Below are 44023 nucleotides of genomic sequence, written 5' to 3'. Positions count from 1 at the left end.
CCCACCGGAGTCTTCACCCGCATCGCCCAGCGACTCCTCGCCCTCACCTCCGGCATCTGGACCAACTGGACCACCGGCGTCACCAGCAAACGATCACTAACCGCCTACGACCACTGACCAAGGAATCAACCATCTAGGGCTGCTGGTACATGGTGTCGGTGCCGGCGTGCGCGAAGCCGAGCTTACGGTACAGGGCAACGGCAGGCGCGTTGTCCGCCTCGACGTAGAGCGTGACCTCGACGAGGCCACGGTCGCGCAGGTGGGTCAGGCCGTGCATCAGCAGCGCCTTGCCGAGGCCGGTGCCCTGCTCGTCCGGATCGACGCCGAGCACGTACACCTCGCCGACGCCGTCCTCGGCCACCTTCGTCCAGTGGTAGCCGGCGAGCCGGTCGCCGCGCCAGGCGATGAAGAAACCGGCCGGGTCGAACCAGCTGGCCTCCTCGCGGGCGAGCACGTCGGCCATCGTCATCCGGCCCTGTTCCGGGTGGCTGGCGAACGCCCTGGCGTTCGCGCGCAGCCAGGCCTCCTCGTCCGTGCCTGGCGCGAAGGTGCGGATCTCCACGCCGTCGACCGGCGGCGGCTCGGGCAGCGGCTCGGCACCGGCCAGCGGGCGACGCATCAGCCACAGCGACCGCACCGGGCGGTAACCGAGGTGGTCGGCGAGCGCGGTGGCGGCGGACAGCCCGCCGTGCGCCCATACCCGCAGCCGGGCGTCCAGCTCGTGCGCGGCGGTGACCAGCGCGGTGCCCACCCCACGCCGCCTGGCCTGCGGGGCGACCACCACCTCCGCCGCCGCGCCCGCCGGGTCGCCGAGGTCGAGCTGCGCGTACCCGACCAGCTCGTCCCCGAGGTAGCCGAGCAGGTGGCGTACCTCACCGTCGGCGGCGGCGATGCGCAGCTGGAACTGCTCGGCGAGCGGGTAGGTGCCGTCCGTCTCTGCCGCCGAACGGGTGATCGCCTCCACGGTGGCGACCTGTGCGGGGGTCAGGCGGTCTGCGTTCTCCGTTACGGGCATCGGACCAGTATCCCGGGGCCGTCACCCTGCGGGCTGGTCGGTCTCCTCGGCGAGTGCACTCTCGTCGGCCGGCGCGTTCTGCGCGGGGACGAACCGGTAGCCGACGTTGCGTACGGTGCCGATCAGCGCCTCGTGCTCGGAGCCGAGCTTCGCCCGCAGCCGCCGTACGTGCACGTCGACGGTCCTGGTGCCGCCGAAGTAGTCGTAGCCCCAGACCTCCTGCAGCAGCTGCGCGCGGGTGAACACCCTGCCGGGGTGCTGCGCGAGGTACTTCAGCAGCTCGAACTCCTTGAAGGTGAGGTCGAGCGCCTGGCCGCGCAGCTTCGCGGTGTACGTCGTCTCGTCGATGGTGAGGTCGCCGTCGCGGACGATGCCTGGCGTCTCCTCGCCGTCGACCTGGGTGCGGCCGACGGCGATCCTGATCCTGGCCTCGACCTCGGCGGGGCCTGCGGTGTCGAGTACCACGTCGTCGGCGCCCCAGTCCGCGTGGATCGCGGCGAGCGCGCCCTCGGTGACCACCAGCAGGAGCGGGCAGCGCAGGCCGGTGGCCCTGATCACCCTGGCCAGCCCGCGGGCCCTGACCAGCTCACGGCGCGCGTCCAGGAGGACGATGTCCGCCGCGGGGGCATCGACCAGTGCTGCAGCTTCCGCGGACACGATGCGTACCGAATGCGGCAACAGTGCCAGTGCGGGCAGCACCTCCGCGGAAGGTCCCACGGCGTTGGTCAACAACAGGACCGCGCCCATCAACCCTCCTCGGAACGTTATAGGCGAGGATAGCGATGTGAGCCACGCGACGATCAGATACTGGGCGGCCGCGCGCGACGCGGCCGGCGTCGACGAGGAGCAGTACGACGCGCCGACCCTTGGAGTGCTGCTCGACAGCGCCAGGCAACGGCACGAGGACCCGCGCTTCGCGAAGGTGCTCTCGTACTGCTCGTTCCTCGTCGACGGCACCCCCGTCGGCACCCGGCCGCACGCGAGCGTCGTGCTGGCCGAAGGCGCGACGGTCGAGGCCCTCCCACCGTTTGCGGGAGGCTGACGAGTGCGTGTCGTACGGGACGGGCTGAAGCTCGTCGCCACCTTGCTGGTCGTCGCCGTCTTCGCGGTCATCATCGACCGCTCGGCCGACATCTACGCGGAGTCGCGGACCGCCTCGGCGTTCGGGCTGGCCTTCGAGACCTCGGCGGACGTGTCGATCGAGGGGTATCCGTTCCTCACCCAGTGGCGCAACGGCGAGTACGAGGACGTCCAGGTCGACATCACCAGGTTCGACGTTTCGGGCACGACGGTCAAGGACGTGCGGCTGGACCTGACCGACGTCCGGATGAAGCCGTACGCCAGCGGCCCCGAGGACATGGTCAAGGCGAAGGCCGACAAGGTGCGGATGGCCGGTACCGTGCCGTACGACGAGATGAAGCTGCCGTTCGGCATCAAGGCCAAGCACAAGCGGGGAACCGACGACCAGGTGCGGCTGACCGGTTCGGTGCCGGTCACCGTGCTGGGGAAGCGGCTGAATGTACCGTTCGCCGCGGATGTCCGGGTGAAGATCGAGAAGGGGAAGATCCGGCTGCAGCCGCGCAGCGTGCAGGTGCTCGGCGGGTTGTCCACGAAGGTCGTGGACAAGCTGGTCAGGAAGCACCTGGACCGGAGCATCGCGCCGCCGGGCCTGCCCAAGTCGCTGCGGGCGAAGGAGCTGACCGCACAGGAGGACGGCCTGCGGGCCGTGGCCACGGGTACGGACGTCAAGCTGCCCAAGCAGTGACCTGCCGTCCAAGATCCGGACAGCAGGCGTACGGCAGGGTAGTCGGCGAGGTACAGTGGCGGGCATGTTCGCGACTGCGCTCACCAAGCGCCGCGCGGTCGACTACGTCCGCGTGAACAGCTCGCTCTGTCGCATCCGCTGACGGGCGGGCGCCGTCAGCGCGGTGAGACATCCACCGCTGCGTGCCACGACGTCCCGCAGGCTGGCCCGTTGCCGCCGCCCGTCGTGGCACTCGGGGCACGCCAACACTTCCAGCTCACCCGACATAATTCTTGGCTGAAGGAGGACACGGCATGAGCCGTTCAGAGGTACTCGTCGACGCAGACTGGGTAGCCGCGCACGGAAGCGATCCCGGTGTGGTGCTCATCGAGGTCGACGAGGACACCACGGCGTACGACAAGGGCCACATCGCCGGCGCTGTGAAGGTCGATTGGAAGCAGGACCTGCAGGACCCCGTGCGTCGGGACTTCATCGACAAGGCGGCGCTCGAGCAGCTGCTCTCCAGCCGCGGCATTGCGGGCGGCGACACGATCGTCCTGTACGGCGGCAATAACAACTGGTTCGCGGCGTACGCGTACTGGTTCTTCAAGCTGTACGGACACGAGAACCTGCGGCTGCTCGACGGGGGCAGGAAGAAGTGGGAGCTCGAGTCCCGCGAGCTGGTGACCGAGCTGCCGGACCGGCCGGCCACGCAGTACACGGCGAAGGAGCCGGACTCCTCGATCCGTGCGCTGCGCGACGAGGTGCTCTCCGCGATCGGCGAGCGCAACCTGGTCGACGTGCGGTCGCCGGACGAGTTCGTCGGCCGGCTGCTCGCCCCCGCCCACCTGCCGCAGGAGCAGGCGCAGCGGGCCGGGCACATCCCCACGGCGAAGAACATCCCGTGGGCGAAGGCGGCCAACGAGGACGGCACCTTCAAGTCCGACGACGAGCTGCGCGAGCTCTACACGGCGGCCGGGGTGACCGACGCCGGGGACACGATCGCGTACTGCCGCATCGGTGAGCGGTCGGCCCACACCTGGTTCGCCCTGCACGAGCTGCTCGGCTGGTCGAACGTGAAGAACTACGACGGTTCGTGGACCGAGTGGGGCTCGCTGGTGGGTGTGCCCGTGGAGACCGGCGAGGGGAAGTGACGATGACGGTGGCAGACGGTTGCGGCGCCCCCGAGGGCGGCGTGCAGATCGACGAGACGGCGCTCGGTTCGCAGGCGGTGGTCGCAGGCACCGTGCACAAGGGCGACGGGCCCGCGTACCCGGCGTACGTGCGACTGCTCAACGACTCCGGTGACTTCGTCGCCGAGGTCCCGACAGGCGCCGACGGCGGGTTCAGGTTCTACGCCGCGCCGGGCGAGTGGACCGTACGTGCCCTGGTGCCGGGCAGCGACGCGGTGCAGCAGACGGTGGCCGCGGACCGTGGTTCCGTGACGAAGGTGGCGCTCGTCGCCTGAGCGACGGCCAGCGGTCGGTCGATGCCCGTCGGGTCCCTCCGGGGACGCCGGCGGGCATCGGCGTTTCCCTGGCTACGGTGCCAAAACCCTACACAGAGCGTAACTTTCGGCGCGGTCCGTCGACGCTGCTCAACAACCTGACCGTGGATAGCACCGCGAGCACGGAACGTGCGAAGATATTCCTCGTCACTCTGCAGAGAGGCCCGACCCGTCGAGGTCGGACAAGGGGCGTACGGCTGATCCCCCCTGGCCGTATGCCCCTTGCTGCTTCTCCGGCACCGTGACCGCCGCTACTGCGGCGGTTGCGAAGACGTGGCAGAGTCCGGCTGCGGGGTGAATGTGCCGCCGTGCGGTTGTGGCCACACCAGCAGGTTGGCCGCGCGGGCCTCCCTGGCCACGTGCCACCAGGTGGGGTGGATGCCGAGCAGGTAGGCGACCGCGCCGAGCACGGCGAGCACGATGAAGGCCGACCACCACTTGACGAACAGCGCGAAGCCGGCGGCGACCACGATTGCGAACGCGATCATCAGCCACCACGGGAACGGCGGCCGCCACACCCGCTTGGTGGCCAGCGTCGCCAGCTCGTGCTTCTCCCTGATGTCCTGGGCGAGCTCGCTGGTGTCGGTCGGGTCGAGCAGGGTGAGCGCCCGTCCGGTGAGCCGCTCCACCAGCTGGGCCTGCTCGGCCGTGGTGATGCACACCAGGCCGTCGGACAGCATGGTCATCTCGTGCACGCAGGTGTCGTGCAGCGCCTGGGCGAGCGTCGCGCGGTACCGCGGCTCCATCGGCGTCTCCGCCACCACCTGTTCGAGGACGCCGATCGCGTCGCCCGGCCTGGCGAGGTGGATGAGTGCGTCGCCGATGGCGGCCCGGTAGTCCCCGATGTGCGGTGCGATCCTGGCGGCCGTCTCGAACGCGCCGAGCGCCTGCTCGTAGTTGCCGGCGGCCACGTACGCCTGGCCGAGCTCGTGGTGCAGCGTGACGTCCTGCGGCTCCAGCATGATCGCGTAGTGGTACGAGTCGATCGCGCGGCCGGTGTTGCCGGCTTGCATGGCCTGCCTGGCCTGCGCCACCGAGTCGTCGCCCGAGGCGGGGCTGGGCTTCTCCAACGGCTTCGCGGAGGCTTTCTTCGCGACCTTCTTCGCGACCTTCTTCGCGGTGCGCTTCTGGGTGGCCGGCGGTGCGACGGCGACCGAGGCCTTCCCGTTGGCGTTCTCGCCGCCCGTGGCGACGACCTCGTTCCCGCGCTGCTCGCGCCACTCCTCGTCGTAGTCGGCGCGCTGCTCGGGATCCAGGAGCACGAGCTCGGCGAGGTCGACGTCGCCCAGCCGGGCGTCGGCCGCACTGCGCTCGGTGGCATCGCCATCCGCGCGCTGGGCTTCCCAGCTCTTCCGTTGTTCGGTGATTGCCGCCTGCACGACGTCGGAGGATGAGTCCGGCGCGATGTCCAGCAGCGCGTAGAAGTCGACGAACCGACCTGCCACGAGTGGACCGCCCCTCCTTCTCCGTGGCTTCTGACCGCGTGTGGGGTTAGAGTAACTCGCGATCCTGCACTACTCTTCATACTCGTGGAACTGGTGTATGCAAGCCTCCTCATCGGCGTGCCGCTCGGCATTGCGTGGGCGGCGGGCTACGTGGTGTACACGCTCTACCGGCGACCCGAGGAGGGTTGACTGAATGGCGGCGGCCGACAGCCGCGGACCGGAGCTGCACCCGGCGTGCCTACCGCTGGCGTTCCTGCTCGGCACCTGGCGCGGTACCGGCGTAGGTGGCTACCCGACGCTCGAGCAGGATTTTACGTTCGTCCAGCAGGTGACCTTCGGGCACGTGGGCAAGCCCTTCCTGAGCTACGAGAGCCGGTCCTGGCTCACCGACGAGAACGGCGAGCCGACCCGGCCAGGGGCGATGGAGTACGGCTTCTGGCGCCCGGTCGGCAGCGGCCAGCTGGAGCTCGTGCTCAGCCACCCCACCGGCGTGGCGGAGATCTGGTACGGCGAGATCACCGGCACGAAGATCGAGCTGGCGACCGACGCGGTGGCGCGCACCTCCACGGCCAAGGAGGTCACCGGCGGGAAGCGGCTGTACGGCCTGGTCGAGGGCGACCTCGCGTACGCGTACGACCTGGCCGCCGTGGGGCAGCCGCTGCAGGCGCACCTGTCCGCCCGGCTGGTGAAGACCTGACGGGCGCACCCCGTTCACGTCCGCGTCACGCACGAGGTGTCGAAAGTTCGCCCATCCGAGTCATGATTGCTACATGGCAGTGAACTCCACGGAGGACGTGACGCTCAGCGCGCCGTCGTACGTCGAGAAGCTCGTCGAGGACGTCGAGGACGAGCTCAACCCGCCACCGGAGTCCACGGTGCCGACCGTGGGGCTGTCCGAGGGGCGGTTCCTCGACCGGGAGTTGAGCTGGCTCGACTTCAACGCGCGGGTGCTCGAGATCGCCGAGGACCCGAGCACGCCGCTGCTCGAACGGGTGCGGTTCCTCGCCATCTTCGCGAACAACCTGGACGAGTTCTTCATGGTCCGGGTGGCGAGCCTGCGGCGGCGCATCGCGAGCGGCGTCAGCACTCCCGTGCCGAGCGGGCTCACCCCGCGCGGGCAGCTCAGCGCCGTGCTGGCGCGTACCAGGGAGCTGATGGAGCGGCAGGTCGAGGTGTTCGGCGACCTGGTCGGGCCGGCGCTCGCCAAGGAGGACATCAGGATCGTGCGCTGGGACGACCTGGACGAACCGGCCCGCGCCGTCGCGCGGCAGTTCTTCCACGAGCGGGTCTTCGCGGTCCTCACGCCGCTCGCGGTCGACCCGGCGCACCCGTTTCCCTACATCTCCGGCCTGTCGCTGAACATCGCCGTGGTGGTCAGGGACGAGGCCGACCGCACGCACTTCGCCCGGGTGAAGGTGCCGTCCAACCTGCCGCGCTTCTTCCCCGTGGGCGAGGGCACCTTCGTGCCGCTCGAGGAGATCATCGTCGCGCACCTGCCCAGGCTGTTCAGCGGCCTCGAAGTGGTGGAGGCGTCGACCTTCCGGGTGACCCGCAACCAGGACCTGGAGATCGAGAGCGACGAGGACGAGAGCGTGCTGAAGGCGCTCGAGCGGGAGCTGCAGCGCCGGCGGTTCGGGCCGCCGGTGCGGCTGGAGGTGGAGTCTGGCACCAGCCAGCGGGTGCTCGACCTGCTGCTCGCCGAGCTGCGGGTGGGCGAGGACGAGGTGTTCAAGCTGCCGCCGCCGCTCGACCTGCGTGCGCTGTTCGCCGTCGCCGACGTGGACCGGCCCGACCTCGACCGGCCGCGGTTCCTGCCGCGTACGCACCCGCTGATCAAGGAGCGGGAGAACGGCGGCGCGCCGGACTTCTTCACCGTGCTCAACGAGACCGACCTGCTGCTGCACCACCCGTACCAGTCGTTCAACAACAGCGTGCAGGCGTTCGTGGAGCAGGCGGCGACCGACCCCGGCGTGCTGGCGATCAAGCAGACGCTGTACCGCACCAGCGGTGACTCGCCGATCGTGGACGCGCTGATCGACGCCGCGGAGTCCGGCAAGCAGGTGCTCGTGTGCGTGGAGATCAAGGCCAGGTTCGACGAGCAGGCGAACATCCGGTGGGCGCGTGCGCTCGAGCGCGCGGGCGCGCACGTGGTGTACGGCATCGTCGGGCTGAAGACGCACGGCAAGGCGTGCCTGGTGGTGCGGCAGGACCCGGACGGCGTGCTGCGCAGGTACTCGCACGTCGGCACCGGGAACTACAACCCGAAGACCGCGCGGCTGTACGAGGACCTCGGCCTGCTCACGTCCGACCCGGACGTCGGCGCCGACCTCACCGACCTGTTCAACCACCTCTCCGGCTACACCAGGCACCGCGGCTACCGCACCCTGCTGGTTGCGCCCGAGTCGCTGCGCAAGGGCCTGGTGGAGATGATCGACAGGGAGGCCGGGCACGCCCGCGCCGGCCGCCCGTCCGGCATCGTGCTGAAGTGCAACGCGCTGGTCGACGAGGAGGTCATCGACGCGCTCTACCAGGCGTCCAGGGCCGGCGTGCCGATCGACATCGCCGTGCGCGGCATGTGCGCGCTGCGTCCCGGCGTCCCCGGGCTGTCCGAGACGATCCGGGTGCGCAGCATCCTCGGCAGGTTCCTCGAGCACTCGCGCATCGTGCGGTTCACCGCCGGGGGTGAACCGGACTACTGGATCGGCAGCGCCGACATGATGCACCGCAACCTGGACCGCAGGGTGGAGGTCATGGTGCGCATCTCGCACCCGAAGGTGCGCAAGCGGCTGGACGCACTGCTCGACCTGGCGACCGCCGACCACATCGTCGCCTGGGACCTCGACGCGGACGGCGGCTGGGTGCGCAGGACGGGGGACCACCTGGTCGACTACCAGGAGGAGCTGCTCGCCGCCGGTGCGATGCCGGCCGCCACCAGCGCCGCGTAGCCGCCGGCCTGCTTATACTCAGGCGATGGTCGAGGACTGGGTCGCCCTGCTCCGTGCGCGCGGGTACCGGCTGACTCAACAGCGTCGGCTGGTGCTCGACGCGGTGCGCGACCTCGGGCACGCGACGCCGGAGCAGCTGTACACCCACCTGCGCGACCAACGCGACGCCGTCGACCTGGCGACCGTCTACCGCACCCTGGAGCTCCTCGTCGAGCTCGAGCTCGTCGGCCACAGCCGCCTCGCCGGGGTGGCCGAGTCGTACCACCTGGTGGCGCACGCCGACCACGTCCACCTGGTGTGCCGTAGCTGCGAGCGGGTCAGCGAGGCGCCGATCGAGACGGCGACCGCGTTCGCCCAGCGGGTGCGGGACGAGCAGGGGTTCGAGCCCGACCTCGGTCACCTGGTGGTCTTCGGCCGCTGCGCGGAGTGCGCGGCCGCGACGTAGCCTGGTCGTATGGAGAGCCCACTGCTTGCGCTGCCAGGTGCCGTCCCCGCGGATCCGCCGGACGTTGGCGTCGCCTGGCACTACGGTGACCCGATCAGGGAGCAGCGGATGCTCGCCGACGGCTGTGGTTTCGTCGACCTGTCGCACCGTGACGTGGTGCGCGTGACAGGCGCCGACCGGCTGTCGTGGCTGCACCTGCTGACCACCCAGCACCTGGAGAACCTCGCTCCGGGCGACGGGGCGACTGCCCTGATCCTGTCGGCACAGGGTCGGGTGGAGCACGCGCTCGAGCTGGTCGACGACGGCACGGCGACGACCATGTACACCGAGCCGGGCACGTCCGGGCCGCTGCTCGAGTACCTGGACATGATGACCTTCAGGTACGACGTCGAGATCGCCGACGTGACCGCCGACCTCGCGGTGGTCTGGGAGCCGGACGACGGTCCGGCCGAGCCGTACCTGACCCGCGACACCGGCCGCGGCCGGCACCGGTTCGTACCGCGCGACCAGCTGACGGCGTACGCCAGGGAGCGCGGCAACCCGGCCGGCGTCTGGGCGTACGAGGCGCTGCGCATCGAGGCGCGCGAGCCGCGCTTCGGCCGGGACACCGACCACAAGACCATCCCGCACGAGGTCGGCTGGATCGGCACGGCCGTACACCTCGACAAGGGCTGCTACCGCGGCCAGGAGACCGTCGCGAAGGTGCACAACACCGGCCACCCGCCGCGGCGGCTGGTCTTCCTGCACCTGGACGGCTCCGCGGAGACACTGCCGGCGCACGGCGACCCCGTCGAGCACGACGGCAAGGAGGTCGGGTTCGTCACCAGCGCGGCCAGGCACCACGAGCTCGGGCCGATCGGGCTCGCACTGGTGAAGCGTGCGGTGCCGGTCGACGCCGCGCTGGTTGCCGGTGGCGTGGCGGCGAGCCAGGAGGTCGTCGTGACGCCGGACGCCGGCCTGCACCTGCGCCCCAAGCAACTGCTCGGCTAGACGTCCACCACCAGCGTGATGGGGCCGTCGTTGACCAGGCTCACCTGCATGTCCGCGCCGAACCTGCCGGTGGCCACGGTGGCTCCCAGCCGGCGCAGCTCGGCGACCACCGCGTCCACCAGTGGCTCAGCCTGCTCCCCGCGGGCAGCGGCCGACCAGGACGGCCGCCGGCCCTTGCGGGTGTCCGCGTAGACGGTGAACTGGCTGATCACCAGCAACGGTGCGCCGACGTCCGAGCACGACTTCTCGCCGTCGAGGATGCGTAACCCCCACAGCTTTGCGGCGAGCTTCGCCGCGGTGGCCGCGTCGTCGGTGTGCGTGGCGCCGACCAGCGCGAGCAGGCCGGGCTCGTCGATGGCGCCGACGACCTGGCCGTCGACGCGTACGCTCGCTTCGCTGACCCGTTGCACGACTGCCCGCATGCGCTTACCTTCTCAGGTCGGTCACGGCCGGGCGGTGTCGGCGTCGCGTGGGACGATCGTATGGTGCGCGACCAGCCGAGCATCATGCATCTCGACCTGGACGCGTTCTTCGCTGCGGTGGAGCAGCGCGACAAGCCGTCGCTGCGCGGGCGGCCGGTGGTCGTCGGCGGGCTCGGGCCGCGCGGCGTCGTCTCCACCGCGAGCTACGAGGCGCGCGTCTACGGCGTGCACTCGGCAATGTCGATGGGCGAGGCGCGCCGGCGCTGCCCACAGGCGACGTACCTGACACCGCGCTTCACGGCGTACCGCGCGGTCAGCGACCAGGTGATGGACATCCTGCGCGAGCTGTCGCCGCGGGTGGAGCCGCTGTCGCTCGACGAGGCGTTCGTGGACCTCGCCGACACCGGCCGGTCGCCGCTGGACCGCAACAGCGTGGTCGGCGTCGGCACCGAGGTCAAGCAGCGGATCCACGTGGCCACCGGGCTGACCGCGTCGGTCGGCGCGGGGACGTCCAAGCTGATCGCGAAGATCGCCTCCGAGCTGCGGAAGCCGGACGGGCTCGTCGTCGTGCCGCCGGGCGACGAGCGCGACCTGCTCAGGCCGATGGCCGTCACCACCATCCCCGGGGTCGGCAAGGCGACCGCGGAGCGGCTCGCAGGAGCCGGGGTGCGTACGGTCGCGGAGGTCGAGGGGCTCAGTGAGCGGGAGCTGGTCGGGCTGCTCGGCGCGGCGCACGGCGGTGGCCTGTACCGGCTGGTCCGGGCCGAGGACGACCGGTTGGTGCAGCCGGAACGCGAGGGCAAGTCGATCAGCGTCGAGGACACCTTCGACCGTGACGTGACCGACCCGGTCGCGCTCCAGGCGATGAGCGACAAGATGGCCGTCCGGGTCACCGAGCGGCTGCGGGAGTCCGGCTCGGCCGCGCGCACGATCACCGTCAAGGTGCGGCTGTTCGACTTCACCACGCACACCCGGTCCTGGACCCTGCCGTCGGCCACCGACGAGCCGGCCGTGGTGGTGCGGGTTGCCCGCAAGCTGCTCGGCGACGTCGACACCTCGTACGGTCTGCGGCTGCTCGGCGTCGGGGTCGCGGGGTTGGTCATGGGCGCACAGCCTGAGCTGTGGGTCGACGGCGTCGACCTGCCTCACCCGGCGACCGAGGCCGAGCCGGTGCGGCTACACGTCGGCCACGAGGTCGTGCACACCACGTACGGGCCCGGCTGGCTGGTGCAGGTGGCCGACGACCGGCTGGTCGTGCGGTTCGAGACCAGGACGACCGAGCCGGGGCCCACCCGCTCGTTCCGGCGCGACGATCCCGACCTGACACCGCAGCCCGGTACGTTCGGCACGTGACTGCTGCCGATCGCGCCGGCCTGCCGGTGCTCGCCGAGGTGGACCGTGGCGGGTTCGTCGAGTCGTGGCACACCGGCTCCGTGGTGGCCGTCGACGCGATGGGCGAGGTGACGCTCACGGTCGGCCGGCCGGACGTGCCGTGCTACCCGCGGTCGTCGAACAAGCCGCTGCAGGCCACCGCCATGGTGCGTTGTGGGCTGGAGCTGCCCGCCGACCTGCTGGCACTGGCCTGTGCCAGCCACTCCGGCGAGCCGATGCACGTGGCCGGCGTACGGCGGCTGCTCGCGTCGGTCGGCCTGGACGGGTCGGCGCTGCAGTGCCCGCCGGACTGGCCGCTCGACGAGACCGCCAGGCGGGAGCGGATCGCGGCCGGTGGCGAGCCGGACCGGCTGCACATGAACTGCTCGGGCAAGCACGCGGCCATGCTCGCGACCTGCGTCGTCCGGGACTGGCCGCTCGACACGTACCTGGACCCGGAACACCCGCTGCAGCAACGGATTCGCGCGACGATCGAGGAGCTGACCGGGGAATCGGTCGTGCATACCGGCGTGGATGGTTGTGGTGCGCCGCTGTTCGCGTTCAGCCTGCGCGGCTTGGCCCGCGGCTACCGTGCGCTCGGGGCCGCGGCTGCCGGCACCGCGCAGCGGCGGGTGGTGGCTGCTTTCCTGGCGTATCCGGAGCTGACCTCGGGCACGCGGCGCGACGAGGCGCGGCTGATGCGGGGAATACCCGGTCTCCTGGACAAGGGTGGCGCCGAGGCGGTCGACGCACTGTTACTGCCGGATGGATCTGCGCTGGCCGTAAAGATCGCTGACGGTAGTCAGCGGGCCCGTACACCGGTGACAGTCGCGGCACTGCGTACGCTCGGCTACGACGCCGCGATCCTAGATGACCTGGCGACGGCGCTGGTGCTCGGCGCCGGCCGTCCAGTAGGGGAAATTCGAGTTGCGGAGGGGTTCGCCCGCCTACGCGCGGGCCTACGAAGTAACCCAGCCCGCTGAGCGGTTACCACTGCATGTCGCGCATTACGCGTGCTCCTGGAATCTTCCTGAGGTTGCTCGGCAATGGGTACATCGTTGCCGTCAAGCAAGGTGTAACAGATGGTATTACCAGAGTAGCTTCGAGTAGCCGTCGGGGTCGGTTGATCCGTCAAATTTCGGACGTATGACCACATACCGTCGGCTGCCTACCACTGCAAGTCGGACATCGTTGCTCCTTCAGGACGTCGGTCGGATGGTTGCCTGGGGTTCACCACTGCATGTCGCGCATTGCGGGCTCCTTGTTGGTCGTGGGGGTGGTGGTTGGTCGGGGGTTCACCACTGCATGTCGCGCATTGCGGGCTCCTTGTTGGTCGTGGGGGTGGTGGTTGGTCGGGGGTTCACCACTGCATGTCGCGCATCGCAGTTACTCCCTGCCTGTCGTCTCGGTGCCAGGTGACGGACGAGTGTCTTCCGCGGAACTCGCTCGTTAGCAGGATGCGACCGGCCTTCGTACGGGGGTACTTCATTCCGCGTCACACCTCCGCATCAGACGCGTACCGGCAAAAGCGCCAGTACGGTTGCCGTGTCGCTACGTCCACATAGCGGCAGTCCAGAGCGGAGTGAGGTGTTGCCTTCACGGACGCCTTGGGCAGTACGCCGATCTGGCAGCGACACTCTCAATCCGTGCTTTCGTTGAAAGTTTTGCGCACGGGGTTTCGCGGTGTCGACAATGCAGGCTGTGCACAGACGCGGCGTACCCGGTGCACGGGGGGCATGCGGAGAGTAAGCTCGGATAGACAGATCGGCGTGATTAGTTGCAAACGCGCGCTTGGCGGCCGGGGGAGGTGGCTCGCGGGGAGGTGTTTCAGTGTCTGCGGCTCGGGGGCTTCGGAGCCTGCCGTTCATGCAGCTACCGCTGCTCCTTCGCGCTTACATTAGCTTCGTCGTCCTCTCTGCGGTAGGTCTGTTCAGCGCGCTGCTGTTCTGGGAACCGCCGACCTTCGACGATCTCGGTCTGCTGGCCTTCCTGCTGTTGTGTGGCGCGGTCGTTGCCGAGACCAGCCGCGGCTTCGTGCGCGGCCTCTCCGGCGGCTTCACGCAGGATCTGAACACCATCTGGAAGCTGCCGATCCTGCTGATCCTGCCGCCCGCACTCGCGTTGCCGGCAACGTTGTTCCTCACCCTGCTGTGGGCGCAGTCGGTCCGCAAGTCGATCAAGCTGCACCGCCGGGCGTTCAACGTGGCCATGATGGGCGTGGGCGACATGCTGGCCGCGTTCTTCTTCCAGGCCAGCATGCCGACCGACGGCGGGCTGCTGTGGTTCGTCGCGCTCGGCGTCGTCGCCGGCGTGCTGACCCGTACCGTCAACCACCTGTTCCTCGCCGGCATCATCCTGATCACGCGGTCCGGGTCGCTACGGCGGCTGGTGCTGGACAGGGAGGTCTTCGCGTACGCCGGCGTGGAGATCTGCGTCGGGTTGATCGTGGCGCTGTTGGCGGTCCAGTCGGCTCTGCTGGTGGTGATCGCGGTGCCGCCGGTGATCATGCTGCATCGGAGTCTGTTGCACGAGCAGCTGCGCAACATGTCGCGTACGGATGCGAAGACCGAGGTGCTGAACGCCGGTGCGTGGGAGCACGATGCGAAGGAGGAGCTCGCTCGGGCGAAGAAGGCCGGCGAGTCCACCAGCGTCCTGCTCTGCGACATCGACCACTTCAAGTTGGTCAACGACGAGCACGGTCACCTTGCCGGCGACACCGCGCTGCGGGTGGTCGCGCAGCGGTTGAAGGCGTTGCTGCGGCAGGGCGACATCCTCGGGCGGTTCGGTGGCGAGGAGTTCGTGATCTTGCTGTCCGGGATCGGCGTGGTCAACGCGAGGTCGATCGCCGAGCGGCTCCGCCGTAACGTCGCCGCCGACCCGGTGTCCACCGAGACCGGCAACATCCGGCTCACCGTCTCGCTCGGCGTGGCGACCCTGGAGGAGTCGGACGGCTCGCTGGCGGAGATGATGGCCGCCGCCGACGAGGCGCTGTACGCCGCCAAGCGCGGCGGGCGCAACCAGGTGGTCGTCGCGCGGAAGCTGGGCAACCGCAACCGCACGACGGTGCACGACACCGGGCTGGCCGAACCGCAGGACGGCGGGCGTGCCTCCGACGCGGACGCCACCGATGGGGCGGAGAAGCCCGCAGGAGAGCCGGTCAGGCACGAGCGCTAACAGCCGCGCTTGCAATTGTTAGCACCGTGTGCGAGAGTGGCTGCATGCCCAGCCTCGACGTCGGAACGCTCGGCGCGTTCATCAGGGAGCAGCGCGAGAAGGCGCACATCTCCGTGCGCGAGCTGGCCAAGACGGCCGGGGTCTCGAACCCGTACCTCAGTCAGATCGAGCGCGGGTTGCGGCGGCCGAGCGCGGAGATACTCCAGCAGATCGCCAAGGGGCTGCGGATCTCCGCCGAGGCGTTGTACATACGGGCGGGCATCTTGGAAGACCGTCGTTCCGACACCGAGGTAGCGAAGGCGATCGTCGCCGACGAGCACCTGTCGGAGCGGCAGAAGGAAGTGCTGCTCGAGATCTACGAGTCGTTCCGCAAGGAGAACGACTCGTCCGATGGCGAGCAGCCGAGCTCGACCAGCGCGAAGACGCGCAAGCGTGCGGCCGCCAAGGCGGCGGCCGAGGCAGCGCCGACCACGGCGGTCGACTAGGACGGCCGCGCGACCCACCGTGTAGGCACTGCCGCCAGCACCGACCCCACCCAGGGAAGTTTGGAGTATGCCCATGTCACCTCTGACCGACGTTCGTAGTGAGATCACCAAGGCCTTCGAGTCCGGCGACGTGCCCAAGCCGCTTTACGCCGTGGCCGGTGTCGGCGGGCTCGCCGTGGAGAAGCTGCGCGACGCGGAGCAGCGGGTCCGTGCGTTGCAGATCGAGCAGCGCATCGCGGGCCTCGGTGACGGCGCCCGCGCCCTGCCCGGCAGGGTGCAGACCGTGCCCGACAGGGTCCGCGAGCTGCCCGCCACCGTGGTCAACGCGGCGCTGAGCGCCGGCGACCGCGCCGGCAGCGTCTACGACGACCTCAGCGAGCGCGGCAAGAAGCTCGTCGACGGCTGGACGGCCGTGACGATCACCGACGCCCCGGCGAAGAAGGCCGAGCAGAGCGACGGCACGGCGACCAAGACCGCCGCGAAGAAGACGGCCGCCAAGACCGGCACCGCGAAGACCGGCACCAAGAGCACGGCCGCGAAGAGCACCGGCAGCAAGTCGACGAAGGCGGCCACCGGCAAGAGCACCACGAAGAAGGCGTGACCTCCGCAGATCTCCACCGACCGCCGTCCGTACCGAACGCTGGTACGGACGGCGGTCTCGTTACCGGGCGAATCCCAGTAGGCTGGCACCGTGCCTTTCTCGCTGCATCCGTGGTTCTGGCCGCTGGACCTGCTCCAGCTGGTGCTCGTAGTGCTGGTCATCGGCGTGGAGATCGTCGCGCTGATCGACTCGATGATCCGGCCGTCGAAGGCGTACGAGGCGGCCAGCAAGCAGTCGAAGGCGTTCTGGATGATCATCCTCGGTGTCGCCACCGCGGCCACCCTGGTGCTGGGTGGCGCGGGCCCGTTCGGCATCTTCGGCATCATCGGCCTGATCGCGGCGCTGGTCTATATGGTGGACGTGCGGCCGGCGATCCGCGGGCTCAGCCGCGGCGGTTACTGAGCTGCCGGGGCGCGATGCGTCCACCGCGCACCGAGCTGATCGAGCACGGCGGCGGCGCCGTCGAGTACCTGGTCACCCGCACCGGTAGCCCGGTGACGGTCTACGCGCACGGCGTGCTCGGTTCGATCGCCCAGACCCGGCCGCTGGCCGGCGGCGTCCCGGGGACGGCGGCGTTCCTGCACTTCCGCGGGCACGGCCGCAGCCGGGCCGGGGACGGTCGGTGGGACTACCGGGCGCTCGCCGGCGAGCTCGCCGCCGTCGCCGACCATGTCGCGGCCACCAGGGCGCTGGGGATCTCGCTGGGGGCCGGCGCCATCATGTCGCTGCTTGCGGCCGAGCCCGACCGGTTCGACCGCGTCGCACTCCTGTTTCCCGCCGCGGTGAACGCACCCCGCGGCGGCGTGGCGCAGGCGATCTGGGCGTCACTGGCTACGCGGATGGCGCGGACGTGTCCGGCGTGGCGCGGTCGCTGGTGGCCGCACAGCCGGCCGCCGTCGGCAGGCTCCCCGAGGTCGGTGAGCACTACCGGCGGTTGGCCGAGTACCTGGTCGGGACGGGCAGTCCCGACCAGCTGGCCATGGCGTTGCGTACGTTCCCGCAGGCGGCGCCAGTCACCGACCGCGAGGCGCTGCGGCGCGTACGCGCGCCGGTCCTCGTCGTCGGGCAGCCGGACGATCCACTGCACCCGCTCGAGGTGGCGAAGGAGCTGGCCGAGCTGCTGCCGGCGGGGCAGCTGCACGTACTGAGTTCGCCGGACGCCCTGTGGTCCGGCCGGGCGGAGGTGCGTGCAGTGCTCACCGAGTTCTTCGGCGAACACTGACGCACCGCCGTCGGTCCAGCCTCAGCCGTTGTTCGCGAGTACCCGCAGCCGGTCGTAGGACCCGTTGAAGACGTCCTGGTCGCCCGGGTACCTGCCCTCGTTGTCGGTCTGCCAGAAGGTGTAGTAGCTCCAGCCGTTGGGCAGCTCACCCGGACTGCTCGCCCACCTGGCGATCCACAGCGGGTTGTTGTCGGCGAAGCCGCCGTAGTTGCCGGTGCACTGCTTCCACCAGCTGGTGGTGGTGTAGATGACCGCCCACCGCCCGGTGCGGTCGTGGTACGTGTTGATGAAGTCGGCTATCCAGTTGCGCATGGCCGACTGGCCGAGGCCGTAGCAGGCGTCACCGCTCGGCGCATACTCGATGTCGAGCACGCCGGGCAGCGTCTGGTTGTCGGCCGACCAGGCGCCGCCGTGGTCGGCGAAGTAGTTCGCCTGCGCGCCGCCGCTGGCACCGTCCGGCCGCGCGAAGTGGTAGGCGCCGCGGACGAAGCCGGCGTTGTACGAGCCGACGTAGTTGTCGGCGAACTTCGGGTCGCGGTACGACGTGCCCTCGGTCGCCTTGATGTAGGTGAACCGCGCGCCGTCGTCGTAGACGGCCGGCCAGTTGATGTCGCCCTGCCAGTGGCTGACGTCGTTGCCCTGCACCGACGCGTAGGTGTTGTTGTCCTGCTTGGTGCTGCTGCCGGCGCCCGCGCCGTCTCCTTCGTGCTCGGCGACCTGGGAGCCCATGTAGTGCTCCTTCGGGTCGCCCAGCCGGAACTTGCCGTTGTGCCCCTCGTCCGCGTTCGCGGCCGGGAGGGCGGTGAAGGTGGCGGCACAGGTCAACAGGCCGGCGGCGAGCAGCGCGAGGCGCTGCTTGGGTTGTCGGGAACCTGGGGTCGGGAAGGTCATCGAGGGCTCCTTGGGGGTAGAGCGTGGCACCTGCCTGTCGACGTTGCGTAGTTCGACAGGCACTGTGAGTCTGATCCCCTTTTGGGTGGCCATCAACCAGGGCGGACGCACAGTGAAGGCCGCGGAGGCACCCGCCGCGCCGGCGTGGCGGGGCCGAAAATGTGGCGACCGTCTCGTCCGGCCGGCTCGGACCACGTCCGGTGCCTGGACTACCGTCGGGGTATGGAGCTGAGCCTGGTGCAAGGTGATATCACCGAGCAGCGAGTCGACGCCTTGGTCAACGCAGCGAACTCGTCGTTGCTCGGCGGTGGCGGCGTGGACGGCGCGATCCACCGCAAGGGTGGCCCGCTCATCCTGCGCGAGTGTCAGGACATCAGGCGCACCGACTACCCCGACGGCCTGCCGGTCGGCAAGGCCGTGGCCACGACCGCAGGCGACCTGGCGGCGACGTGGGTCATCCACACCGTCGGCCCGGTCTACTCGGACGACGACGACAGGGCCGACCAGCTCGCGTCCTGTCACCGCGAGGCGCTGCGGCTCGCCGACGAGCTCGGCGTACGGACGATCGCGTTCCCGGCCATCTCCACGGGTGTGTACCGCTACCCGGTAGCGGACGCGGCGCGGATCGCCGTGGGCGCGGTGCGGGATGCGGACACGAAGGTGTCCGAGGTGCGCTTCGTGCTGTTCGACCAGCCGGCGTACGAGGCGTTCGCCAGCGCGTTCGCGTAGCGACGTGACGGCGCGGGTCGCGGTGGCCGCGCCCCGCCTGCCTGGGTGCTCGACGGGCGAGGCGCGACCCCGGCCGAAGCACCACACGACGTAGGACCCCGGGTCGACACAGGCGGCGAGCTGAGGGCTGACTCTTGGCTGTTTCCCCCGAGGGCCGATGCCGAGTTGGGCACCACTTCGGCGTACCGCCACGCCCGAGTTTGTGTGTCGCCGAGCACCTGGCGCAAGGGATCACGTGAAGCTAAGTTACGCATCGTCTTGGTGCTGCTGCTGTCGGTAGTGTGCGCGTACTCGTCCCGCGGGCGAGCAAGCTGATTACCGTAAAGCGCATGCTGCCCCCGTTCGCCTGGCGTCCACTGACCCTCGTCTGCGTCGCCGTGGCGGCCGTGCTCACCGGTTGCTCGCCGCGGTACGGGTTCCACAGGGACGAGCTCTACTTCGTCGTGGCGGGGCAGCACCCGGCGCTCGGTCACGTCGACCAGCCACCGCTGACGCCGTTGGTCGCGCGGTTGGCCAGCGTGCTGCTCGGGGACACGCCGGTCGCGCTGCGGGTGCCGGCGACGCTGGCCACCGTCGCCACGGTGGTGGTCGTCGCGCTCATCGCCCGCGAGCTCGGCGGGCACGCGGCGGCGCAGCTGGTGGCGGCGGGCTGTGCGGCGGTATCGAGCTACCTGGTGGTGGTCGGCCACATGCTGTCCACCGCCACGTTCGACCTGCTGTGCTGGCTGCTCGCCTGCTGGCTGTTGCTACGTGTGCTGCGTACCGGCGACGGCCGCTGGTGGGTCGCGGCCGGCGCGGTGGTCGGCGTGGCGTTCCTGAACAAGTACCTGATCGTGCTGCTCGTCGGCAGCGTCGCCGTCGCGCTGCTGACGCTCGGTCCGCGTGACGTGCTGCGCACCTGGTGGCTGCCGGTCGGGATCGTCGTGGCGCTCGGTATCGCGGCGCCGAACCTGTGGTGGCAGGCGGCCAACGGCTGGCCGCAGCTCACGGTGGCCGGCGGGATCAGCGCCGACGACGGCGCGGAGAACCGGATCGGCTTCGTCCCCGAGCAGCTGCTGTACCTCTCGCCGGGCTTCGTGCCGGTCTGGCTGGCCGGGCTGGTGCGGTTCTTCCGCGAAGGTGCGTTGCGGCGGTTGCGTGCGGTCGCGGCGGCGTACCCCGTCGCGTGCGCGGTCGCCCTGGTCGCCGGCGGCAAGTCGTACTACGTGCTGCCGCTGCTCGTGGTGCTGCTCGCCGCCGGGGTGGAGCCGACGCTCGCGTGGTTACGGCGTGGTCGGGTGGCGCTGCGCCGCATGCTCGCCGGGTTCGTCGTCGGCACGACGGTCGTCGCCACCGCGGTGATCGGGTTGCCGGTGCTGCCGCCGGCGGCACTGGACGACGCCGGCGTGCTCGCCGTCAACAAGGAGACCGGCGAGCAGTACGGCTGGCCCGGGCTGGTGGCGACCGTGGCGGCCGGCTGGCGACAGGTGCCCGGCGGCCGGCGCGACGGCGCGGTGATCCTCACCGACAACTACGGGCAGGCGGGTGCGATCTGGGTGTACGGACCGCGGCACGGGTTGCCGCGCCCGTACTCCGGCCACATGTCGTTCGCCGACTGGCGCCGACCGCCGGACGCCGCGTCCGGGCCGGTGCTGCTGGTGCACCAACGCGATGACCGTGGGCTGCGGCGGTGGTTCACCGGCTGCCGGCAGCTGGCCACCCACCACAACGCCGCGGGCCTGGCCAACGAGGAGCACGGCGCCGCTGGTCGTGCTCTGTGCCGGTGCGCGCGAACCGTGGTCCGCGCTCTGGCCGCGGCTGCGGCACTACTACTGAGGTGCGGTCACGTGGCCGGCTTGGTCGGTGATGGTCCAGTGACCGACCTCCCGGTAGCCCGAGTCGTACACGACCGAACCGTCCCCGGGCGCCAGGGCGAAGTGGCGTACGTTGCCCGCCCAGTACCGCAGAATGCGGCCGAGCTCGCGCTCGGCCTTCCCGTCGAACCCGTCCATGTCGACCTCGAGCACGAACTTCATCGGGCACTCCTCCCTCGGCTTCCTCGCCTTCAATTTTCTCATTGAAGTGTTAATTGGCACTTTGCTCGAGCTGGACATGGGCAAGGTGGGTAAAAGTCTCAACTCCTGCCGGAAGCTGCGCAGCTGCTGGCAGGGCTCGTGGTGGGAGGAGGGATACTTGCCGTCCGAGCGAGCGTCGTGGGGAGGGCTGGGATGGCTGACACCGACCGGATGGGCCGTACACATCGGCTCGAGGTGTTCGATGCGGACGTCAGGGAGTGGGACGCGACCGTCCTGGATGTGTCCGAGGACGGCATCGTGTTGGACCGGTCGGCCTTCTATCCCGGTGGTGGTGGTCAGCCGCCGGATGAGGGCGTGTTGCTGTGGGGTGGCGTCGAGACGCACATCGACGGCGTGCGTAAGGGCGACGACCTCTACCTGGTGCCCCGTGAGGGTGACCCGCTGCCGCCGGTCGGTACGGCCGTACGGGGCGCCGTCGCGGACGAGCGGCGCAGCATGCTGATGCGCACGCACTCCGGCCTGCACGTGCTGTGCGGCGTGGTGTTCCGCGACTACGGCGCACTCGTCACCGGCGGCAACATGGAGCCCGGCGTCGCGCGGATGGACTTCAACCTGCCCGAGCTACCCGACGGCTTCCGCGAGCACATCGTGGAGGCGTGCAACGCCGAGGTGCACGCGGACCGCCGCATCGACGTGAAGGTACTGCCGTCCGACGAGGCGTTCCAGATCCCCGACATCATCCGCACCGCGCAGAACCTGTTGCCGCCCGGCATCGAGCAGGTGCGGATCATCGACATCGCCGGCCTCGACACCCAGGCCGACGGTGGCACGCACGTCGCGTCCACCAGGCAGATCGGCAGGATCGAGCTGGCGAAGGTGGAGAACAAGGGCAAGGGCTTCCGCCGCTGCCGGATCCGCGTCGTCGACTGACGCGGCGCGGGTCAGAGGTCGCGGTGGACGGTCCTGCCGTCCGCCTGGGCGCGGGGCTTCACCACCAGCAGGTCCACGTTGACGTGCGACGGGCGGGTCACGCACCAGCTGATGCAGTCGGCCACGTCGTCGGCGACCAGTGGCTCCGCGACGCCCGCGTACACCTTCTCCGCCCGTTCCTTGTCGCCGTCGAAGCGGCTCAGCGAGAACTCCTCGGTACGCACCATGCCGGGCGCCACCTCGGTGACCCGGACCGGCCGGCCGACCAGCTCAAGCCGCAGCGTCTTCGCCATCGCCGCCTGCGCGTACTTCGCCGCGTGGTAGCCGGCGCCACCCGGGTAGACCTCGTGGCCGGCGATCGAGCTGACGATCACGACGTAGCCGTCGCCGGTGCGTTCGAGCGCCGGCAACAGCGCACGGGTCACCCGCATGGTGCCCAGCACGTTCGCGTCGTACATGAACTGCCAGTCGTCGTCCTTGGCGTGCTCGACCGGGTCCTGGCCGCGCGCGCCGCCTGCGTTGTTCACCAGCACGTGGCAGTCGCCGGCGACCTCGACCAGCCGCTCCAGGTCCGCGTCGTCGGTGATGTCGCACGGCAACGGCGTGAGCTGCGGCCCCACCTCGGCGGCGAGCGCGTCCAGCCGTTCCTTGCGCCGCGCGACGGCGACGACCTCGAAGCCGGCCGCGGCGAGCTGTCGCGCGGTCGCGTACCCGATGCCGGTGCTCGCGCCGGTCACCACTGCGCGTCGGCTGCTCATCCATCCACCTCGCTCACCCGCCCTGTAGGACCCCGCCATGTTCTCAGGCGGCGGCGAGTGCGCACCCCCTGGCGTCTCGCGGAGTGAGCGGGTGGGAATGCGGCACGCCGCGCCGTTGGTTGTCGGTGTCGAGGTGATTCGGTGCCGTTGCCGTCAGTGACGCCACGACGAGTGGCCATGCTCTCCGTGCACACGTCCCCGCTCGACGGCCCCGGCAACGGTGACGCCGGCGGGATGAACGTCTACGTGCTCGAAGTCGCGAAGCGGCTCGCGGTGGCCGGCGTCGAGGTGGAGATCTTCACCAGGGCGACGTCCAGCGAGCTGCCACCGCGGGTGGACGTGGCGCCGGGGGTCACCGTCAACCACCTGCTCGCCGGCCCGTACGAGGGGCTGGCGAAGGAGGACCTAGCCGGGCAGCTGTGCGCGTTCACCGTGGGTGTGCTGCGCGCCGAGGCCAGGCAGCGGCCAGGCCACTACGACCTGGTGCACTCGCACTACTGGCTCTCCGGCCAGGTGGGCTGGGTGGCGAAGGAACGCTGGCGGGTGCCGCTTGTGCACAGCATGCACACCATGGCGAGGGTGAAGAACCTGTCGCTGGCCGACGGCGACCGCCCGGAGCCGGCCGCGCGGGAGATCGGCGAGTCCCAGGTGGTCGCCGCGGCGGACCGGCTGGTGGGCAACACCACCGACGAGACCGACCAGCTGGTGCGGTTGTACGACGCCGACCCGTGGCGGACGTCTGTGGTGCATCCCGGTGTCGACCTGGATGTCTTCCGGCCGGGTAGCGCCGCCGCCGCGCGGCGCGCGCTCGGGCTGGAACGCGACGCCATCGTGCTGCTGTTCGCCGGACGGGTCCAGCCGCTGAAGGGCCCGGACGTGGTGGTCGACGCCGCCGCGCAGCTGCTCGCCGAGCGTCCGCAGCTGCGCGACCGGCTGGTCGTCGCGGTGGTGGGCGGCCCGAGCGGCACGGGCACCGGTCAGCTCGACGACCTCGTACGGCAGGCGCGGGCGCGCGGCATCGGCGACGCGGTGCGGTTCGTGCCCGCGGTGGCACCGGCCCGGCTGGCCGACTGGTACCGCGCGGCGACCGCCACCCTCGTGCCGTCGCACAGCGAGTCGTTCGGCCTGGTGGCCCTGGAGTCGCAGGCGTGCGGCACGCCGGTGGTCGCGGCCCGGGTAGGCGGCCTGCCGACGGCCGTCGCGGACGGTCGCACCGGCGTGCTCGTCGACGGTCACGACCCCCGGCACTACGCCGCGCCGGTCGCCGACCTGGTCGACCGCGCCGACCGGCGCGAGGCGATGGCGTGGGCGGCCGTACGGCACGCGGCGGCGTTCTCCTGGGACGCGACGGCCGAGGCACTGCTCGACGCGTACCGCGACACGATCGGCGCGTTCACCGCCGACGTGCAAGGCTTGTCCGCGTGACGGAGACAGCCGCCGCGGCCACCATCAGGGCCGTGCTCGGGGATGCCGGCCTGGGCTGGGAGGAGTCCGAGCCCGGCACGTTCGTGGTGACGCTGCCAGGCACGCACAAGCTGAAGACCACCTGCTCGCTGGCCGTCGGCGACCACAGCGTGTCGGTGAACGCGTTCGTCATCCGCGCGCCCGAGGAGAACCAGGCGGCCACCTACCGCTGGCTGCTCGACCGCAACCGCAAGGCGTACGGCGTGTACTTCGCGATCGACCAGCTGGGTGACGTCTACCTGGTCGGGCACATCCCGGCCGACTCGGTGACGGCCGCGGAGGTCGACCGGGTGCTCGGCAGTGTGGTGGAGTACGCCGACGGCAGCTTCGACAAGCTGCTCGAGCTCGGCTTCGCCGACGCCATCAGGCGGGAGTGGGCGTGGCGGGTGTCGCGGGGCGAGAGCCTGGCGAACCTGCAGGCGTTCCGTCACCTCACCGAGTAGGTCGCCGCTTCCTGCTGCCCCGCCGAAGGCCCGCGCGCACCGCCCGCTGGACCACCGGGCCTTGTTCGTCGAGCACCGCGGCGACGGCGGTGAGCTGGTCGAGCGCGGCCATCGCCGCGCCGCTGCCGGCCGGGTCGACGCCCTCGTACAGCTCGAGCCCGACGAACGCGGCCGCGACCGCGCGGGCGAACCCCGTGACGTCGAGGACCTCCGCAAGCGGCGAGCCGGCGAGCACCCGGTCGAGGACCTGCTCGATCTCCGTGATCCAGAGGTTGAGCCCGGCGGCGGTCGCGGGCGCGAGCCTGGCGTCGGTCTGCGCGCCGGCGAGCAGCTGCGCGAGCACGGCGACGTTGCCCTCGGCGTGTTCCTCGGTATGCAGCTCGCGGCCGAGCTGCAGCAGCTCCTGCAGCGACGTCACCTCGGCGAAGCGCGCGCGGTACCTGCCGACGTGCTCTTCCGCGCCGTGCCGGCAGGCCGCGGCGAGCAGCTCGTCGACGCTGCCGAAGTGGTAGAAGACCAGCGCCTGGTTGACGCCGGCGGACGTCGCGACGGTACGCGCGGAGACACCGGCGATGCCGTGCTCGGTCAGGCAGCTCAGCGCACCCGTGAGCAGCTTCTGGCGGGTGTCGTCGCCGCGCCTGTTCACGGCCGTCATACGCGGACCTCCGCGCGCACCGGACGCAGCGGCTCGGGCAGCGCATCCGGTGCCGGTCCGAACTCGGCCGCGAACGACCCGTCGTACCCGAACAGCGGGCCGAACCTGCGGTTCTCCACCCGCACCCGGATGCGGAACCGGCCGGCGGCGTCGTCGTACGACTCGTGCACGTGGGCGTCGCCGGCGACGACATCGGGTACCCGTACGTCCACCGGCCCTTCACGGAACCGATGTGCGCCCGACCGGATGTGCAGGCCGCCGGAAGCGTCCACGGACAGGTGCAGGTCGGTCGCCAGGTGCTGGTGCGTGCCGAGGTAGTCGACGACGCAGCCGCGTTCCTCACTGAAGATCATGGCGGCGTCGAAGCGACGTGGCCGCTGGCCGGGGAACGCGAACGTACGGACGAACGAGACGGTCTCCCGCCCGTAGGGGTCGACGTACGGCACGTTCTCGATGACGAACGGCACGTCCCGGCCGCGGCGCGGCAGCAGGATGTTCCTGGTGCCGCCGAGCCGCAGGAACGGCTGCACGAACGGCTTGCCGTGCCAGATCCGCCGCATGGTGCCGCGGCCGGTGCACGCCACGCCGTTGTCCAGCCCGACGCCGAACCGACGCTGCAGCTGCGGGTGCAGCCGGGCGAAGTCGGGGCCGAGTGCGCGCTGGAAGATCGACGTCACGGGTGCTCCAGTCGGGTGAGTGGGTTGGGCGCCGGCTGCTTGCGGCATAGGCAGCGCCGGGCGGCGGGGGTGCCAGGCAGTGGCGGCAGTACGGCCGCCGCCGCGAGTGCGACCGCGGCGACGGCGGGTGCGTACGGCAGGCACCAGGCGGCGACGGCGATGACCGCGGCGCGCAGGGCTAGCTCGAGCAGGCCGTTGCGGAGTGCGCGCGCCGGTGTGATGCCGCGCTCGCACCACAGCCGCAGGCGGTCGAACGACCAGGCGGTGGCCCAGCCCATCAGCGGCCGGAGGACCAGCCGGTCGGCGAGCCGGCCGAACCGGCCCCAGCGCGGGGCGTAGTCGTAGCCGGTCAGGAAGCGCACGCCTGCGGCGGTCGGTACGTACCGCCAGTAGCCGTGCCCGTGCGCGAGCAGCGCAAGCGGGTGCGGTGACCGGAACCGCAGTACGGAGGTACGGGTGCCGTCGGCGCGGAACCGCTCGCCGGCCGCGATCCCCGTGCCGCCCACGACGAGGCCGGGCAGCAGCCGGGTCGCGTACCTGAACCGCTGCGGCGCGTGCGGCGCCGGCCTGGGCAGGTAGCTGATCTCCGTGAACCGCAGGTCCCAGCGCTCGTGCTGGCTGGGGTCCTGGGTGCGGTGCCAGATCAGGTCGAGATCCGCCCTGATCAGCGTCTCGACGTACAGGCTCATCGGTCTCCCACAGTTCTTGAGCGACTGCTCAAATCGGAAGCAGTCTAGCGGCTGTGCCGGGGGAGCGGGGGTGGTCGTCGCGGGTCGGGTCGATAGGCTCCGACGCGTGTCCGGGCCCGAGGTCGTGCTCGTGCGACGCAGCTGAGATCGGTGGAATGCAGGAGGCCGCTTCGATGGCGACGTTGGTGCTCGTACGACACGGCGAGAGCGTGTGGAATGCCGAGGGACTGTTTACCGGCTGGGTGGACGTCGACCTCTCCACCAAGGGTGAGGAGGAGGCGCAGCGCGCCGGCGACCTGCTGGTCGACGAGGGCGTGCTGCCCGACGTCCTGCACACCTCGGTGCTGCAGCGCGCCATCCGCACCGCGAACATCACGCTCGACGGCTGCGAGCGGCTGTGGATCCCCGTACGGCGCAGCTGGCGGCTGAACGAGCGCCACTACGGCGCGCTGCAGGGCAAGAACAAGGCGCAGACGCGCGAGGAGTTCGGCGAGGAACAGTTCATGGTCTGGCGGCGCTCGTACGACACCCCGCCGCCTCCGCTGCCCGACGACGACGAGCTCTCCCAGGTCGGCGACCCCAGGTACGCGTCGCTGCCGTCCGACGCGGTGCCGCGCACCGAGTGCCTGAAGGACGTGCTCGTGCGGATGCTCCCTTACTGGTACGACGCGCTCGTCCCCGACCTGCGTAGCGGCGCCACCGTCATGGTCGCGGCGCACGGCAACTCGTTGCGCGCGCTGGTGAAGCACCTCGACGACCTGGGGGACGAGGAGGTCGTCGAGCTGAACATCCCGACCGGCATCCCGCTGGTCTACGAGCTCGACGACGACATGCAGGTGCTCTCCAAGGGCTACCTCGACCCGGAGGCGGCCGAGGAGGCCATCGCCGCCGTCGCCGCCCAGGGGGCGAAGAAGTAGCCACGTGGTGTCAGGGCCGGTGTACGGCTTCTCACATCACGGGCAAAGGGATGGAACAGCAGCCACCGCCTCCGGTAAGCTGCGGACGCAGTAGGTCATGAGTGCCAGCGCAAAGCCCCGGCTTGCTGGCCGGCAACCCTCCTCCGCGGTGGGGTGCCCCGGGTGAAGACCTGGCCTGGCGTAGACAACGCCGGACAAGCGCGGATCCCGCGTACTACCCGGGGTCCCTGTCCTCGGAGGTGGTATGCGATGACGGCTGTGCTCGACTCGACTTCCCGGGACGTGGCACGTCCACGTCTCGACGCGCGCAAGCTGGTGCCCCAGGTGCCGGCTGTGGTCGGTGCGGACGTCACCGTGCCGCTGGTCACCGGCGGGCGCGTGCCGTACGCGAACCTCGACCACGCGGCCAGCGCGCCCGCGCTCACGGCGGTGCGCGACGTGGTGGAGGAGTTCCTGCCGTACTACGCCAGCGTGCACCGTGGCGCGGGGTACGGGTCGATGGTCTCCACCAAGGCGTACGAGCGCAGCCGTGAGGTCGTGCGCGAGTTCGTCGGCGCCCGCGCCGACGACGCCGTGCTCTTCACCAGGAACACCACGGACTCGCTGAACCTGCTCGCGCACTGCCTGCCGGCGGGCACGAACGTGGTGGCGTTCGAGAGCGAGCACCACGCGGACCTGCTGCCGTGGCGCAGGCACCCGCTGACGCAGCTGATCGCGCCGACCAGCCCCGCGGACGCGGTGGCGAAGGTGGGGCTGGCGCTGAGCACGCTGTCCGGCCCGACGCTGGTGTGCGTGACAGGCGCGTCGAACGTCACCGGTGAGCTGTGGCCGGTGCGGCAGATCGCGCGGGTGGCGCACAGCTACGGCGCCCGGGTGCTGCTCGACGCCGCGCAGCTGCTGCCGCACAGGGACGTGGACGTCCAGGCGCTCGACGTCGACTACCTGGCGTTCTCCGGGCACAAGCTCTACGCGCCGTACGGGGCGGGCGCACTCGTCGGCCGGCAGGACTGGCTGGCCGCGGCCGAGCCGTACCTCGCCGGCGGTGGCGCGTCGAAGCTGGTGGAGGCCGGCGGCGTGCAGTGGCAGGGCCTGCCGGAGCGGCAGGAGGCCGGTTCGCCGAACGTGGTCGGGGCGGTCGCGCTCGCCGCGGCCTGCCGCACCCTGCGCGACGCGGGCCGGCAGCGGCTGGCCGAGCACGAGGACGCGCTGACCAGGCGGCTGTGTGCGGGCCTCGCCGGCGTGCCCGGGGTCACCGTGCTGTCGCTGTTCGACGCCGGGCAGCCGCGGGTGGGTACGGTCGCGTTCACCGTCGCCGGGCACGAGCCTGGGCTGATCGCGGCGGCGCTGTCCGCGGAGTACGGCATCGGCGTCCGCGACGGGCTGTTCTGCGCGCACCTGCTGACGAAGAAGCTGCTGCGGCGGGCGGCCGGCGCGGGCGAGGGTCAGGGCAACGCGCTGCGCTCCAGCCTGGGCCTGGCGACCACCGCCGAGCACGTCGACCGGTTGGTCGCCGCCCTGCACGAGCTGACCACCCACGGCCCGCGGTGGTCGTACATCATCCGCGACGGCAAGTGGGCTCCCGAGGACGACCCGCGCGCGCTGCCCGACGTCCTGGACCGGCTCTGAGCCGGCGCCGTCGGGGCTGGTGAGACCACCTTCATGCGCTGCGTGTTCATATAGTGACTACTAGTTATTAAGGTTCCTGCCACACGCGCGGGTGTCCAGCATTCCCGTGCCGTTAACCGTTCGTTCACCCTCTTCAGGGATGCACGTCACCGGTGCTCCCTAGTTTCGGGAGCGTGAGGACAACGAACAGGTACAACAAGCATGTCGCCGGTGGAGCGCTACTGCTCGCGAGCGTGCTCGCGCTCTCCGCGTGCGGCCAGGACCCGAGTGGTGGCGGCACGGACAAGGCCGCGTCCCCGAAGGCGAGCGACTGCGCGAAGGGCAGTCTGAACACATCCGGCTCGTCGGCGCAGGCGAACGCCGTGACCGAGTGGGTCAAGGCGTACCAGAGCAGCTGCGACGGCGCGACCATCAACTACCAGCCCAACGGATCCGGCGCGGGGATCGAGCAGTTCCTCCAGGGCAGCACCGGGTTCGCCGGCTCGGACTCCGCGCTGGAGCCGGCCGAGGCGAAGAAGGCGCAGGAGCGCTGCGAGGGCAACAAGGCCATCAACCTGCCGATGGTCGTCGGCCCGGTCGCCGTCGTCTACAAGCTCGAGGGCGTCGACGACCTGCAGCTGAGCCCGTCGACCATGGCGAAGATCTTCGCCGGCAAGGTCAAGAAGTGGAACGACCCGGCCATCAAGGCCGAGAACCCGGACGCGAAGCTGCCGGCGACGCCGATCCAGGCCGTGCACCGCAGTGACGAGTCCGGCACCACGGACAACTTCACCGACTACCTGAGCAACGCCGCGCCGAAGGACTGGACCTACGGCGCCGACAAGGTGTGGAAGGCACCGGGCGGTCAGGGCGCCAAGGGCTCCGACGGCATCGCGAGCTCGCTGAAGAACACCGAGGGTGCGATCAGCTACGTCGAGATGTCCTACGCGGAGAACTCGGAACTGCAGCAGGCGAAGGTGAAGAACGGCGCAGGTGAGTACGTCTCGCTGACCGGTGAGTCTGCGGCGGCGACGGTCGACTCGGCGAAGATCGTCGGCAAGGGTAACGACCTCGCACTGGAGATCGACTACACCACCAAGGCGAAGGGTGCCTACCCGATCGTCCTGGTGACCTACGAGATCACCTGCGAAGAGGGTCTCTCGAAGGAGCAGGTCGACCTGGTGAAGGGCTTCCTCTCCTACACGTCCAGCCAGAAGGGGCAGGACAAGCTCAGCGAGATCGGTTACGCCCCGCTGCCCGACGAGCTCGCCGGCAAGGTACGCGAATCGGTGAAGTCGATCAGTTGATGACCGCACAAGCGACGTCACGTGACGAGGTGCTCTCGTCACCCCGCGGTGAGCGGAGCGCCCGGCTCTTCGGAGACCGGGCGTTCCGGCTGCTCGTCCGCTTCGCGGGAGTGTTCGTGCTCCTCATCATGGCGGCCATCACCGGCTTCCTCGTCGGTGAGGCGGTGCCCGCGCTCCGGGAGAACACCGCGAACTTCCTGACCGAGAAGAACTGGTTCCCCGACTCCACGCCAAGCGTCTTCGGTGTCGCGGCGCTGACCTGGGGCACGTTGATGTCCAGCGCCATCGCCTTGGTGCTGGCCACCCCGGTCGCGGTGGCGGTGGCGTTGTTCACCACCCAGTACGCGACCGGCGCCGCCGGTAGGTTCCTCGGCCACGCGGTCGACCTGCTCGCGGCCGTGCCGAGTGTAGTCTTCGGGCTCTGGGGGCTGCAGTACCTGGCGCCGGTGATGACACCGGTGCAGGGTGCGATGGCCGCGGTGCTCGGCTGGATCCCGTTATTCGAGGCCGACCTGGTCGGCCGCTCCCTGTTCCTCGCCGGTGTGGTGCTCGCCGTGATGATCCTGCCGATCATCGCGGCACTGTCGCGTGAGGTGCTGATGCGGGTGCCGATGTCGCAGATCGAGGCGGCGAAGGCGCTCGGGGCGACGCGCTGGGAGACGATCAAGCTGGCCGTGTTGCCGAACGCCAAGCGAGGCATCACCTCGGCGGCGATGCTCGGCCTCGGGCGCGCGCTCGGCGAGACCATCGCGGTGGCCCTCGTACTGTCTTCGAGCTTCACGATTTCGCTGCACATCCTGGAGCCCGGCGGTGCGACGTTCGCCGCGAACATCGCGAACAGCTTCGGCGAGGCCGGTGAGATCGGCCGTGGCGCGCTGATCGCGTCCGGTCTGGTGCTCTTCTTGATCACCTTCGCGGTCAACGCACTGGCCAGGGTGCTGCAGGTCAAGGGCAAGAAGAAGGCGGCGCGATGAGTACCACCGATATCGCCAGGAGCACGCCGGTGAAGGTGCGTCCCTCGTTGCGTCGCCGGGTGAGCGACAAGGTGGCGCGGTTCGGTATCTACCTCGCGGTCGTCGTCGCCCTCGCGCCGCTCGTGGCGGTGCTGTTCGCCGTTGTCAAGCAGGGCATCGCCCGGCTCGACGTCGAGTTCCTCATGTTCTCGATGCGCAACATCGGTGCGACGGACGCGGGCGGTGGCGCCTACCACGCGATCGTGGGCACCGCCGAGCAGGTCGGGTTGGCGGCGCTGCTGTCGGTTCCTGTGGGCATCCTGGTCGCCATCTACCTGGTGGAGTACGGCGGCAACGGCAAGCTCGCCCGCTCGGTGAACTTCGTCATCGACGTGATGACGGGTATCCCCTCGATCGTGGCCGGCCTGTTCGTGCTGGCGTTCTGGGTGCTCGCGCTCGGTCAGGGCTTCTCCGGTTTCGCCGGTGCGATCGCACTGTCGATCCTGATGCTGCCGGTCGTGGTGCGGTCGTCGGAGGAGATGTTCCGGCTGGTGCCGAACGACCTGCGCGAGGCCGCCCTCGCGCTGGGTGTGCCGCGCTGGCTGGTCGTGTTGAAGGTGGTGCTGCCGACGGCGGCCGCCGGCCTGGTGACCGGGCTGATGCTCGCCGTCGCGCGGGTGACGGGGGAGACGGCGCCGTTGCTGTTGACCGTCTTCTTCACCGACTCGATCAACTTCAACCCGTTCTCGGGGCCGCAGATCGGTCTGGCGCAGTACGTCTTCGACCAGGCGAGCCGCCCGACGGACGCGGCCATCACGAGGGCATGGGCGGGAGCACTGACGCTCGTCGCCGGTGTACTGCTGCTGAACATCGCGGCGCGTGCGCTCGCGCGCTGGAAGGCGCCGAAGGTCCACCGACACTAGATGTGGGAACCGTGGGATCAGATGAACGCAACCGAGCCGGGAGGTGCGACAGTGAGCACGACGACTGACCAGATCGCGGGTACGCAGCAGTCGGCGCCCGTGCAGGACACGAACGCGGTCCAGCCGTCGGCCGGCACCCGGGTCGAGATCAACGGGCTCACCGCCTACTACGGCTCGCATGCGGCCGTGACCGACGTGACGTTGACCGTGGAACCCCGTACGGTGCACGCGTTCATCGGCCCGTCGGGCTGCGGCAAGTCCACCGTGATTCGGTCGATCAACCGGATGCACGAGGAGATTCCCGGCGCCAGGATCGACGGCACCGTCTCGATCGACGGCGTGGACATCTACCGCGGCGACGTCGACCCGACGTCGGTGCGGCGGGCCGTCGGCATGGTGTTCCAGAAGGCGAACCCGTTCCCCACCATGTCGATCTACGACAACGTGGTGGCCGGCCTGAAGCTCCTCGGCAAGGGCAGGCGGCGCGGCGGCTACGACGACATCGTGGAGAAGGCGCTGCGGCGTACGAACCTCTGGGAAGAGGTCAAGGACCGGCTGAACAAGGCCGGTTCTGCACTGTCCGGCGGGCAGCAGCAGCGGCTGTGCATCGCGCGCGCGATCGCCATCGAGCCCGAGGTGCTGCTGATGGACGAGCCGTGTTCCGCGCTCGACCCGATCTCGACGCTGGCTATCGAGGACCTGATCGCCGAGCTGAAGCAGCAGTACACGATCATCATCGTGACGCACAACATGCAGCAGGCGTCCAGGGTCAGCGACATGACGGCGTTCTTCTCGGTGCCGGGGCCCGGCATGCCGGGCACGCTGATCGAGGTCGACGACACCTCGACGATGTTCCGGACGCCGAAGCAGCAGGCGACCGAGGACTACATCACCGGCCGCGTCGGCTGACGAAGGCTACGGGCGGGCCGTGCCGCAGTGGAGCGGGCACGGCTCGACGCGTTCCGCCGCGCGGTTGGCGCCGGCGGCGAAGGAACGCAGCAGCCGCGCTGCCGTGCTGCGCGCGTACCCCACGCGGACCCGGTCGGCCGCCGGCTCGTCGTCCAGTACGGGCGCGTCGGGCAGCGCCGACGTGGTCAGCGCGCGCGTCGCGTCGGCGGGGTTGGTGAAGCCGACCGGGAGCATGGCAGTCCTCTCTAGGAGCGCAGGTCGAGGCCCGGTGGCGGGCCGGTGGACTCGCGGGCGACGAGCTCGGTCGGCAGCACGACTCGCCGCTCGTCGGGATCGGCAGGCGGGTCGAGGAGTAGGCTCGCCGCGGTCCTGCCCTTCTGCCGCCCCGGCTGCCTGATCGTGGTGAGACCGGCCTGGGACGCCCGCGGGATGTCGTCCAGCCCGACGACGGAGATCTCCCGCCCGGGGGTGAGCCCGTGTACGTCGAGCGCGGTCAAGGCGCCGAGGGCGAGGACGTCGGTGCCGGCTAGCACCCCCGTCGGCCACGGCATCTGCTCGAGCAGGTGGGCCATGGCGGCGTTGCCAGCGCCCATCGTGTTGCTCGATGCGTAGACGAACTGCAGCGCCTGCGGGTCGAGCCCGGCGGCGGTGTACGCGTCCAGGTAGCCGGCGAGCCGGCTGCGGGAGTCGCTCTCCGGGTAGGCCTCGATGGCGGCACGGTCGAGCGGGCCGAGGTGCCCCGGTGGCAGGCCGCAGTCGGCGATCACCGCGATCCGGTCGTGGCCGAGGTCGAGCAGGTGCTGCGCGGCGGCTGCCGCCGCCTGATGGTCGTCGATGGCCGCGTAGCTCGCGTCCGCGTCGCTTACCTGGTACGTGTGCACGATCGGCAGGTTGCGCTGCCGGATCACGTCGGTGGCGCGGGTGTCGTCGGCGCAGCAGTAGATGCAGAAGCCGTCGACGACTGCGTTCTTGACCGTGTCCAGGCCCTTGTCGCCGCCTTGGACGGAGGTCAGCACCACGCCGACGTGGTGCTCCTCCGCGGTCTCCGCCACGCCGTGCAGGAAGCTCACCGCGAACTCGTCGGAGAGCACGAAGCCGAGCGGCTCGGTGAACAGCAGGCCGATCGCGCCTGCCTGGCCCTTGCGCAGGGTGCGGGCGGCGGCGTCCGGGCCGCCGTAGCCGAGGCGGGCGGCGGTCTCCAGGATGCGTTCGCGCAGTGCCGGCGTGAGCTGGTTCGGCCGACTGTACGCGTTGGACACGGTGGTGCGCGACACGCCGAGCTCCTCGGCGATCGTCTGCAGGGTTACCCGTCCCATGCCCGTCCCGTCAGTACTGTATCGATAAAGTCTTGATCGATACAGTACTTCGGACCCAGAAGGGCGTCAACCGGGCGTCGGGGAGGTGCGGCTCAGGTGGTGGCGCGGGCCGGCCAGCTGCCGGTGACCAGGTACACCACGCGCCTCGCCGCGGACACCGCATGGTCCGCATAGCGCTCCATGTAGCGCCCGATCAGCGTGACGTCGACGGCGGCCTCGATGCCGTACGTCCACTGCGGCGAGAGCAGCGAGACGAAGATCTGACGCAGCAGCGCGTCCATCTCGTCGTCGGCATTCTCCAGCTGCAGGGCAACGGCGATGTCGCTGTCCTCGACGACCTGTTCGAGGTACGTGGTCATCCGTGCCGCCACGGCGGCCATCTGCTGCACCGTGTCGCGCGCCAGCGGCGGCACCGCGTTGTCCGGGTACCTGCGCCGGTTCACCTCGGCGACGTGGACGGCCAGGTCGCCCATCCGCTCCAGGTCGGCGGAGAGGCGTACGGAGGTCACGATGACCCGCAGGTCGCTGGCGACCGGCTGCTGGCGGGCGAGGAGCTCGTACGACGCCTCCTCGACCAGCATCTGCAGCTGGTCCACCTTCGTGTCGCCTTCGATCACCCGTTCGGACATCGCCCGGTCGGACTCCAGGAGCGCTGCCGTGGCGTTGTTCATCGCCTCGCGGATGAGTCGGGTCATCTGCACGAGGTCGGCGTTCAACGAATCCAACGACTCGTGGTAAGCGTCGCGCATGGTGATCAGCCTCGCAGTGCCGGGGGAACCAATGTAGACGGATCCATGAACGTCGGGTGAACCCCGTGCGCAGATTGGTCGGGTAGGCCCTGGTCACCGTACGATCGAAGAGTGGACGCGGAACTCGCGCTGGGGGTGGGCGCCGCACTCGGTCTGCTCGTAGGGGTGGGCGCGGTGCTCGCGGTGCGGGTCAGTGAACGCCTGCAACGCGGCAAACCAGACGAATCGGTCGAGCCGGAGCCCGTGCTCCCGCTTGGTGTGGCCTCGGTGCTCTCCGTGCTGCCCTGGTCGGCCGTGGTGCTCGACGAGACCGATCACGTGCTGCGCTCGAGCGCGGCCGCCCGCGCCCGCGGCCTGGTCGAGCAGGACCGCGTGCGGGTGCCCGGGCTGGTCGCGCTCGCCAGCCTGGTCCGCAAGGATGGCGACATCAGGTCCGAGGAGATCGAGCTCGGCGGCCAGTTGTTCAACGTGCACGTCGCGCCGATCGGCGGCACCGGCGCGCCCGGCACCGTGCTGGTGCTGGCCGAGGACCTCACCGAGGTGCGGCGGGTGGAGGACGTCCGCCGCGACTTCGTCGCGAACGTCAGCCACGAGCTGAAGACGCCGGTCGGGGCACTGACGCTGCTCGCCGACACCGTCGAGGCCGCCGCCGACGACCCCGAGGCGGTACGCCACTTCGCCGCGCGGATGCGTACGGAGGCGCAGCGGCTCAGCCAGATGGTCCAGGAGATCGTGCTGCTGTCGCGGCTGCAGGGCGCCGGGTCGCTCAACCAGCCCGAGCCGGTGGGGATGCAGGGCGTGGTCGCGGAGGCGATCGACCGTTGCCGGCTGCAGGCGACCGCGAAGAACATCGATGTCACCGCATCGGGCGTCGACGGGGTGACGGTGCTCGGCGACGAAGAGCTGCTCACCGTGGCGCTGCGCAACATCATCGACAACGCGGTCGCGTACAGCCCCGCCCGCACCCGGGTGAACGTGCGCGTGGTGCGCGACGGCGGCCACGTCGAGATCTCCGTCAGCGACCAGGGCATCGGCATCTCGCCACGCGACCAGCAACGCATCTTCGAGCGCTTCTACCGGGTCGACCCGGCCCGGTCGCGGGAGACCGGGGGCACCGGTCTCGGGCTCGCCATCGTCAAGCACGTGATGTCCAACCACGGCGGCGACGTGCGGGTCTGGAGCAAGGAGCGGCTCGGCTCGACCTTCACCCTCCGCCTGCCACTGGAGCCCCAGAGTGCCCAGCCGAGCCGCCCGGCGGCGACGGAGAGCGAGCAGGCGACCGTGTACAGCGCCGCAGGAGAGCGTGGCAATGGCGCCGACGCCCAACGAGGCGAGGAGAGCGCGCACCAAGGGTCTGGTGGTGACCACGTGCGCGCGACGTCAGGTCGTGAAGGACCTATGTCCCTGAGAGGTGTCAGATGACCCGTATCCTCGTGGTTGAGGACGAGGACTCGTACAGCGAGGCATTGACCTACCTGCTGAAGAAAGAGGGTTACGAGGTACACCCCGCAGCGACGGGCACCGAGGCCCTCGCCGAGTTCGAGCGGGCCGGCGCGGATCTCGTGTTGCTCGACCTCATGCTGCCGGGCGTCTCCGGCACCGAGATCTGCCGCGAGATCAGGAAGATGTCCTCGGTGCCGATCATCATGGTCACCGCCAAGGACAGCGAGGTCGACAAGGTCGTCGGGTTGGAGCTGGGCGCCGACGACTACGTGACGAAGCCGTACTCCGCCCGCGAGCTGGTGGCGCGGATCAGGGCCGTACTGCGGCGGCAGAGCGAGCCGGAGGACCTGGTGCCGCCGACGCTGGAGTCTGGACCGGTCCGGATGGACGTGGAACGCCACCTGGTGACCGTCGACAGCGAGAGCGTGCAGCTGCCGCTGAAGGAGTTCGAGCTGCTCGAGCTGCTGCTGCGCAACGCCGGTCGGGTGCTGACCCGGGCCCAGTTGATCGACCGGATCTGGGGCAGCGACTACGTCGGTGACACGAAGACGCTCGACGTGCACGTGAAGCGGTTGCGGGCGAAGGTCGAACCCGACCCTGGCAACCCGCGCTTCATCGTGACCGTCCGCGGGCTCGGCTACAAGTTCGAGCCCTGAACCGTCAGCCGTGGGACTCCGGGGAGTCCTCGGTAGCGGTGCTCGTCGGCGTGCCGGTGTCGTCGTCCGCCGGCGTCTCGCTCGGGGTGGCCGACTCGTTCGGCGCCGGCGAGAGGGTCTCCCTGTGCGCCGTGTGGGGCACTACGGGCAGCGCCATGGTGATGTCGCCGGCACGCTGGAACTCGAACGTGACCCGCACGGTGGAGCCGCTGCGCAGCTCGCGGGTGAGGCCGGTCAGCGTGACGGTGTTCTCGCTGTACGGCGGTTGGCCGAGCTGCACCGGGTCGGCCTCCGGACGGCCGGCGGTCGGCGCCGGGACGGCGATGCCGCCCTCCTCGCCGTCGGCGGCGAGCACGACCTTGTCGGCGTCCGGCGAGCTGGCCGAGACCAGCTCGTCCGACTTGGCGCGCTGGTTGATGACGCTGAGGTAGATGGCGGCGTCGGAGTTCTTGGCGAACGGGTCGTCGTCCGGGGCGGGACCGAGCACGAACGCGTGCCTGATCGCGAGCGGTGAGCTGTCGCCGACATCCGGGTAGTTCGCGCCGTCACGCGGCTTCATCGATGTGCTGGTGTACGGGTGGAAGCCCGCACCACACCCGGAGACGGCCAGGGCCGCGGCGGATGCTGCGAGGGCTACGCGCAGGACTCGGCTTCGGCTCACGCCGAGAGCGTATCGTTCGCGGCCCGGCGACCCGGCAGGGAGGCCGGCGTATCGGGCGACCTCGCAGGCTACGGTGACCTCGTGACCGTCGGTGTGGGACCCCATCCGCGGCCCTGGCCGGACGACCCGCGCTACGACCCCGTGTTGCTGGCCGAGGGCGACAGCCGCAACGTCGCCGACGAGTACAGGTACTGGCGCAACGAGGCGATCGTGGCCGACCTCGACACCCGTCGCCACCCGTTCCACGTCGCGATCGAGAACTGGTCGCACGACTTCAATATCGGGTCCGTCGTACGTACGGCGAACGCCTTCCTCGCCGCCGAGGTGCACATCGTCGGCCGGCGCCGGTGGAACCGGCGGGGTGCCATGGTCACCGATCGCTACCAGCACGTACGCCACCACGAGTCGGTGGCTGAGCTGGTGCGGTGGGCGGCCGCGGCCGAGCTGCCGCTCGTCGGGATCGACAACCTGCCAGGCGCGGTGCCGCTCGAGACCTACGACCTGCCGGCGGCGTGCGTGCTGGTCTTCGGCCAGGAGGGTCCCGGGCTCTCCGAGCCGGTACGCGAGGCGAGCCACGCGGTGCTGTCGATCGCGCAGTTCGGTTCCACCAGGTCGATCAACGCGGGCGCGGCCGCGGCGATCGCCATGCACGCCTGGGTGCGCAGGCACGTCCACAAGCAACGGCCGCGCTGACCGTCAGCCGAGCCGCTCCAGCCGCCGCTCTGGCACCGGCTTGCCGTCCTCGAGATGGCGCACCACGTCGGCGACCTTGCCGGCGTCGTCCACGAGTACGGCGGACAGCCCCGCCGGCCGGTACGTCTCGGCCAGCGGTCGTGCCGCGTCGTCGACCACGTGCGGGTAGGCGCCGTTGCGTGCGGCGAGCGCCGCGACGTCGTCGTGCGTGCCACTGAGGTACACGGCCACGCCCGCGCCGCGCGCCGTGGAGGTCAGCCGGCTCACGCTCGCGCCGCACCCGCATCTCGCCGGCACTGCGATCACGACGGCGGAACGGATGCTCGCCAGCCGCCTGGTCTCGCCGTCGATCGTGACGGCGGTGTCCGGCAGCGGGGAGCCGACGGCCGCGTCGGTGGCTGCGTTCGGCTGTGCGCTTGTGACCTTCGCGTCGTTCACCGGCCGCGGGCCGAGCAGGCTCATCATGCTGCCGAAGGCCGCGGTCACCAGCAGCGTGATCGCGATGAGCGGGGCGAGCACGCCGTACGGCCCGAACCGCCGGTAGCCGGGGACGTACCTGCCGAGCAGCTCCTGCCGGCGGCGCTGCCGTTGTTCCCTGCGGTACGCCTGCACCTCGCGGTCGAGCTCGCGGATGTCGTCGGGGATCTCGACGTCGACATCGGGCAGCCCGTCATCGTTCCAGTCGGGGCCACGTCCGAGATCGTTGCCGGTCGCCACATCCCCAGTATGCGCCCGTCCCCGGCGCGGTGCACAGGGCACCGGTACGGTCCAATAACCGCGCGTGTGCCATGTTCCGCCGCGTTTGTCAAGCCGACAAACGCGTTCTGACCTGCGGAAACACAACCAAGTCGCAACTGCCGACGTGGTAGGATTGTCTTCGGCGGAAGGGGAACTTCACACATGACGTTCAAGGTTGGCGATACCGTCGTCTACCCCCACCATGGGGCTGCCCTCATCGAATCCATCGAGCACCGCGTCGTCGGCGGGGAGCAGAAGGACTATCTCGTCCTCAAGATCACGCAGGGCGACCTGACGGTCATGGTCCCTGCGGACAACGCGGAGATCGTCGGCGTACGCGATGTCGTCGGTCGCGATGGGCTGGAGCGCGTCTTCGACGTACTGCGCGCACCGCACACCGAAGAACCCACCAACTGGTCCCGCAGATACAAGGCCAACCTGGAGAAGTTGGCTTCCGGTGACGTCAACAAGGTTGCCGAGGTGGTCCGCGACCTCTGGCGCAGGGACAGGGAGCGCGGTCTCTCCGCGGGCGAGAAGCGCATGCTCGCCAAGGCGAGGCAGATCCTGGTCAGTGAGCTGGCGTTGGCCGAGAACACCAACGAGGACAAGGCCGAGGCGCTGCTCGACGAAGTACTCGCTTCCTAGTCACCGGTCCGCCGCATGGGTGCGGTATGAAGTGGTCGTGAGCTTTCGTCCTTTCGCGCTCGGTGCGCAGTCATGACGGTCGCGGCCATCGTCCCCGCCGCAGGGCGGGGAGAACGGATGGGCCCTGGCGGGCCCAAGGCGCTGCGGCCAATCGCCGGTACCCCGATGTTGGTGTACGCGGTGCGGTCGTTGGCGTCGGCCCGGTCGGTCGACCTGGTGCTCGTCGCGGCGCCACCGGACGACGTGCATGCGGTGTCCGCGCTGCTCGTCGACCACGAGCTGGCCGCCGAGGTGGACGTCATCGCCGGCGGCACCACCAGGCAGGAGTCGGTACGGCTGGCGCTCGCCAGCCTGCCGGCGGACGCCGACATCGTGCTGGTGCACGACGCGGCCAGGCCGCTGGCCCCCGCCGAGCTGGCCGACGACGTGGTGCGGGCGATCCGCGGCGGTGCCGAAGCGGTCGTCCCCGGGGCGCCGGTCGCGGACACCATCAAGCACATCGACGTGGCCGGCCAGGTGGTACGCACCATCGACCGCGGCATGCTGCGCGCTGCGCAGACGCCGCAGGGGTTCAGGCGCGACGTCCTGACGCTGGCCCACGACGCGGCCAGCGCCTCGACCGCGCAGGCCACCGACGACGCCGGCCTGGTGGAGCTTTCCGGCCACCCGGTGGTCGTCATCCCAGGGGCGGAGGAGGCGTTCAAGGTCACCCGGCCGCTCGACCTGGTGGTGGCGGAGGCCGTACTGGCCAGCCAGCGGAGCACTCATGGCAGGTGACCGCGCAGCCTGGCCGGCGCCGCGCGTCGGGCTCGGCGTGGACGTCCACCCGCTCGTGCCGGGCAAGCCGCTGTGGCTGGCCGGCCTGCGCTGGCCGGACGAGCCGCGCGGCCTGGCCGGTCACTCCGACGGCGACATCGTCGCCCACGCCGGCTGCGACGCATTGTTGTCCGCCGCCGGCCTCGGCGACCTCGGCAGCCAGTACGGCACGTCGGACCCGCGCTGGAGCAGCGCCGCGGGTGTGGACTTCCTGACCGAGACCGCGAGCCGGGTGCGCGCGGCGGGCTTCGAGGTCGGGAACGTCGTCGTCCAGCTGGTCGGGGAACGACCCAAGCTCGGCCCGCGGCGGGCGGCGGCCGAGGAGACGCTGAGTGCGGCGATCGGCGCGCCGTTCTCGGTCGGCGCGAGCACGACGGAAGGGCTCGGCCTGACCGGCCGCGGCGAAGGGCTCGCGGCGATCGCGACGGCCCTGATCTGGCCGCTCGGCTAGGCGAGCGGCTGCCACCACCCGTGACGGCCTGTGCGGTGCGCCAGCAGCCGACCCAGCGCCGTCGACTTGCTGGCAGACTGGCAGCACGGCCAAGCAACCGATCGCCGTCGGCGGCCGTCGTAGCCGCCGTCCGGTGCCGATACGTGAAAGAAGCCCATGCCCCCCGACGCCGACTCCCCGCTCGTCGCGAGCCTGCGTGCCGCCGTCGCGGCTCAGCCCGATGACGTGCCGCTGCGCGTGCACCTCGCCGAGATGCTGCTCGCCGCGGGAGATCAGCAGGGCGCGGTCGAGCACGCCGCCGCCGCGTTGCAGCGCGAACCGGACTCCGCGCCGGCCCGTACGGTGATGGCCCAGGCGATGGGCACCGCGGCCGCGCAGCCGGCCGATCCGGCGCCGGAACAGCCCGCCGACACCGGCGAGCAGCCCGCGGCCGCCGGCGACGATGTCGACTGGACCAGGCTCGAGGAAGAGTTCCGAGGTGTCGTCGAGCCGATGTTCGTGGACGAGGACGGCGACGCCGACCCCGGTGCCTCGGCGTTCGACGTGGAGGAAGCCGGCGTGCGGCTCGCGGACGTCGGCGGGCTGCAGGACGTGAAGGACCGCCTCGAGGTCGCGTTCCTCGCGCCGATGCGCAACCCCGAGCTGCGCAAGCTCTACGGCAAGCAGCTGCGTGGTGGGCTGCTGCTCTACGGCCCGCCCGGCTGCGGCAAGACCTTCCTGGCCAGGGCGGTCGCCGGTGAGATGGGTGCCCAGTTCATCTCCGTCTCGCTGAACGACGTGCTCGAGATGTGGATCGGGTCGAGCGAGAAGAACCTGCACGAGCTGTTCGAGACCGCGCGCGGCAACACCCCGTGCGTGATCTTCCTCGACGAGCTCGACGCGCTCGGCCAGAAACGCAGCCACACCCGCAACTCCGGGCTACGCACCACCGTCAACCAGCTGCTCACCGAGCTGGACGGCGTCGCGAACAACAACGAAGGGGTGTTCGTGCTCGGCGCGACCAACGCGCCGTGGGACGTGGACCCTGCACTGCGCCGGCCGGGCCGGTTCGACCGCGTCGTGCTCGTGCTGCCGCCGGACGAGGAAGCCCGGATGGCGATCGTGAAGTACCACCTGCGCGGGCGGCCGATCGCCGGCGTCGACACCCGCAAGATCGCGAGGTCCACCGACGGCTACTCCGGCGCCGACATCGCGCATCTGTGCGACACGGCCGCGGAGAAGGCCATGCTCGACGCCGTACGAACCGGCGATAGCCGGATGATCGAGATGCGCGACTTCGCTGCCGCGCTACGCGAGGTGCGGCCGTCGATCGGTCCCTGGCTGGACGTCGCGAAGAACGTGGCCATGTTCGCCAACGAGGGCGGTGCCTACGACGACCTGCTCAGGTACCTGAAGAAGCGGAAACTGGTGTGACGGTCTCACCGCCCGGCGTCGACCCGGCAGCTGAACGTGCGCGGGTACTGATCGACGCCGGCCGGCTGGAGGAAGCGAAGGGCGTGCTCCAGACCGCGCTGGCCCAGGAGCCGGACGACGGCGGCAAGTGGTGCCTGTTCGCGCTGTGCATGGTGCGGCTGGACCAGTACGACGAGGCGCTGGAGGCCGCCGGCCGCGCGGCTGCGCTCGAACCGGCCGAGGAGTGGCCGCACCGGCTCGCGAGCATCGCATTGTGCGGCAAGAAGGACTACCCGCGCGCCGTCACGGCCGCCAGGGAGTCGGTCCGCAGGGAGTCTGACCTCTGGCAGACGCATGCGCAGCTGGCCCTCGCGCTGCACGAGCTGCGCGACCGGTCGTCGCTGGACGAGGCGTGGCAGGCCGCGTCGTACGCCGTGTCGCTGGCGCCTGAGGAGGCCGAGACGCACTTCGTGATGGGTGTGATCGCCCAGGAGCGGCGGCAGCACGACGTCGCCGAGCAGGCCTACGAGAAGGTGCTGGCACTCGACCCGGGCCACGCGGCCGCCATGAATAACCTCGGCCTGGTGCAGCTGCGGCGCGGGAAGATCCACGCGGCGGCGGAGGGCTTCACGTCGTCGTTGCGCAGCGACCCGCGGCTGGAGGTCGCGCGGTCGAACGTGGAGTCTGTCGGCTGGCGGCTGATGACGTTCGGCTACTACATCGCGTTCGCCGGGTTCTGGATCCTGCGGCTGCTGCTCGGCGGTGAGACCGAGGAGGGCATGCCGTTCGTGTTCCGCGCGGGCTTCGGTGTCGTACTGCTCGCGGTCTGGACGGTGCTCGGCGTGCGGATGGTCGGCCGGCTGCCCACGGCCGCGCGACAGTACCTGTTCGGCATGCCGCGGCGCAGCCTCGGCTTCGGCGTCATGACGTTCGGCATCGCCGGCTGCGTACTAGGCTCCATGTTCGCGGCGTTCACCCCGCCGGCGCTGGCCTTCTACGGGCTGGTGGTGGCCGGCTGCGCGATCTTCCTCAGCTTCGTCACATCGTGGGTCGTCACCGTCGGTGCCTGGCGCCGACGGAAGAAGGAAGCCAGCTAGATGGTTGATTCCTTGGTCAGTGGTCGTAGGCGGTTAGTGATCGTTTGCTGGTGACGCCGGTGGTCCAGTTGGTCCAGATGCCGGAGGTGAGGGCGAGGAGTCGCTGGGCGATGCGGGTGAAGACTCCGGTGGGTG

51 protein-coding genes, 1 pseudogene and 1 riboswitch are annotated in these 44023 nt (G+C 70.4%); of the genes and pseudogenes, 35 read left to right on the top strand and 17 right to left on the bottom strand.

The genetic code is table 11. The features are described 5' to 3' along the window. On the top strand, positions 1 to 117 hold a 117-nt coding region (locus tag GEV07_21095; GenBank protein ID MQA05111.1), incomplete at its 5' end, for an IS982 family transposase. A gap of 16 nt (positions 118 to 133) precedes the next feature. Here the strand turns inward: GEV07_21095 and mshD are convergent. Continuing rightward, entirely contained in the window at positions 134 to 1015 is an 882-nt protein-coding gene (gene mshD, locus GEV07_21090) for a mycothiol synthase (GenBank protein MQA05110.1), read from the bottom strand. A gap of 21 nt (positions 1016 to 1036) precedes the next feature. Beyond that, a complete protein-coding gene (locus tag GEV07_21085; GenBank protein MQA05109.1) occupies positions 1037 to 1762 on the bottom strand; it encodes a DNA-binding response regulator in 726 nt (241 codons plus the stop codon). Positions 1763 to 1799: 37 nt separating this feature from the next. Here GEV07_21085 and GEV07_21080 point away from each other — a divergent pair, with 37 nt between their 5' ends. The 4 genes from GEV07_21080 (at position 1800) to GEV07_21065 (ending at position 4227) form a co-directional block, all read left to right on the top strand. Beyond that, on the top strand, positions 1800 to 2057 hold the full coding sequence (locus GEV07_21080) for a MoaD/ThiS family protein (GenBank protein MQA05108.1): 258 nt from the start codon (positions 1800 to 1802) through the stop codon (positions 2055 to 2057). 3 nt (positions 2058 to 2060) lie between these two features. After that, a complete protein-coding gene (locus GEV07_21075) occupies positions 2061 to 2780 on the top strand; it encodes a DUF2993 domain-containing protein (GenBank protein MQA05107.1) in 720 nt (239 codons plus the stop codon). 293 nt (positions 2781 to 3073) lie between these two features. After that, positions 3074 to 3913: a sulfurtransferase gene (locus tag GEV07_21070; protein MQA05106.1), complete on the top strand. Its 840-nt coding sequence runs from the start codon at positions 3074 to 3076 to the stop codon at positions 3911 to 3913. Between the two features lie 2 nt (positions 3914 to 3915). Next, the gene (locus GEV07_21065) at positions 3916 to 4227 is read left to right on the top strand and encodes a DUF1416 domain-containing protein (GenBank protein MQA05105.1); all 312 of its coding nucleotides are present in this window, start codon (positions 3916 to 3918) and stop codon (positions 4225 to 4227) included. A 290-nt stretch (positions 4228 to 4517) separates the two neighbouring features. Here the strand turns inward: GEV07_21065 and GEV07_21060 are convergent, their stop codons facing one another. Then, positions 4518 to 5711 (bottom strand): tetratricopeptide repeat protein, encoded by a 1194-nt coding sequence (locus GEV07_21060; GenBank protein MQA05104.1) that lies wholly within the window; start codon positions 5709 to 5711, stop codon positions 4518 to 4520. A 193-nt stretch (positions 5712 to 5904) separates the two neighbouring features. On the opposite strand from GEV07_21060, the gene GEV07_21055 reads away from it, so the two are divergent. The 4 genes from GEV07_21055 to GEV07_21040 all read left to right on the top strand — a co-directional run bounded on the left by GEV07_21055 (position 5905) and on the right by GEV07_21040 (position 10091). Next, entirely contained in the window at positions 5905 to 6408 is a 504-nt protein-coding gene (locus GEV07_21055; GenBank protein ID MQA05103.1) for a DUF1794 domain-containing protein, read from the top strand. 73 nt (positions 6409 to 6481) lie between these two features. Continuing rightward, entirely contained in the window at positions 6482 to 8656 is a 2175-nt protein-coding gene (locus GEV07_21050; protein MQA05102.1) for an RNA degradosome polyphosphate kinase, read from the top strand. Positions 8657 to 8681: 25 nt separating this feature from the next. Then, positions 8682 to 9101 carry a transcriptional repressor gene (locus GEV07_21045; GenBank protein ID MQA05101.1) on the top strand — a complete coding sequence of 140 codons (420 nt, stop codon included), beginning with the start codon at positions 8682 to 8684 and terminating at the stop codon, positions 9099 to 9101. Positions 9102 to 9110: 9 nt separating this feature from the next. Continuing rightward, complete coding sequence (locus GEV07_21040) at positions 9111 to 10091, top strand: folate-binding protein (protein ID MQA05100.1); 981 nt, start codon at positions 9111 to 9113, stop codon at positions 10089 to 10091. Here the strand turns inward: GEV07_21040 and GEV07_21035 are convergent. Next, positions 10088 to 10513 (bottom strand): D-tyrosyl-tRNA(Tyr) deacylase, encoded by a 426-nt coding sequence (locus GEV07_21035; GenBank protein ID MQA05099.1) that lies wholly within the window; start codon positions 10511 to 10513, stop codon positions 10088 to 10090. The genes GEV07_21040 and GEV07_21035 overlap by 4 nt on opposite strands. A 60-nt stretch (positions 10514 to 10573) precedes the next feature. Between GEV07_21035 and GEV07_21030 the strand changes: the two genes are divergently transcribed. The 6 genes from GEV07_21030 to GEV07_21005 all read left to right on the top strand — a co-directional run bounded on the left by GEV07_21030 (position 10574) and on the right by GEV07_21005 (position 16546). Next, on the top strand, positions 10574 to 11866 hold the full coding sequence (locus GEV07_21030; GenBank protein ID MQA05098.1) for a DNA polymerase IV: 1293 nt from the start codon (positions 10574 to 10576) through the stop codon (positions 11864 to 11866). After that, complete coding sequence (locus GEV07_21025) at positions 11863 to 12867, top strand: asparaginase (protein MQA05097.1); 1005 nt, start codon at positions 11863 to 11865, stop codon at positions 12865 to 12867. Before GEV07_21030 ends, GEV07_21025 begins: the two co-directional genes overlap by 4 nt. An 883-nt stretch (positions 12868 to 13750) precedes the next feature. Next, on the top strand, positions 13751 to 15058 hold the full coding sequence (locus GEV07_21020) for a diguanylate cyclase (GenBank protein ID MQA05096.1): 1308 nt from the start codon (positions 13751 to 13753) through the stop codon (positions 15056 to 15058). 44 nt (positions 15059 to 15102) lie between these two features. Further along, complete coding sequence (locus tag GEV07_21015) at positions 15103 to 15543, top strand: helix-turn-helix domain-containing protein (GenBank protein ID MQA05095.1); 441 nt, start codon at positions 15103 to 15105, stop codon at positions 15541 to 15543. A gap of 67 nt (positions 15544 to 15610) precedes the next feature. Continuing rightward, positions 15611 to 16144: a hypothetical protein gene (locus GEV07_21010; protein ID MQA05094.1), complete on the top strand. Its 534-nt coding sequence runs from the start codon at positions 15611 to 15613 to the stop codon at positions 16142 to 16144. 90 nt (positions 16145 to 16234) lie between these two features. Next, the gene (locus GEV07_21005) at positions 16235 to 16546 is read left to right on the top strand and encodes a DUF2516 family protein (protein ID MQA05093.1); all 312 of its coding nucleotides are present in this window, start codon (positions 16235 to 16237) and stop codon (positions 16544 to 16546) included. On the opposite strand, the gene GEV07_21000 is transcribed toward GEV07_21005, so the two are convergent. Then, a complete protein-coding gene (locus GEV07_21000) occupies positions 16540 to 16815 on the bottom strand; it encodes a hypothetical protein (GenBank protein ID MQA05092.1) in 276 nt (91 codons plus the stop codon). The two genes, GEV07_21005 and GEV07_21000, sit on opposite strands and share 7 nt — an antisense overlap. Positions 16816 to 17003: 188 nt before the next feature. Here GEV07_21000 and GEV07_20995 point away from each other — a divergent pair, with 188 nt between their 5' ends. Beyond that, the gene (locus GEV07_20995; protein MQA05091.1) at positions 17004 to 17366 is read left to right on the top strand and encodes a hypothetical protein; all 363 of its coding nucleotides are present in this window, start codon (positions 17004 to 17006) and stop codon (positions 17364 to 17366) included. A gap of 21 nt (positions 17367 to 17387) precedes the next feature. On the opposite strand, the gene GEV07_20990 is transcribed toward GEV07_20995, so the two are convergent. After that, positions 17388 to 18257 carry a lysozyme gene (locus tag GEV07_20990; protein MQA05090.1) on the bottom strand — a complete coding sequence of 290 codons (870 nt, stop codon included), beginning with the start codon at positions 18255 to 18257 and terminating at the stop codon, positions 17388 to 17390. Positions 18258 to 18479: 222 nt separating this feature from the next. Here GEV07_20990 and GEV07_20985 point away from each other — a divergent pair, with 222 nt between their 5' ends. Then, complete coding sequence (locus tag GEV07_20985) at positions 18480 to 18986, top strand: O-acetyl-ADP-ribose deacetylase (GenBank protein MQA05089.1); 507 nt, start codon at positions 18480 to 18482, stop codon at positions 18984 to 18986. 329 nt (positions 18987 to 19315) lie between these two features. Beyond that, a pseudogene (locus tag GEV07_20980) lies at positions 19316 to 20801 on the top strand (hypothetical protein). Here the strand turns inward: GEV07_20980 and GEV07_20975 are convergent. Then, positions 20795 to 21001, bottom strand: a complete 207-nt coding sequence (locus GEV07_20975; GenBank protein MQA05088.1) for a hypothetical protein — start codon at positions 20999 to 21001, stop codon at positions 20795 to 20797. The pseudogene GEV07_20980 and the gene GEV07_20975 sit on opposite strands and share 7 nt — an antisense overlap. A gap of 192 nt (positions 21002 to 21193) precedes the next feature. Between GEV07_20975 and GEV07_20970 the strand changes: the two genes are divergently transcribed. Further along, entirely contained in the window at positions 21194 to 21931 is a 738-nt protein-coding gene (locus tag GEV07_20970; GenBank protein ID MQA05087.1) for an alanyl-tRNA editing protein, read from the top strand. Between the two features lie 11 nt (positions 21932 to 21942). Here GEV07_20970 and GEV07_20965 read toward each other — a convergent pair whose 3' ends face one another. Next, positions 21943 to 22689 (bottom strand): SDR family NAD(P)-dependent oxidoreductase, encoded by a 747-nt coding sequence (locus GEV07_20965; protein MQA05086.1) that lies wholly within the window; start codon positions 22687 to 22689, stop codon positions 21943 to 21945. Between the two features lie 177 nt (positions 22690 to 22866). On the opposite strand from GEV07_20965, the gene mshA reads away from it, so the two are divergent. Together mshA and GEV07_20955 are read left to right on the top strand one after the other, a co-directional pair. After that, a complete protein-coding gene (mshA, locus tag GEV07_20960; GenBank protein MQA05085.1) occupies positions 22867 to 24114 on the top strand; it encodes a D-inositol-3-phosphate glycosyltransferase in 1248 nt (415 codons plus the stop codon). Continuing rightward, positions 24111 to 24596 (top strand): YbjN domain-containing protein, encoded by a 486-nt coding sequence (locus GEV07_20955; protein MQA05084.1) that lies wholly within the window; start codon positions 24111 to 24113, stop codon positions 24594 to 24596. The genes mshA and GEV07_20955 overlap by 4 nt, the downstream gene beginning before the upstream one ends. On the opposite strand, the gene GEV07_20950 is transcribed toward GEV07_20955, so the two are convergent. The 3 genes from GEV07_20950 to GEV07_20940 are packed head-to-tail and all read right to left on the bottom strand — an operon-like array spanning position 24586 to position 26617. After that, the gene (locus GEV07_20950) at positions 24586 to 25251 is read right to left on the bottom strand and encodes a TetR family transcriptional regulator (GenBank protein ID MQA05083.1); all 666 of its coding nucleotides are present in this window, start codon (positions 25249 to 25251) and stop codon (positions 24586 to 24588) included. The genes GEV07_20955 and GEV07_20950 overlap by 11 nt on opposite strands. Next, positions 25248 to 25928, bottom strand: a complete 681-nt coding sequence (locus tag GEV07_20945) for a DUF4166 domain-containing protein (protein MQA05082.1) — start codon at positions 25926 to 25928, stop codon at positions 25248 to 25250. Before GEV07_20945 ends, GEV07_20950 begins: the two co-directional genes overlap by 4 nt. Next, positions 25925 to 26617 (bottom strand): hypothetical protein, encoded by a 693-nt coding sequence (locus tag GEV07_20940; GenBank protein MQA05081.1) that lies wholly within the window; start codon positions 26615 to 26617, stop codon positions 25925 to 25927. The genes GEV07_20945 and GEV07_20940 overlap by 4 nt, the downstream gene beginning before the upstream one ends. A 173-nt stretch (positions 26618 to 26790) precedes the next feature. On the opposite strand from GEV07_20940, the gene GEV07_20935 reads away from it, so the two are divergent. The 6 genes from GEV07_20935 to pstB all read left to right on the top strand — a co-directional run bounded on the left by GEV07_20935 (position 26791) and on the right by pstB (position 33231). Further along, on the top strand, positions 26791 to 27534 hold the full coding sequence (locus GEV07_20935) for a phosphoglyceromutase (protein ID MQA05080.1): 744 nt from the start codon (positions 26791 to 26793) through the stop codon (positions 27532 to 27534). A 93-nt stretch (positions 27535 to 27627) separates the two neighbouring features. Next, a riboswitch (SAM riboswitch) is annotated at positions 27628 to 27741 on the top strand. Positions 27742 to 27783: 42 nt separating this feature from the next. After that, a complete protein-coding gene (locus tag GEV07_20930; GenBank protein MQA05079.1) occupies positions 27784 to 29160 on the top strand; it encodes an aminotransferase class V-fold PLP-dependent enzyme in 1377 nt (458 codons plus the stop codon). Between the two features lie 173 nt (positions 29161 to 29333). Next, a complete protein-coding gene (gene pstS, locus GEV07_20925; protein ID MQA05078.1) occupies positions 29334 to 30446 on the top strand; it encodes a phosphate ABC transporter substrate-binding protein PstS in 1113 nt (370 codons plus the stop codon). Further along, on the top strand, positions 30446 to 31420 hold the full coding sequence (pstC, locus tag GEV07_20920) for a phosphate ABC transporter permease subunit PstC (protein ID MQA05077.1): 975 nt from the start codon (positions 30446 to 30448) through the stop codon (positions 31418 to 31420). The genes pstS and pstC overlap by 1 nt, the downstream gene beginning before the upstream one ends. Next, on the top strand, positions 31417 to 32322 hold the full coding sequence (gene pstA / locus GEV07_20915) for a phosphate ABC transporter permease PstA (protein ID MQA05076.1): 906 nt from the start codon (positions 31417 to 31419) through the stop codon (positions 32320 to 32322). Before pstC ends, pstA begins: the two co-directional genes overlap by 4 nt. Before the next feature lie 21 nt (positions 32323 to 32343). Next, a complete protein-coding gene (gene pstB / locus GEV07_20910) occupies positions 32344 to 33231 on the top strand; it encodes a phosphate ABC transporter ATP-binding protein (GenBank protein ID MQA05075.1) in 888 nt (295 codons plus the stop codon). 6 nt (positions 33232 to 33237) lie between these two features. Here the strand turns inward: pstB and GEV07_20905 are convergent, their stop codons facing one another. From GEV07_20905 to phoU, 3 genes are all read right to left on the bottom strand, one after another. Then, positions 33238 to 33465, bottom strand: coding sequence for a hypothetical protein (locus GEV07_20905; GenBank protein MQA05074.1), 228 nt, complete (start codon positions 33463 to 33465; stop codon positions 33238 to 33240). Positions 33466 to 33476: 11 nt separating this feature from the next. After that, positions 33477 to 34547: a LacI family DNA-binding transcriptional regulator gene (locus GEV07_20900; protein ID MQA05073.1), complete on the bottom strand. Its 1071-nt coding sequence runs from the start codon at positions 34545 to 34547 to the stop codon at positions 33477 to 33479. Positions 34548 to 34639: 92 nt separating this feature from the next. After that, positions 34640 to 35296 carry a phosphate signaling complex protein PhoU gene (gene phoU, locus GEV07_20895; protein ID MQA05072.1) on the bottom strand — a complete coding sequence of 219 codons (657 nt, stop codon included), beginning with the start codon at positions 35294 to 35296 and terminating at the stop codon, positions 34640 to 34642. Positions 35297 to 35407: 111 nt separating this feature from the next. Between phoU and GEV07_20890 the strand changes: the two genes are divergently transcribed. Beyond that, entirely contained in the window at positions 35408 to 36718 is a 1311-nt protein-coding gene (locus GEV07_20890; GenBank protein ID MQA05071.1) for a two-component sensor histidine kinase, read from the top strand. Further along, the gene (locus GEV07_20885; protein ID MQA05070.1) at positions 36715 to 37395 is read left to right on the top strand and encodes a response regulator; all 681 of its coding nucleotides are present in this window, start codon (positions 36715 to 36717) and stop codon (positions 37393 to 37395) included. The genes GEV07_20890 and GEV07_20885 overlap by 4 nt, the downstream gene beginning before the upstream one ends. A gap of 4 nt (positions 37396 to 37399) precedes the next feature. Here GEV07_20885 and GEV07_20880 read toward each other — a convergent pair whose 3' ends face one another. After that, entirely contained in the window at positions 37400 to 38161 is a 762-nt protein-coding gene (locus GEV07_20880) for a copper chaperone PCu(A)C (GenBank protein MQA05069.1), read from the bottom strand. Between GEV07_20880 and GEV07_20875 the strand changes: the two genes are divergently transcribed. Next, positions 38138 to 38749, top strand: coding sequence for an rRNA methyltransferase (locus GEV07_20875; protein MQA05068.1), 612 nt, complete (start codon positions 38138 to 38140; stop codon positions 38747 to 38749). The two genes, GEV07_20880 and GEV07_20875, sit on opposite strands and share 24 nt — an antisense overlap. Before the next feature lie 3 nt (positions 38750 to 38752). On the opposite strand, the gene GEV07_20870 is transcribed toward GEV07_20875, so the two are convergent. Beyond that, positions 38753 to 39466, bottom strand: coding sequence for a hypothetical protein (locus GEV07_20870; protein MQA05067.1), 714 nt, complete (start codon positions 39464 to 39466; stop codon positions 38753 to 38755). 183 nt (positions 39467 to 39649) lie between these two features. Between GEV07_20870 and GEV07_20865 the strand changes: the two genes are divergently transcribed. The 5 genes from GEV07_20865 to GEV07_20845 all read left to right on the top strand — a co-directional run bounded on the left by GEV07_20865 (position 39650) and on the right by GEV07_20845 (position 43888). After that, positions 39650 to 40132 (top strand): CarD family transcriptional regulator, encoded by a 483-nt coding sequence (locus tag GEV07_20865; protein MQA05066.1) that lies wholly within the window; start codon positions 39650 to 39652, stop codon positions 40130 to 40132. 72 nt (positions 40133 to 40204) lie between these two features. Beyond that, complete coding sequence (locus GEV07_20860; GenBank protein MQA05065.1) at positions 40205 to 40909, top strand: 2-C-methyl-D-erythritol 4-phosphate cytidylyltransferase; 705 nt, start codon at positions 40205 to 40207, stop codon at positions 40907 to 40909. Next, positions 40899 to 41399 (top strand): 2-C-methyl-D-erythritol 2,4-cyclodiphosphate synthase, encoded by a 501-nt coding sequence (locus GEV07_20855; GenBank protein MQA05064.1) that lies wholly within the window; start codon positions 40899 to 40901, stop codon positions 41397 to 41399. Before GEV07_20860 ends, GEV07_20855 begins: the two co-directional genes overlap by 11 nt. Positions 41400 to 41555: 156 nt before the next feature. Further along, positions 41556 to 42812, top strand: coding sequence for a tetratricopeptide repeat protein (locus GEV07_20850; protein MQA05063.1), 1257 nt, complete (start codon positions 41556 to 41558; stop codon positions 42810 to 42812). Continuing rightward, positions 42809 to 43888, top strand: coding sequence for a tetratricopeptide repeat protein (locus GEV07_20845; GenBank protein MQA05062.1), 1080 nt, complete (start codon positions 42809 to 42811; stop codon positions 43886 to 43888). The genes GEV07_20850 and GEV07_20845 overlap by 4 nt, the downstream gene beginning before the upstream one ends. Positions 43889 to 43904: 16 nt before the next feature. Here the strand turns inward: GEV07_20845 and GEV07_20840 are convergent. Further along, the coding region (locus GEV07_20840) for an IS982 family transposase (GenBank protein ID MQA05061.1) at positions 43905 to 44023 on the bottom strand (119 nt) is incomplete at its 5' end.

It is taken from the genome of Streptosporangiales bacterium, from assembly GCA_009379825.1.
Lineage (GTDB): Bacteria > Actinomycetota > Actinomycetes > Streptosporangiales > WHST01 > WHST01.
Note: the sequence above shows the minus strand (reverse complement) of the source record. Positions and strands in the feature narration are given on the sequence as shown.

Coding starts and splice junctions, on each gene's coding strand:
- mshD (MQA05110.1), bottom strand. CDS start 1,015: ATGCCCGTAACGGAGAACGCAGACCGCCTGACCCCCGCACAGGTCGCC.
- GEV07_21085 (MQA05109.1), bottom strand. CDS start 1,762: ATGGGCGCGGTCCTGTTGTTGACCAACGCCGTGGGACCTTCCGCGGAG.
- GEV07_21070 (MQA05106.1), top strand. CDS start 3,074: ATGAGCCGTTCAGAGGTACTCGTCGACGCAGACTGGGTAGCCGCGCAC.
- GEV07_21065 (MQA05105.1), top strand. CDS start 3,916: ATGACGGTGGCAGACGGTTGCGGCGCCCCCGAGGGCGGCGTGCAGATC.
- GEV07_21055 (MQA05103.1), top strand. CDS start 5,905: ATGGCGGCGGCCGACAGCCGCGGACCGGAGCTGCACCCGGCGTGCCTA.
- GEV07_21050 (MQA05102.1), top strand. CDS start 6,482: ATGGCAGTGAACTCCACGGAGGACGTGACGCTCAGCGCGCCGTCGTAC.
- GEV07_21045 (MQA05101.1), top strand. CDS start 8,682: ATGGTCGAGGACTGGGTCGCCCTGCTCCGTGCGCGCGGGTACCGGCTG.
- GEV07_21040 (MQA05100.1), top strand. CDS start 9,111: ATGGAGAGCCCACTGCTTGCGCTGCCAGGTGCCGTCCCCGCGGATCCG.
- GEV07_21035 (MQA05099.1), bottom strand. CDS start 10,513: ATGCGGGCAGTCGTGCAACGGGTCAGCGAAGCGAGCGTACGCGTCGAC.
- GEV07_21030 (MQA05098.1), top strand. CDS start 10,574: ATGGTGCGCGACCAGCCGAGCATCATGCATCTCGACCTGGACGCGTTC.
- GEV07_21020 (MQA05096.1), top strand. CDS start 13,751: ATGCAGCTACCGCTGCTCCTTCGCGCTTACATTAGCTTCGTCGTCCTC.
- GEV07_21015 (MQA05095.1), top strand. CDS start 15,103: ATGCCCAGCCTCGACGTCGGAACGCTCGGCGCGTTCATCAGGGAGCAG.
- GEV07_21010 (MQA05094.1), top strand. CDS start 15,611: ATGCCCATGTCACCTCTGACCGACGTTCGTAGTGAGATCACCAAGGCC.
- GEV07_21000 (MQA05092.1), bottom strand. CDS start 16,815: ATGGTCGGCGACGGCGGCGAGCTCGCCGGCGAGCGCCCGGTAGTCCCA.
- GEV07_20990 (MQA05090.1), bottom strand. CDS start 18,257: ATGACCTTCCCGACCCCAGGTTCCCGACAACCCAAGCAGCGCCTCGCG.
- GEV07_20985 (MQA05089.1), top strand. CDS start 18,480: ATGGAGCTGAGCCTGGTGCAAGGTGATATCACCGAGCAGCGAGTCGAC.
- GEV07_20975 (MQA05088.1), bottom strand. CDS start 21,001: ATGAAGTTCGTGCTCGAGGTCGACATGGACGGGTTCGACGGGAAGGCC.
- GEV07_20970 (MQA05087.1), top strand. CDS start 21,194: ATGGCTGACACCGACCGGATGGGCCGTACACATCGGCTCGAGGTGTTC.
- GEV07_20965 (MQA05086.1), bottom strand. CDS start 22,689: ATGAGCAGCCGACGCGCAGTGGTGACCGGCGCGAGCACCGGCATCGGG.
- mshA (MQA05085.1), top strand. CDS start 22,867: ATGCTCTCCGTGCACACGTCCCCGCTCGACGGCCCCGGCAACGGTGAC.
- GEV07_20950 (MQA05083.1), bottom strand. CDS start 25,251: ATGACGGCCGTGAACAGGCGCGGCGACGACACCCGCCAGAAGCTGCTC.
- GEV07_20940 (MQA05081.1), bottom strand. CDS start 26,617: ATGAGCCTGTACGTCGAGACGCTGATCAGGGCGGATCTCGACCTGATC.
- GEV07_20935 (MQA05080.1), top strand. CDS start 26,791: ATGGCGACGTTGGTGCTCGTACGACACGGCGAGAGCGTGTGGAATGCC.
- GEV07_20930 (MQA05079.1), top strand. CDS start 27,784: ATGACGGCTGTGCTCGACTCGACTTCCCGGGACGTGGCACGTCCACGT.
- pstC (MQA05077.1), top strand. CDS start 30,446: ATGACCGCACAAGCGACGTCACGTGACGAGGTGCTCTCGTCACCCCGC.
- pstA (MQA05076.1), top strand. CDS start 31,417: ATGAGTACCACCGATATCGCCAGGAGCACGCCGGTGAAGGTGCGTCCC.
- pstB (MQA05075.1), top strand. CDS start 32,344: ATGAACGCAACCGAGCCGGGAGGTGCGACAGTGAGCACGACGACTGAC.
- GEV07_20905 (MQA05074.1), bottom strand. CDS start 33,465: ATGCTCCCGGTCGGCTTCACCAACCCCGCCGACGCGACGCGCGCGCTG.
- GEV07_20900 (MQA05073.1), bottom strand. CDS start 34,547: ATGGGACGGGTAACCCTGCAGACGATCGCCGAGGAGCTCGGCGTGTCG.
- phoU (MQA05072.1), bottom strand. CDS start 35,296: ATGCGCGACGCTTACCACGAGTCGTTGGATTCGTTGAACGCCGACCTC.
- GEV07_20885 (MQA05070.1), top strand. CDS start 36,715: ATGACCCGTATCCTCGTGGTTGAGGACGAGGACTCGTACAGCGAGGCA.
- GEV07_20880 (MQA05069.1), bottom strand. CDS start 38,161: ATGGGGTCCCACACCGACGGTCACGAGGTCACCGTAGCCTGCGAGGTC.
- GEV07_20865 (MQA05066.1), top strand. CDS start 39,650: ATGACGTTCAAGGTTGGCGATACCGTCGTCTACCCCCACCATGGGGCT.
- GEV07_20860 (MQA05065.1), top strand. CDS start 40,205: ATGACGGTCGCGGCCATCGTCCCCGCCGCAGGGCGGGGAGAACGGATG.
- GEV07_20855 (MQA05064.1), top strand. CDS start 40,899: ATGGCAGGTGACCGCGCAGCCTGGCCGGCGCCGCGCGTCGGGCTCGGC.
- GEV07_20850 (MQA05063.1), top strand. CDS start 41,556: ATGCCCCCCGACGCCGACTCCCCGCTCGTCGCGAGCCTGCGTGCCGCC.